The following is a 54,944-nucleotide window of genomic DNA, read 5'->3' as shown; positions in this document are numbered from 1 at the left end:
AGCTGAGCTGTTGAAGGACCCCGTCCTCCCCTCCGCTCGCGAGCTCGCGAGGGAACCCGGGACGGGGCCGGGAAGAACCGGCAGAAGGCGTCATCGGGTCACCTGCCGGCCGGACTCCTGCATCGGGCAGCTGCGGCGGAAGGCACACCGCTCGCAGTCGGTGTCGGTGCGTGCCACGAACTCCCCCGCTCCCATGCCCGCGCCGACCTCGGCGATCAGCTCGCCCGCCCAGCTCTGCCGCGGGTCGACGTCGACGGGCAGCGGCGGCTGCACGTGCTCCTTGGCCGCCTTCTGCGCGCCGCCCACCTGCAGCAGCGCCGCGCCGCCGGTGGCGGTGCCGTGCTCGGCGAAGGCGCCTTCGGTGACGGCGAGCTGGTAGGCCGCCAGCTGCCCGTGCTCCGCCACGTCCCGGGGCGCGGTCTTGCCGGTCTTCAGGTCCACGACGACCAGCCGGCCCTCGGCGTCGCGTTCCAGCCGGTCGACCTGCCCGCGCAGCCGGGCCCGGCCGACGGTGACGTCGAAGTCCTCCTCCGCGGCGATCAGCTCCCGGTCGGCGCGGGTGTGCCAGGCCAGGAACTTGGTCAGCATCTCCTGGGCCCGGTCGCGCTGGCGCTGGTCGAACCAGCCCGGCCCCAGGTCCAGGCCGTCGAGCTCGGTGTCCAGCACGGCGGGGGCGTCGGCGGGCGGCAGCCCCTCGGCCACCTGCTGGGCCACGTCGTGCACCGCGGACCCGACCGTGCGGGTGGCCTCCGGGGCCGCCTCCGCGCCGACCGCGCCGAGCACCCAGCGCAGCGGGCACCGCTGGAAGGTGTCGATCGCCGAGGGCCGCACCGGCACCACCTCGGCCGGGTCGACCAGTGGCGCGTCGTCCGACAGCGGGGCCAGCCCCCACCAGCCGGCCGGGTCGGCCCCGGGCACCCGCTCCTCGGCCAGCCGGCGCAGCACGGCGGCAGCGCTGCTCCGGCGGGCCGGCGGCGTGTGCGGGTCGGTGAGGTGCCGGCGCAGCTCGGCGACGAGTGCGGGCAGGGTCAGCTGCCGGGGCAGCGGGGTGTGCGGGCGCGCGCCGTCCCCCTCGGCCGGGGCCGGCACCACCAGGTCCAGGAAGCGCGAGGCGGTCGCCCCGGCGTCACCGCCGTCCAGCGCACCGTCGACGGCGGTGACCAGCAGCCGGCGCCGCGCTCGGGTGCAGGCCACGTAGAACAGCCGCCGCTCCTCGGCCATCGCCTGGGTGCGCCGGTCCAGGGTGGCCGGGTCGGTGCCACCGGCGGCGTCGACCAGGTCCTCGGCGCCGAGCAGGCTGACCCGGCTGCGCAGGTCGGGCCAGATCCCCTCCTGCACCCCGGCGACGCAGACCAGGTCCCACTCCAGGCCCTTGGCCGCATGGGCGGTGAGCAGCCGCACCGTCTCCCCCATCGGTGCCCGCGCGGCGCCGCTGTCACCGGGCAGCTGTTGCGCCCCCAGGTGCTGCACGAACGCGGCCACGGGAGCGTGCGGGAGGCGGTCGACGAAGCCGGCGGCGGCGTCGAACAGCGAGACGACGGCGTCCAGGTCACGGTCGGCCACCGCACCCGAGGGGCCCCCGGCCGCGCTGGCCCGCGCCCACCGGTTGGCCAGCCCGCTGGCCTGCCACATCGCCCACAGGACGTCCTCGGCGCTCCCGTCGGCCGCCAGGGAGAGCCGGCCGGCCGACAGCACCCGGGCCACCCGAAGCGCCGGCCGGGCCAGGTGCTCGGGCAGGGCGTCGAGCAGGGTGGCATCGGCCAGCACCGCCGCCAACGGCGCGCCCCGGACCGCCGGGTCCTCACCCCGGGTGGCCAGCTCGCGGCGGACGGCCCGGCGCAGCCGCCGCAGGTCCAGCACCGTCGCCCCACCCAGCGGGGAGGCGAGCAGGGCCTCGGCGCCGGGCTCGTCCAGCCCGGTCTCCGTCGGCGGCTCGGCGTCCGCGGCCGTGTCGGCAGCGGCCGGCAGCAGTGCGGTGAGCGCGGCCAGCAGCGGCTGGACGGCGGGCTGACCGGCGAGCGCGACGTCGTCGGCGGAGACGGCGACCGGCACCCCGGCCTGGCTCAGCGCCCGGCGGACCGGACCGAGGCCGGCGGCGGCCGACCGGACCACCACCGCCATCTGCGACCACGGCACGCCGTCCAGCAGGTGCGCACGGCGCATGGTGTCGGCGAGGAAGGCGGCCTCGGTGGACGGGGAGTCGAAGACGTGCACCTCGGCAGCGCCGGGGGCGGTATGCTCCCCCGCCTGCAGCCGGCGGTGCTCCCACGGCCCGGGCAGCCCCTCGGCGACCCGCCGGCTGACGGCGAGCAGCTCGGTGCCCGAACGGCGGCAGACGCCCAGGGAGAGCCGGTCGGCCGGCCGGCCGTCGCGGTGCCGGAAGCGACTCGGGAAGTCGATGATCCCGCGCGGCTCGGCGCCCCGGAACGCGTAGATCGCCTGGTCGGGGTCGCCGACGACGACCAGATCACCCCCGCCCCCGGCGAGCAGCTCGACCAGCTCGACCTGCGCCGGGTCGGTGTCCTGGTACTCGTCCACGAACAGCCAGCCCGCCCGCTCCCGCTCGGTGCGCAGCAGCTCCGGGTCGTCGTGCAGCTCGTCGATGGCGGTGCGGACCAGCTCGGCCGGGTCGTAGCCGGACGCCCCGCCGCGGGCGACGGTGGCGAACCAGGAGACGTCCTGGTACTGCCGGAGGAAGTCCGCGGCCGCCTCCCAGTGCGGCAGCCCGCGCTCCCGACCCCAGGCGGACAGCCGCCGGCTGTCGATCCCGCGTTCGGTGGCCCGCAGCAGCAGCTCGCGCAGCTCGTCGCGGAAGCCGTCGGTGCCCAGCGCAGCGGCCAGGTCGGCGGGCCAGCGGACGGCGCCCTCCTCGTCGGCGTCCCCGCGCAGCAGCTCGGCCAGCACGGCGTCCTGCTCGGCGGAGGTCAGCAACCGCGGCGGGGGCTCACCGCGCAGCACCGCGGCCCGGCGCAGCACCCCGAAGGCGTAGGAGTGGAAGGTGCGGGCCACCGGCTCCCGGATGGTGCGCCCGACCCGGGCGGTGATCCGGGTGCGCAGCTCGGCGGCGGCCTTGCGGCTGAAGGTGAGGACCAGCAGCCGCTCGGGGTCGGCGCCGGCGTCGATCCGCGCGGCGACGGCCTCGACGATCGTGGTCGTCTTCCCGGTGCCGGGGCCGGCCAGGACCAGCAGCGGACCGCCCCGGTGGTCGACCACCGCCTGCTGGGTCGGGTCGAGCTGGGGGCGGACCACCGGCTCCGGCTCCGACTGCACCAGCCGGTACACCGGCCCGGAGACGCCCGGCGACGACTCGGCCGTGACCACCGCTGGACTGCCCGCCTCCCCCCGCACACACCGATGAGACCACGGGGGTACGACAGTCCGGCTCAGGCAGTCCGGCTCAGCCGTCGTCCGGCCAGCCCACGGCGGCCAGGTCGACCCGGGCACCGCGCAGCGGCACGCCCTCCCCGGCCAGCAGCTCCAGCTGCCGCACCCGGACCGGTTCGGCCGCCGTCCCGTCGGCGCGCACCACCCGGTGCCAGGGCACGGCCGCGCCACCGGCGGACAGCGCACGGGCGACCCGGCGCGGTCCCACCCCGACCAGGCGCCCGATCGCGCCGTAGGTGCTCACCCGCCCCGGCGGGATCGCCTCGACCACGTCGTAGACGGCCTCGTCGACGTCCTCCGCCGAGCGCGGCTCGGGTCCGAGAGCTCGCACGGTGCCGGCCTCAGCCGGTGAAGTCGCTGTTGACCGTCCACCACTCGTACAGGTCGGCGACCTCGTCCTGCGTCGTCCCGGGGGCGTGGACCGCTCCCTCGACCAGGTACTCGTCGTCGGTCCAGACGATCACCGCGTCGCCGTCGGGCAGCAGGGCGCAGGCCACCAGGCCACCGGTGACGCCGTCGGGGTAGGTCCACTCGCCGTAGCCGGTGGTGGTCGAGCAGTCGTCGTCCCCGGACCACTCGCTGAGCCCGAGCTCGACGGCGTCGGCGGCGAAGACCGAGTCCAGCGTGGGCACGTCCGGGTACTGGTGGTAGACCGCACCGGCCGGGCCCGGCTGGGTGAGCGCGGGCCCGCACTCCGCCGCCGCGAGGTCCCCGTCGCCGCGGAGTCCGCGCTCCTGGCAGTCGGTGAAGTCGCTGGGCAGTTGCGCCAGCAGGCCCTCCGGCGCCGGCGCCGGAGGGGCGGACGGCGACGCGGACGGCGACGCGGACGGCGCGGACGACGGCGCGGACGAGGAGGCCGACGACGACGAGGTGGTCCCGGCGGCCGTCGGCTCGGGGCCCTCGTCGTCCCCGATCAGGGTGAGCGTGAGGACGACCGCGACGACCACGAGCAGCAGCAGCGCCGCGATGATCACGAGGACGGTGGTCCGCTTCTTGCGGTCGTCGTCACCACCGGAGGCACTCGACCCGCCCGGGGCGCCCCACCCGGGGCCGCCGAACCCGCCAACCTGGGTGGGCTGGTCACCGTAGCCGGGCGGGCGGGGCGCACCCCATCCCCCGGGGCCGGGAGGTGGGCCGTACCCGCCGGGCGGCTGCCCCGGCCCGGGCTGGCCCCAGCTGCCGGGCTGTCCTGGCGCCGGCTGCCCCCAGCCGCCTGGCTGCCCCGGCTGCTGACCCCAGCCAGCGCCCTGCGGCGGCCGGCCACCCGACGGCGACGACCCGTCCGAGCCGTACGGGGGCGGGCCCTGGGGTGGCTGGCTCATCGTGGGACCTCCGGCTCGGCTGTGTCGGGACGGCAGCCTAGGCCGCGGGTGTCCCGTCCGGCCCGGGTGTCCGCACCGACGGCGAGTCCGGCAAGGCGGTCAGGCCCGGCGGCCGAACCGAGCCAGCAGGCGCGTCTGCAGGTCCGCGCCCGGCGGCACCTCGACCGGGGCGTCGAACACCCCGGGCACCCCGTCCTCGCCGAGGTGCTCTTCGGCGTAGCGGAACGCCTCGGCCACGAGTTCGGGGTCCAGTTCGGTGTCCCCGTCGACCGCCCGGGCGAGGTCCCAGGCGTGCACGGTGAGGTCGACGGTCATCTCGATCAGGTAGTCGCTCGCCGGGGCCGGACCGGAGGACAGCCGCACGGTGCGGGACAGCGCGTCGTCGGCGGCCCAGGCGGTCAGCGCGGCGTCGGCCGCGGACTCCCAGGCCGACAGCGGGTCCTCGCCCAGCAGCTCGGCCGGGTCGGTCGGGACCCGGGGACCGACGACGTCCGTCGACTCCCCGGCCAGCAGCAGCGGGGCCCACAGCTGCTCACCGGTCAGGTGGGCCACCAGGTCCACGACGCTCCACTCCGGCAGCGCGGGGGCGTCCCACTCGCCGGGCTCGACGGCGTCCACCCGGTCGGTGAACTGCGCCTGGGCGCGCTGGTACCGCATCAAGAGGTCGGCACGGCGGGGATCGGGCATGCCCTCAGTAGAACGCAGCCGGGCCCCGGCACGCGCAGTGGCGTACCGGGGCCCGGCTGAGGTGCTGGAACGGCCCCCGAGCGAGGGGGTCCGCTCAGTAGGTGGGGAGCGCCTTGTCGATGCGCGTGGCCCACGCGGTCACGCCGCCCTGGACGTGCACGGCGTCCTTGAAGCCGGCGTTCTTGACCGCGGCGAGCGCCTCAGCCGAACGGACACCGGTCTTGCAGTGCAGCACGATCGGCTTGTCCTGCGGCAGCTGCGCCAGCGCCCGGCCGGACAGGATCTCGTCCTTGGGGATCAGCTTCGCGCCCGGGATGGAGACGATCTCGTACTCGTTGGGCTCCCGGACGTCGATCAGCTCGAAGTCCTTGCCGGCGTCCATCATGTCCTTGAGCTCGTCGACGGTGATCGTCGAACCCGCGGCGGCCTCCTGGGCCTCCTCGGACACGACGCCGCAGAACGCCTCGTAGTCGATGAGGCCGGTGATCGGCTCGCCCTCCGGGTCCTTGCGGACCTTGATCTCCCGGAAGGTCATCTCCAGGGCGTCGTAGACCATCAGCCGGCCGAGCAGCGTCTCGCCGATGCCGGTGATGAGCTTGACCGCCTCGGTGGCCTGGATGGCGCCGACGGTCGCGCAGAGCACGCCCAGGACACCGCCCTCGGCGCAGGAGGGGACCATCCCCGGCGGCGGCGGCACCGGGTAGAGGTCGCGGTAGTTGGGCCCGTGCTCGTTCCAGAAGACCGAGACCTGGCCGTCGAACCGGTAGATCGAGCCCCAGACGTACGGCTTGTCCAGCAGCACGCAGGCGTCGTTCACCAGGTAGCGGGTGGCGAAGTTGTCGGTGCCGTCGACGATCAGGTCGTACTGGCTGAAGATCTCCTCGACGTTGGAGGAGTCCAGCCGGGTCTCGTGCAGCCGCACGTCGACCAGCGGGTTGATCTCCTTGATCGAGTCGCGGGCGCTCTCGGCCTTGGACCGGCCGACGTCGGACTGGCCGTGGATGATCTGGCGCTGCAGGTTCGACTCGTCGACGGTGTCGAACTCGACGATGCCGAGCGTGCCGACACCGGCCGCGGCCAGGTACATGAGCACCGGCGAGCCGAGGCCACCGGCACCGACCGCCAGCACCTTGGCGTTCTTGAGCCGCTTCTGCCCGTCCATCCCGACGTCGGGGATGATCAGGTGGCGGCTGTAACGGCGGACCTCGTCGATCGACAGGTCGGCGGCGGGCTCCACCAGGGGTGGCAACTGCACGGAGCGCTCCTCACGGCTGTGGTCACAGGGCTGACCGGCTCCAGAGGCCGGTGTCCTGCACTGCCCAACAGCGTGGCACGCCGCCCTCTTCCCGCGTCCGCCTCGGGGGTCATCCCCGCAGGTCGCGGCGCCGGTAGCCGGCCAGCCCCCCGGCGGTCAGCGCCGCGGCGACGGCCAGCAGCCCGACCAGCCCCGGCACGTCCACCGGTTCGGCGGGCACGGCCGCCAGGTGGGCGAACGGCGACAGCCCGCGGACCCAGCCCGGCCAGCTCAGCGTGTCGGCGAGCACCAGCAGCAGGTAGCCGCCGGCAGCCGGCAGCACCCCCAGCGGCAGGACGGCGCCCGGCGCCCACGCCAGCGCCGCGACCGCCGCACCCAGGCACACCGCCACGACCGGCAGCACGTTGAGCACCCCCGCCAGTGCGGCGCCCGCGGACAGGTCGGCCCCCACCCAGGTGGCGCCCAGCCAGGTCGCCAGCCCGGCGGCACCGGTGAGCGCCACGGCACCGACGGCCACCCCGGTCAGCTCGGTGGCCAGCCAGCGGACCCGGCGCACCGGCAGCGAGTAGAGCAGCGTCAACCGGCCGGCGACCTCGTCGGCCGCGGTGGTGGCGACCCGGCTGGCGACGAACGCGCCGACCGGCACGGCCAGCAGGGTGAACAGCGAGGCGACGTAGCCGCGGACGCTGCCCAGCTCGGCGAAGCCGGCCTGGGCGGCCAGCTCGGCGAAGCGCGGGTTCTCGGTCAGGAAGTCGGTCATCGTCGTGGCCAGCAGCCCGATGAGCAGGAAGTAGGCCACCACCGCCGCACCCCAGCCCAGCACCGGCCGACCGGTGTGCCGGGCCGCCAGCCCGGGGAGGGACCGCAGCGGCCGGGCGCCGGGCTGGACGGCGCCGGGCCGGCGCCACGGTCCGCTGCCGACGTCCCGCCGTGCGGAGACCGTCGCTGCCGCCGCGACGAGGACGGCGACCGCAGCGGCCAGCACGAGCAGCGGCAGCACCCGGTCGGCGGCGAACGGCGCGCTGCGGCCCAGCAGCCCGAACGGGCTCAGCCAGTGCAGCCAGCCCAGCGCGGGCACCCCGTCGGCGACCATCCGCGCCAGCAGACCGGCCAGCAGCACCCCCACCGCCAGACCGGCCGCGGCCCGGCGCTCGGCCAGCAGCTGGGCGGCGAGCGCGCCCAGCGCCGCGCCCACCATCCCGGTGCCACCGATGAGCGCGCCGAACAGCACGGCGCCGGTCGTGGCGGTGCCGGCCAGCACCAGGCCGGCGGCCGCCGCGACGCCGACGAGCGCGCTCGCGCCCAGCAGCACGGTGAGGTGCCGCAGCAGCACCGCCGGCAGCCGCGACGGGCCGGCGAGGAGGAGGTCCCAGCGGCCGGTCTCCTCCTCGCCCCGGGTCACCCGGGTCGCCGCGAGCGCCGCCCACACGCCGACGAGCACCGCGATCGCCGTGCCGGTGCGCCACACCGTGAAGCCGCCCGGGTCGTCGAGGGCGACCGGCGGGCCGAACAGGGTGCGGATGGCCGGGTTCTCCGCCAGCGCCGCCAGCGACGCCCCGGCCAGCTCCTGGTCCAGCTGCCGGTGCTGCACCGCGACCAGCGCGGGCATCCCGGCGGCGACCGCGGTGACCAGGACGGCGCCGCGACGGACCGCCCGCACGGCCAGTGCGGTCACCGCCCGGCCGGCCGGACCGGGCTCCGGCGTCCACCCGGCCGCGGACGCCGTCGGGGCGGGCGCGGTGCCGGTGGTCATGCCCGCACCTCCTCGCCGGCGGACCGGCGGTCGCCGGCGGTGTCCCCGTAGAAGTCGAGGAAGAGCTCCTCCAGGGAGGGCTCCCGCACGTCGAGGGCGACGACGTCCAGGTCGGCCAGCGCACGCAGCACCGGGGCGGGCGGGCCGGCCAGCGTCATCGTCAGCTCGAGCGGTGAGCTCCACCGCAGGTCGGCGACGCCGTCGACCCCGGCCAGGCCGGCTCCCGCGGCAGCCGGACGCGCCAGGGTGACGCTGATCTCCGAGCGGCGCAGCCGCCGCAGCTCCGGCAACCCGGCGACCTCCACCAGCCGGCCCTGGCGCAGGATGCCCACCCGCGCGCAGACCGCCTCGACCTCGGCGAGCTGGTGCGAGCTGAGGAACACCGTCTGGCCGCGCCCGGCCGCCTCGGTCACGCAGCGGCGGAACTCCCGCTCCATCAGCGGGTCCAGCCCGCTGGTCGGCTCGTCCAGGACCAGCAGCGGGGCGCGGGTGGCGAAGGCGGCGATCAGCGCGACCTTCTGCCGGTTGCCGGTGGAGTAGGTGCGCGCCCGCCGGTCCGGGTCGAGCGCGAACCGCTCGACGAGCTCGGCCCGGTAGTCCAGGTCGGTGCCCGGACCGACGCCGGCGAGCAGGTCCAGGCACTCCCGCCCGGTCAGCGCCGGCCAGAGCGCGACGTCCGCGGGGACGTAGGCCAGGTGCCGGTGGGCTCGGCCGACGTCGTGTGCCGGGACGCCGAACACCTCGACGTGGCCACCGGACGGGCGCAGCAGCCCCAGCGCCATCCGGATCGTCGTGGACTTGCCGGCCCCGTTCGGGCCCAGGAAGCCGAAGACCTCCCCGGGTGGCACCGACAGCGACAGGTCGTCGACGGCGACGGTCCGGGAGAAGCGCTTGCTCAGGTGCTCGGCGCGCAGCGCGGGCACGGCAGTGGGAGAGGTGGGCATCGGGGCCCTCCGATCGCAGTCGGGAACACGACTGCCGACCAGGCTTCCCGGCGCACCGGCAGTGACCCTAGACCCGCGGGAGCCTCTCCGGAACGGCCTTGGGCGCGGGGTGATCCGCCCGGCTGCGCACGTCTCGGCGCTGCCGACGGACGGCCCCTGGCGGCAGGGTCACGAGGGGAACGGCCAGGCGTTCTTCACGCAGCTCTGCAGGCCGAGGGTCTGCTGCTGCATCACCGGGGCCAGTTGCCCGGCGCCGGGGCACTGCTCGTGGCCGTTGCCGAGGGCGTGCCCGACCTCGTGGTTGACCACGTACTGCCGATAGGTGGGGACGTCCCCGCCGTAGTCGGGGACGGCGGTCTCCCAGCGGGCCAGGTTGATCACCGCCCGCTCGCCGTAGCGGCAGGACGTGTAGCCGCCGGTGCCGACGCCCGGGCAGTAGATCTCCATGCTGCCCGGGCTGACCAGGCTGACCCGGAACTCGTACGCGCCGGCCGCGGCCTCGGCAGCACCCACCCGCTGGAAGGACAGCCGGCCGCCGGCGCCCCAGGACCGGGGGTCGCCGAGGATGTCCTCGACCGCGGTGGCGAACGCGGCGCCGTCGACGCCGATCCCGTCCTCGACCTCCACGACGAAGCGCTCCAGCGGCCCGGTGCCGTACACCGCGGACGTGCCGTCGACCACGCTCACGCTCCCGGTGCCCTGCTCGACGTAGGTCGGCGCCGCGGGCACGGTCTCCGCCGGGGGCGCCGTCGGGGTGCCGGACACCTCGGCCGGCACCCCCTCGCCCTCGGCCTCGGTGACCTGCGGGGCGATCGGCGTGGCCGGCGCGGACGCGTCGACGGCGGCCTCGGCCGTCGGCGTTGGGGTGGGGCTCTCGCCACCACCCGGCCGGACGACGTCGATCAGGGCGATCACGGTCGCGATGGCCAGCAGCGGCACGGCGTAGGCCCGCCAGCCGTACCGGCGGACGAACCTGCGGAACCGGCCGCGCGGCAGCACGGCGGGACGTGCGGACGGGGCCGGGTTCCGGCGGGCGACCAGCGGCTCGCCTCCCGGGCGCCGTCCGGACGGGCGGGGTCCCGAGCTCGTCACGGCGGCCAGGCTCTCACGACGCCCCGACCTCCGGGAGGACGTCGGCCGGGCGCGGCGCCGTTCCCGGACCGCCGGTCACACCTGTCCGGCCGGGAGGTCGTCCCCGCCGACGGGGTCGGTCGCGAGGTCACCGGCGGCGTCCTCGGCCAGACCGAGCACCGCGCGGGCCGTGGGCTCCGGTGCCTCGAGCATCGCCAGGTGCCCGATGCCCGCCTGCACCTGCAACCGGGCGTCGGGGAGCACCTCGGCCAGCCGCGGTGCGAGCTCGGGGTCGACCAGCCTGTCCCGGTCACCCCACACCACCAGGGACGGCGCCCGCACCGACCGGGCCATCCGCCAGGCGTTCGCCCGTCCCACCCGCAGGTAGGAGCTCATCAGACCGCGCAGGCTGCGGGTGAGCGCCTGACCCGCCCAGGGCTGCTCGTCCCGCCGCCGGGTCTCCTCCACCGCCTCCGCGACCCGCTCCGGCGGCACCCGGCTCGGGTCGCCGAAGCACATCTGCAGCAGCCCGCGGACGCGCTGCTCGGGGCTCGCCCCGGCCAGCCGCCGTTCGGCGAGCGCGGGGACGCCGGGCAGCAGCACCAGCGCGATCGCCCGGTCGAACGCCGCCGGCACCCGGTAGACCGGCATGGCCGCCGAGATCAGGGTGAGGGTGGCGACCAGGTCCGGCCGGCGGGCGGCGACCCACACGCTGACCAGGCCCCCGAGCGAGTTGCCCACCAGGTGCACGGGACGACCCTGCCCCGGGCCGGGCCGGGCGATGATCCACTCCAGGACGTCGACGACGGCCTGGACGTGCCGGTGGATGGAGTAGCGGGGCGGCGGCGCCGACTGGCCGAACCCGGGCAGGTCCAGCGCCCAGCCGTCGAACCGGACGGCCAGCAACGCCGCCAGGTCGGTCCAGTTGGTCGAGGCGCCACCCAGGCCGTGCACGTAGAGCGCCCGCTCGTGCGGCACCTCCCCCTCGACCGGGTCGCTGCCGGGCAGCGGGCCGCACCAGGGCGTGTGCCGGACGAAGACCTCGCCGCCGGTGACCGGCACCATCGCACCGGGCCAGGGTGGGAGGAGGGCACCGGGCCGCGGCAGCGGCACCGAGGACAGCCGGGCGTCGGTCACCTACCCGACGGTAGAACACCGCGCCGACCTCCCCTGCCGCGACCGGCCGGGGTGGGACGTCCTCCGCCCGGCGCGCCGGTAACATCGTCGGGCCATGCGACCCAGCCGACCCGTACCCGTGCCCGCGCCGCCGGCCGCCCGTCGCACCGCCCGCCTGCCGCGGGGTGCCCGGCGGCTGCAGCTGCTGCGGGCCGCGCAGGACGTCTTCGTCGCCCAGGGCTTCCACGCCGCGGCGATGGACGACATCGCCGATCGGGCCGGGGTCAGCAAGCCGGTGCTCTACCAGCACTTCCCGGGCAAGCGGGAGCTCTACCTGGCGCTGCTGGAGCAGCAGGTCGACGAGCTCACCGACCGGGTCCGCGAGGCCATGGCGGGCACGGAGGACAACCGCGAGCGGGTGAACGGCGCCGTCGGTGCCTACTTCGACTTCGTGGACGCCGACGGCGAGGCGTTCCGGCTGGTGTTCGAGTCCGACCTGCGCAACGACCCCGACGTCCGGCGGATCGCCGACCGCGGCGCCCGGCAGTGCATCGAGGCCATCGCCGAGGTCATCGCGATGGAGACCGGCGCGGACCCCGAGCGGGCGCTGCTGTTGTCCGCGGGGATGACCGGGCTGGCCGAGACGAGCGCGCGGTGGTGGCTGGCCCGCAAGGGCACCTTGTCCCGGGACGAGGCCGTGGCCCTCGCGTCGTCCCTGGGCTGGCGCGGCATGTCGGGCTTCCCGCTGCGTGAGGACACCGACTGACCGCCGACGTTCGCTGACGGCGGACCCGCTGGACCGGCCGCCTCCCGCCGGGCTGGACTAGCGTGGGTGGCCAGTAGCCGGACCTGAGGAGGCATCCCCGCGTGGAAGTAAAGATCGGTGTCCAACACTCCCCCCGTGAGCTGGTCATCGACAGCCCCAAGAGCCCGGACGAGATCGCGGCCGAGGTGTCCAAGGCCATGACCGGGTCCAAGGACGGCCTGCTCACGCTGGTGGACGAACGCGGTCGGCGCATCGTCGTCCCGACCGACCGGATCGCCTACGTCGAGATCGCCGAGGCCGACCAGCGCCGGGTGGGCTTCATCAGCAGCTGATCGACCGCACGGACGCCGACAGGGCGTCGCCGCACCCGCGGCGGCGCCCTGTCGCACGTCCCGGGCCCCTCAGGGGTTGAGGCCGAGGGCCTGCATCCGGACCGAGTGCGCGGCGGTGAGCCGCTGGAGCAGCCGGGCGACCCCGGTCAGGTCCCCGGTGCCGGCGATGAGCAGGTCGGCCAGCTGGTCGTGCTCGGCGATGACCGCCTGGGACTGGGTCAGCGCCTCACCGACCAACCGTCGCGCCCACAGCGCGAGCCGGCCACCGAGCGTGGGGTCGGCCGCGATGGCGGCCCGGACCTCCCGGAGCGCGAAGTCGGCGTGCCCGGTGTCGTCGAGCACCTCCTCGACCAGCGCGCGGTCCGGCTGCGGCAGGAAGGCCGCGACCTCGCGGTAGAAGTCGGTGGCCAACCCGTCACCGACGTAGGCCTTCACCAGCCCCTCCAGCCAGGTGCTGGCCCGGGTGCCGTCGTGGAAGGCGTCCAGCGCGGCGACGAACGGGGTCATCGCCTGGGCCACGTCCACGCCGAGCTCGCGCAGCCGCTGGGTGAGCCGTTCGTGGTGCCCGATCTGGGCCGCCGCCATCCGGGCGAGGGCGGCCCGGCCCTCGAGGGTCGGCGCCAGCCGGGCGTCCTCGGCGAGCCGGTCGAACGCGGTCAGCTCGGCGTAGGCCAGCACGCCCAGCAGGTCGATCACCGCCGGCTGACCGGCCGGTCGGCCGGAGCCCTCCTCGACGCTGATCACGGTTCCCCCTCCTCGTGCCCATCGGCGCTCCGAGCGCGCCGCCGGCGGCCGCTCGACGCCCTCGGCGCCCGTGTCGCACGGCAGCGCAGCGAGGTTAACGGGCAGGTCACGCTAGGATGGAATCGGCGAGCCGCCAGGCTCGTTGTTCCTGCGCAACCTCCGTGTGCGCTGATGACCGCCGGATCACCTCCTCGAGGCCGGCCCCCCGAGGGCCGTCTCCCGGGCAGTCTGCACTCGACGCCCGGTCTGCTGGCCGCGTCGGCGCTTGGATCGAACATCCCGGAACCGACCCCGGGACCGGCGAGCGAGTCGGGCAACGCCGGAGCTCGAGACCGAGCTCAGGCACCGACGACGCACCGCGGTCCCCCACCAGACCGAGGCGAGAGAACTGACCTCCACCGAGAACACCCCCACCGCCAGCAGCACCCCCGCCGCTCCGGAGCTGGAGCACGCCGAGACCGGCGCGCCCGCCCCCGAGGAGCTCGAGCAGCAGGTCGAGGAGCTGGGTGGCGCGCCCGTCGCCCCCGACAGCCCGCTGTTCAGCGACTTCGACGTGCACCCCGACATCGTGGCCGCGCTGGCCGAGGTCGGGATCCACCGCACGTTCGCCATCCAGGAGCTGACGCTCCCGCTCGCCCTGGCCGGCAACGACCTCATCGGGCAGGCCCGTACCGGCACCGGCAAGACGCTGGGCTTCGGCGTCCCGCTGCTGCAGCGCGTCGTCCCCTCGGCCGAGGGCGGTGACGGCGTCCCGCAGGCGCTGGTCGTCGTCCCGACCCGTGAGCTGTGCGTGCAGGTCTCCCGGGACCTGGCCGCGGCCGGCGCCAAGCGCGGCATCCGGGTGCAGGCCATCTACGGCGGGCGTGCCTTCGAGCCGCAGGTGGCCGCGCTGCAGGCCGGCGTCGAGGTCGTCGTCGGCACCCCCGGCCGGCTGCTCGACCTCGCCCAGCAGGGCCACCTGATCCTGGGCAAGGTCCGCGGCCTGGTGCTGGACGAGGCCGACGAGATGCTCGACCTGGGCTTCCTGCCCGACATCGAGCGCATCCTGGCGATGGTCCCGGACAAGCGGCAGACGATGCTGTTCTCCGCGACCATGCCCGGCCCGATCGTCACGCTCTCCCGGTCGTTCATGAGCCAGCCCACGCACATCCGGGCGCACGGCAACGACGAGGGCTCGACGGTCCCGCAGACCACGCAGTTCATCTACCGGGCGCACAACCTGGACAAGCCCGAACTGCTGTCCCGGGTGCTGCAGTCCCGCGACCGCGGCCTGGTGATGGTCTTCTGCCGCACCAAGCGCACCGCGCAGAAGGTCGCCGACGAACTCGTCGACCGCGGGTTCGCTGCGGCCGCCGTGCACGGTGACCTCGGCCAAGGCGCCCGCGAGCAGGCGCTGCGCGCCTTCCGGGCCGGCAAGGTCGACGTGCTGGTCGCCACCGACGTCGCCGCCCGCGGAATCGACGTCACCGGCGTCAGCCACGTCGTCAACTACCAGTGCCCCGAGGACGAGAAGACCTACGTGCACCGGATCGGCCGCACCGGCCGGGCCGGCAGCACCGGCGTCGCCGTCACCCTGGTCGACTGGGACGACATCCCCCGCTGGCAGCTGATCAACAAGGCGCTGGACCTCGACTTCGCCGAGCCGCCGGAGACCTACTCCACCTCGCCGTGGGTGTACACCGACCTCGACGTCCCGACGACGGCGACCGGGCGGCTCCCCCGCGCGCAGCGGACCCGCGAGGGCCTGGGCGCGGAGACCCTCGAGGACCTCGGCGAGACCGGCAAGCGCCAGCGCACCGGCGGCACCTCCGCCGGCCCCGGCCGCACCAGCCCCACCGCCGAGGACGACAAGCCCACGGTCGGGCCGCCCAAGAGCCGCCCGCGGCAGCGCACCCGGGGCAATGGCGCCGCCGCCGCGGGTGCCGCGGCGGCGATGGACGGTTCGGCGACCGACGGGGACGCCCCCGCCGTGACCGGGTCCACGGACGGCGGCGAGGGCGGCGGCCGGCCGCGGCGACGTCGTCGGCGCGGTGGCCGCGGCGGCAGCGGCGGCTCCGAGTCCGCAGCCTGATGAAGGACCTGCCTTCCCCCCGACCCTCGCTCCGCTCGGGTCGGGCCCCTGAAGGCAGGCCGTTCCAGCAGATCCTCAAGCAGCGACGCCCGCCCCTGCGGGTGTGGGTCTGGGCGGCGGTCACCCTCGTGGTGGCCGCCGTCGCCGTCCTGCTGTGGCGCACCTCCGACGTCTCGGCGACCTCCCGCACGACGGCGGAGCCGGCCGCCGTCCCCGATGAGGCACCGGCTGTCGAGCTCGCCCAGGCGTGGGCGGCGCCCACCGGCCCGGCACCGCGGCAGGCGGTGCAGAGCGGCCGGGTGCTGGTCACCGACGAGCGCGGGGTGGCCGTGCTGGACGCCGCGACCGGTGAGGAGGCGTGGCACTACCGGCGGGCCAACGCCACCCTCTGCGACGCGACCGCGGTCGACGGCATCGTGGTGGTGGCCTTCCGCACCACCGGGCGCTGCAACGAGCTGACCGGTCTGGACGCCTCGACCGGCGCCCGGGAGTGGTACCGCAACGTCCGGTTCCGCACCGACGTCGACCTGGCCGCCACGAATCAGATCCTGCTCGCCAGCAGCCCCACGGGGATCGTCACGATCGACCCGGTCGGCGACAACACCCGCTGGCGGTACGCGCCGCCGGAGGGCTGCCGGATCGTCGGGTCCGACGTCGGCAGCTCCGGCGTGGTCGTGCTGCAGCGGTGCAGCGGCCTGGCTGCGGTGCAGGTCCGTCTGCTCGACGGGTTCGCCGGCGACGTCGTCTGGACCCGCGACCTCGAGGTCGGCAGCGACAGCGCCCGACTGGCCGGGGTCGACCGGCTGGTCGACGTCGTCGTCGGCGACCGGGTGCACGTGCTCTCCCCCGCCGACGGCGCGCTGCTGACCGAGGTGGAGCTGCCGGCCCTGCCGGCCGGCCAGGACGCCGGCACCGAGCCGCTGCAGCAGGTCGGCGTCGCCGACGTGGCCCTGCTCTGGGCACGTGGCCAGGTGCTGGCCCTGGACCAGACGACCGGGCTGCCACGGTGGCAGGTGCCCGCCCTGGGGCTGCCCGCCACCGGTGAGGAGGCCGTCACCGTGCCCGAGGCGGGGGCGTTCGTGCAGCGCAGCCTCGCCGACGGGACGGAGCTGCAGCGCTGGTCCACCGCCGACGAGGTCCCGGCCGGGGGGCGCACGTCGCTGGTCGGCCCGGTCGTCGTCTACGCCACCGACACCGCGGTGCTCGCACACACGTAGTCACGCACTGCGGCGCGGGGCCGCACGGCGAGGCACACTCGGGGCATGGTCCTGCCTGGAGGCTCCGAACACACCGCCCCCGACGACCTCCGCCAGCTGGCGGTGCACGAGGCAGCCCGGGTGACCTTCCCCGGTCGTTCCGGCCCGCTGGCCGCCCTGGACACCGGCGCCTGCGACGGGCCGACGGTGCTGCTGGTGGCCGGCTACACCGGCAGCAAGGAGGACTTCGCGCCGTTGCTGTCCCCGTTGGGCGAGGCCGGCGTGCGGGCCGTGGCGATGGACCAGCGGGGGCAGTACGAGTCGCCCGGCCCGGACGACCCGGCGCAGTACTCGGTGGCCGACCTCGCGGCCGACGTGGTCGCGGTCGCCCGGCAGCTGCACACCGAGACGGGCAGCCCGGTGCACCTGCTCGGGCACAGCTTCGGCGGCATCGTCGCCCGGGCGGCGGTGCTCGCCGAGCCGGCGCTGTTCGCCACGCTCACCCTGCTGGGCAGCGGCCCTGCCGCGCTGACCGGCCCCCGGGCCGAGATGCTGGACCACCTGTCCCCGCTGCTGGAGGCCGGCGGCGTCCAGCTGGTCAGCGACACCCTGGACCAGTTGGCGATGACCGATCCGCGGGCGCAGGCGGTGCCCGCGCCGACCCGGGAGTTCCTCACCCGCCGCTTCCTGGCCAACACCGCCGCCGGGCTGCTGGGCATGGCCGATGCGATGCTCGCCGAGCCCGACCGGGTGGCCGAGCTGGCCGCGACCGGCGTGCCGGTGCTGGTCACCCACGGCGTCGGCGACGACGCGTGGAGCCCCGCGGTGCAGGCGGAGATGGCGGCCCGGCTGCGCGCCCGGCACGAGGTGATCCCGCAGGCGGTGCACTCCCCCGCCATCGAGAACCCCTCCCGCACCCTGCAGGTGCTGGTCACCTTCTGGAGCGACCCGGACGGCTCGTCGGCCGCCGCCGACGACGACACCGCCGGGGCCGTGCGATGAGGCCGACCCCGTCGATCAACGACTTCACCGAGCGGGAGGACCTGCTCGGCTTCTTCGGGCCGGACAGCGTCACCTGGCGGGTGCACAGCGACCCGGCGTTCTCCGTGGGCGGCATCCGGGCGCTGCTGCTGCAGGCCCTGCACCCGGTGGCGATGGGCGGCGTCCACCAGTTCTCCACGGCCTTCGCCACCGACCCCTGGGCGCGCCTGACCCGGACGGCGGAGTACGTGGCGACGCTGTCCTTCGGCACCCGACGGGACGCCCTCCGGCAGGTGCGCCGGGTGCGCGGGCTGCACCGGGGGAAGTCCGGGGTCGAGGAGACCACCGGACGGCACTTCAACGTCGACGACGCCGACCTGCTGCTGTGGGTGCACAACTGCGAGGTCGAGTCACTGCTGTCCACCGCCCGCCGGGCCGGGGTGCCGCTGACCGACGCCGACGCCGACCGGTACGTCGAGGAGCAGGTGGTCGCCGCGGTGCTGGTGGGCTGCGAGGAGGCCGACGTGCCGCGCACGGTCGCCGAGCTGGACGCCTACTTCGACCGGATCCGCGCCCAGCTGGCCGTCACACCCGCGGCGCGCACCGCCTCCCGCTTCATCCTCCTGCCACCGATGCCCGGCTGGGTGCAGGTGCTGACCCCGGCCCGGCCGGCGTGGAGCACGCTGGCCTCGCTCGGCGCGGCGACGCTGCCCGGCTGGGCACGCCGGCTCTACGGCCTGCCCGGGTTCGGGCTCACCGACGCCGCGGCGACGGCCGGCCTCCGGGCGTTCCGGCAGACCGCGCTGGCCGTGCCGGCCCGGGTGCGCGAGTCGCCGATCGTGCGGGCGGCCCGGGAGCGGGTGGCCGCGGTGGAGCCGCTCAGCGCCTGAGCGGGCGGCTCCCCGCCGGGTCCTGCCGAGCCGGGTCGTCCCGGGCAGCGGCGGCCGCCAGCACGAACGCCACCGGCAGGAAGAACAGGCCGATCCCCAGGCCCAGCACCAGCGACCAGCCGAGCACGACCGCCGCGGCAGCCCAGGTGACCCACCGGGCGTACCGGCTGCGCGACGTCAGCACCGCGACCAGGCAGACGACGACCGGCAGCCCGAGCAGCAGGAACGCGAACGCACCCGCGTCCCGCCAGACCTCGGCGGCCAGCCACGCGGCGATGAGCGCCGCCAGGCCGAGCGCGGACCAGCGCAGCACCGCCGACCTCCTCGTCTCGTCCTCCCGCAGGTCACCGAGTCTGGTCACCGTCCGGGACCCGGGCAAGCCGGTCAGCTGCGGCCGGGCACCAGCACCCGGCGCGCGGCAGCCAGGACGGCGTCGGCCACCCGGTCCAGCGACGGCGACCGCAGCCGCCACTGCTGCCAGTGCAGGACGACGTCCACCGCGCCGTCCGGGTCGAGCACCATCAGGTCGCCGTCGGTGTCCTGCAGGTCGGGGACCATGCCCCAGCCCATGCCGAGCCGCACCGCGGTGAGGAAGTCGGCCGAGGAGGGCACGAAGTGCATCGGCGGCCGAGCCGGGTCGACCCCCCGGGCCCGCAGGTGCGCGTGCTGCAGGTCGTCGCTGCGGTCGAAGACGACGACCGGCGCCCGGGCCAGGGACTCCGCCGTCCCGCCGTCGGCGAACCAGCACCGGGCGAAGGCAGGAGCGGCCATCGGCCGGTACCGCATGCTGCCCAGCCGGGTCGAACTGCAGCCCGCGACCGGGTCGGCGTCGCCGGTGACCGCGGCCATCACCGTGCCGGTCCGCAGCAGCGCGCTGGTGTGCGCCTGGTCGGCGCGGTGCAGGTCGAGGACGAGGTCACCGGCCAGCGGCGCCAGCGCGGGCAGCACCCAGGTGGCCAGTGAGTCGGCGTTGACCGCGATCGGCAGGGCGACCGGACCGTGCCCCGAGCTGTCCAGCTCCCGGGTGGCGTCGGCGGTGAGCAGGTCGATCTGCCGGGCCAGCCGGAGCAGCGCCTGCCCGGACTCGGTGGGCTGCACCGGCCGGCTGCGCACCAGCAGCACCCGGCCGGTCGCGGTCTCCAGGGCCTTGATCCGCTGGCTGATCGCCGAGGGGGTCACGTGCAGGGCGCGGGCAGCGGCGTCCAGCGTGCCGGTGGTGACGGTCGCCTCCAGCGCCCGCAGCTGCGCCAGGTCGAGGTCCACAGCGACCATCAGACACGCTTCAGGTACATCAGGGAAGTGAGCTGGTCTTCCGGTGCACGGCGGACCTAGCGTGGTCGTCGTGTCCCCCGCCCTGCTCGCCGCGGCCGCCGGACTGGGGCTCGGGCTGTCGCTGATCGTCGCGATCGGGGCGCAGAACGCCCTCGTCCTGCGGCAGGGGCTGCGCAGCGAGCACGTCGCCGCGGTGGTCGCGGTCTGCCTGCTCTCCGACGTCGTGCTGATCACCGCCGGGGTCGCCGGTGCCGGCGCACTGGTCACCCGGGCGCCGGGGGTGGTGACCCTCGTCTGCTTCGCCGGGGCGGCCTTCCTGCTCGTCTACGGGCTGCTGGCCGCGCGCCGGGCGCTGCGGCCGGCCGCCCTGCTCCCCGACGCCTCCGGCGCCCGCACCGGGCTCGCGGTCACCGTGTCCACCGCCGTGGCGCTGACCTGGCTCAACCCGCACGTCTACCTGGACACCGTCGTGCTGCTGGGCTCGCTGGCCAGCACCTACGACGACCGTCGCTGGTGGTTCGGCGCCGGTGCCGCCCTGGGCAGTGCGGTCTGGTTCCTGGGCCTCGGGTACGGCGCGCGGCTGCTGCGCCCGGTGTTCGCCCGCCCGCGCGCCTGGCAGGTCCTCGACGCCGGCATCGCCGTCGTCATGGTCGTCCTGGCGATCTCCCTGGCGGTCCGGGGTGCGGCCGGCAGCTGAGCGTTGTGCGCGGCCGGCTCGCGGCGCTACGGTCGCCGCCATGACTGCCGGGTCGGCCTCGAGCCGTGAGCGAGTCGGGTACCCGGCCCGCACGTGACCCCCGGGCGGCCCCGCGGGCCGCCTCCGGCGCAGCACCCCGCGCACCGTGTCGATCCCGGTGGCACCACGACCTGAACCCGGCCCCCGAGCCGGCCCCCACTGTGCAGTCCCCGGCCCCTCGTGCGGCCGGTCCCTCACCCCTCGGAGCACCCGTGCCCACTGCTGCCCTGCACCACATGATCGTCCCGGTCACCGACCGGGACGCCGCCGTCGACTGGTTCGTTGACCTGCTGGAACTCCGCGAGCCCTACACGGACGGCTTCTTCCGGTCCGTGCAGCTCGACGACACGATCGTGCTGAACTTCGCTGCCGCCCCGGCCGCGGAGCCGCTGCACCTGGCCTTCCTGATCGGCGAGGAGCACTTCGACCGCGTCCGCGCCCGGTTCGACGCCGACGGGACGCCGTACACCGCCGACCCGCCCGGGCGCCGTCCTGGCGAGGTCGGCGAGGTCAACCCCGACGGCAGCGGACGGCGGCTGTACTTCCGCGGCCCGGACGGCCACCTGCTGGAGGTGCTGACGGCCCGCTACACCGACGTGCCGGCCGGCTCCGCAGCAGGCTGACTCACTCGGCCGCCGCCACCGGCTCGGTGGGCAGGAAGCTCCACGTCTCCCGGGCCGGGGCGGCCGCCTGACCGGTCGGGCAGCTGGAGCGGAAGTCGCACCAGCTGCACTGCTGGCCGGGCACCGGCGGGAAGGCCTCGTCGACGTCCGCGCCCGCGGCCAGCGCCTCGGTCGCGGTGCCGATGTCGGCGGCGATGTCCTCGGCCCGGCGGACGTGGTTGGCCAGCGACCGGTCGGTGTGCTCGAAGGCGGCGACGGTGCCCGACGGGAGGTGGTGCAGCTCGACCCGGCTGCACGGACGGCGCAGCGTGCGCCGGACGCCCAGCACGTACAGCGCCAGTGCCGGCGACCCGCGCGCCTCGTCCTCGGTGCTGGGGACGCGGCCGGTCTTGTAGTCGACGACGACCAGCTCGTCGCCGCGGCGGTCGATCCGGTCGACCCGGCCGGAGAGGGCCAGGGCCTCGGTCGTGGCGCCCACCGTGCGCTCGGTGCCGGCCGGCTCGTCGGTGGGGTCGAGCTCGGCCACGTAGTCGGTGATCCAGGCCGCGGCCCTGGCCCGCCACTGCGCGGCCTGCTCGTCGTCCCGGAAGCCGGCCCGCGACCAGCCGCTGTAGAGCAGCTGCCGGGCCGCGGCCGGGGTGCGCTTCTCCACCGGCAGCTCCCACCACGAGCGCAGCGCCGCGTGCACCGCCGAGCCGACGGTGTTGTGCGCCCACGGTGGGCCCTTCGGCGGGCTCGGCCGGGTGAGGTAGGCGAACCGGTACCGGCGCGGGCAGTCGGCGAAGGTGGCGAGCTTGCTCGGTGTGCAGGAGAACAGCCGCTTGGGCATGCCGGGCATCTCGAGCTGGTCGCTCACCGGTCCCCCTCCGTCGCCACGCCGCCACGGTAACCGGGGCCACCGACAGGGTCAGTCGGAGAGCACGGCGCTGCCGGTGCCGGCGGCCAGCAGCGCCTGGTACTGCTCGGGGTCGGTGGTGCAGGCGCCGATCGCGGTGCGCTTGTTGGTGCCGTGGTAGTCGCTGGAGCCGGTCTGGATCAGGCCCAGCCCGGTGGCCAGGGCACGCAGGTACGCCCGCTGGTCGGGCGTGTGGTCGGGGTGCTCGACCTCCAGGCCGAGCAGCCCGGCGGCGACCATCTCGGCGATCGCGTCGTCGCCGACCACCCGGCCCCGCTTCGTCGCCAGGCCGTGGGCGAACACCGGCACCCCGCCCGCGGCGCGGACCAACCGGATGCCGTCGAGCACGTCGGTGTCGGCCTTGGCCGCGTAGTAGGGGCTGCCGTGGTGCAGCAGCGTGCCGAAGGCGTGGTCGACCGAGTCGACCACGCCCGCCTCGACCAGCGCCCGGGCCACGTGCGGCCGCCCGACCACCCCGCCCTCGCTGCGGGCGACGATCTCCGCCCAGACGACCGGGTAGCCGTCGGCGGCGAGCGCGGTGACGATCCGCTCCCCCCGGCTCAGCCGCTCCTCGCGCAGCCGTACCCGCTCGGCGGCGAAGGCCGGGTGCAGCGGGTCGAACAGGTACGCCAGCAGGTGCACGCTGATCGGCGACCCCCCGGCGGGGAAGTACCGGCAGGACATCTCCATCCCCGGCACGAGCGTCAGCCCCGGCGGGCGCGCCTCCTCGGCCCGGGCCCAGCCGGCCGTCGTGTCGTGGTCGGTGAGAGCGACGACGTCGAGCCCGGCCGCGGCCGCGGTGGCGATCAGGGCGGCGGGGCTGTCGGTGCCGTCGGAGACCGAGGAGTGGGTGTGCAGGTCGATGCGCACGCCCCCAGCCTGCCGCACCGGCGCGGGGCCCGCCGCAGGGCGGTCGGGTGGACCGGTCAGGACGGCGGGCGGGTGCGTGGGATCGGGGCGGTGTCGTGCCCGCGCCCCGACGTCAGCGGTGGTGGCATGTGCTGTTCGGGGGCCTCGCCGTCCCCCCGGTCGTCGGCGCTCATCGACCCCTCGGCGTCCTCGTCGGAGCTCACCGGGTTGGTGGAGAAGTCGGAGCCGAACATCAGCTCGGACAGCCGCTTGTACAGCGCCTTCGCGTGCGGCAGGTAGGTGATCTCGTCCAGGCCCTGCGCCTGCCCGGCGGACTCGAAGCGGAAGGTGCCGTAGCCCAGCACCTGACCCCAGAAGGTCTCCTTCCAGGTCAGGTCGGTGATCCGGCGCAGGGGCATGACCGCGACGGTCCGGATGATCACCCCCGACGTCATCAGCACCCGCCGGCGGGTGATCAGGAAGTGCCGCACCCACCACTCACCGATGTGCAACCCGAGGTAGCCCAGCGCGCCCAGCACGACGAGCAGGCCGACGACGGCCCCGGCCCCCGCGTTGTCCAGGTCGAGCTGCAGCACCCACACCCCGACCACGAGGGCCGGGACGCCCCGGGCCAGGGGGCGCGCCAGCACCGCCGGGTGACGGCGGGTGGCGATCACCGGTGGCTCGTCGGGGAGCAGGTACTTCTCGGCGTCCTTGCCCCAGCGGGGCCGCCGGGTACGGGCGCCGGACACGGCCGGGCTAGACCAGGGATTCCACGAAGGCCGACAGCGAGCCGGCCGCGTCACTGAGGGCGCCGCCGGCGCTGCGCACGATGCCGGCCGCATCCTCGGGTCGCTGGATCACGTAGAAGACCACGAACGCGATGGCCAGCCAGGTGAGCACCTTCTTCAGCAAGGTCGCACCGTTTCCCTTCCTCAGGTGGCCAGGCGGACTCGACGGCGACCGGGCGAGCGGGCCGACGGCAGTGCACCACGACGGCCGTCTGGACCGCGTCCCATGAGTAACAGCAGCCCCGCCCGGAACACCACTCGCCACGCCGACCACGTGTCGAACGGATCCACACCGGCCGGTTCGTCACCGCCCGGTCACCGGCCGGGCAGCAGCCGATCGGTCATCGGGCCGAGCGGGAGGTCGGGGTAGACCCGGTCGCGGAGGTCGAGCAGGGAGAGGTCCTCGGCCAGCAACCAGGCAGCCGACGCCGGCCAGGTGACCAGCCACAGCCAGACCCCGTGGGCCTCCCCGACGTAGGCGGCGCGGTCGTCGCCGACCGGGACCAGCCACAGCGGCACCCGCTGCCCGGCGGCCTCGACCGCGACGGTGGAGGGGCCGCCGACGAGCTCGCCCGGGTCGACGCCGGGCAGCCCCGCGTAGCCGCAGCCCAGGCCGGTGCCGGGCTCCTCGGCCACGAGCACCAGTTCGGCCGAGCCGCCGAGCGGGGCCGGGCCGGCGCAGGCGACGACGATCGCCCGGGCCCCGGGCTCACCGCCCCAGGCAAGCCCGGTGACCGCCCACCCGCCGGGCATCGGGTCGGGCACCCAGGCCGGCACCCGGGCATCGGCGCACACCGCACTGATCGCGTCGTGGGCGACCACGGCGGTGTGGTGCAGCGGGGTGACGGCTGCGTGCACGTGACACCAGCCCTCGTCGGCCGAGCCGGGGCGGACGACCAGCACCTCGCCGCAGCGCGGGCACACCGGGGAGACACTCATCGCCGCTCACCGTCCTGTTCTGCCGTGGGTTCGTCAAGCATCGCCGCCGCGTCCCGCCGTCCCGGGCACCGGGTCACCGGCCGCCCGTAGGCTCGCCGACGTGGGCGACCTGCGGCCGGAGGTGGCGTGTGTCGGCGCCGTGGTGCACGACGCGCGGGGCCGGTTGCTGCTGATCCACCGGGGTCACGCCCCCAGTGCGGGCCTGTGGTCGGTGCCGGGCGGGCGGGTGGAACCCGGTGAGTCCGAGGCCGACGCCGTCGTGCGGGAGACCGCCGAGGAGACCGGGCTGGCGGTGCGCCCGGTGCGGGTGCTGGGCCACGTCCGGATCGACGGGGACGGCGTCGTCTTCACCGTCACCGACTGGCTGTGCACCGTGGTCGAGCCCGAGCCCGAGCCACAGCCGGTGGCCGGGGACGACGCCGACGACGCCGTCTTCGTGGACGCCGCCGGGCTGACGGCGCTGGCGATGGCGCCCGGCGTGCTCACCGCGCTCTCCGGCTGGGGCGTGCTCCCCCACTGAGCTCGCGAGCACCCCGAGCCGCGCTCACCTCGAGTCCGACGGCGGCAGCAGGGGCGGTGAGAACACCTGGTCGATGGGGAGCGGCCCGACGTACCGCTGGCAGGTGCACGGGACCTGCTTGAACGCGGTGGGCTCCTTGTCGGAGTCGTACTTGAGCGGGTCGCCGTTCATCATCCCGTGGCACCGCCCGGTCTCCGCGTTGTGCATCGACATGCCGTGACCGCACCCGCAGATCGCCTGGATCGGCTTGGGGGCCCGGTGCCGGCGCCCCTGCACGTAGCCGATGGCCTGTCCCAGCAGCACCGCCCCCACCCCGACGAGGACCGAGATCGGGTCCATCACCCACCGCCCTCTCCGCCGTCGCGGTGGCCGGCGGCGTCCGCCGGCACGGGGTGCCCGGGGCCGGTCACCGACGGACGGGCTCGGGACGCCCGGGCTGCTCCCCGCCGCGGGCCTCGCCGTAGGAGCGCTTGGGCACCATGACCTTGCGACGGAAGACGCAGACCACGGTGCCGTCCTGCTTGTAGCCGATCGTCTCGACGTGGACGACGCCGCGGTCGTCCTTGGAGCGGGACTCGGTCTTGTCCAGCACGGTGGTCTCGCCGTAGATCGTGTCGCCGTGGAAGGTCGGGGCGACGTGCTTGAGCGACTCGACCTCGAGGTTGGCGATCGCCTTGCCGGAGACGTCGGGGACGCTCATGCCGAGCAGCAGCGAGTAGACGTAGTTGCCGACGACGACGTTCTCGCCGAAGTCGGTGGTCTCCGCGGCGTAGTGGGCGTCCAGGTGCAGCGGGTGGTGGTTCATGGTGAGCAGGCAGAACAGGTGGTCGTCGTACTCGGTGACGGTCTTGCCGGGCCAGTGCTTGTAGGTGGCGCCGACCTCGAACTCCTCGTAGTACCGGCCGAACTGCACATTTCCTCCCGTTTCTGCAGGTCAGCGAGCTACTGACTGCAGGGATGGCACGGTGATGGCACACCACGCCTCGTCCACCGCCCGTCGGGTGCGGTCCTCCGAGTCCGGCATCAGGTGCCCATAGGTCTTGAGCACCAGCGTGGCGTTCTCGTGGCCGAGCCGTTCGGCGACCGCCACCACCGACTCACCGGCCGCCAGCAGCACACTCGCATAGTGGTGGCGCAGGTCATGACTGGTGGTCCCGGCCGGCAGCCCGGCGCGCTTGACCGCCGCCGTGAACGTGGCCCCGTAGTGCTCCCGGCCGTAGACCGTTCCGATGCCGGTGGTGAACAGCGACCCGTCGGCGCCCGGCGGGTACGTGGCGATGTGCTTGGCCAGCGCGTCGGCGACGACCTGGGGCAGCGGAACGGTCCGCCGGGAGCGCGGCGTCTTGGGTTCCGTGCGCTCCTTGGTCCGCGGGGCGATTTGGAACTCGACCCGCGCGGTCCTTCGCAGGAAGTCGACGTCCTGCACCCGCAGCGCCAGCAGCTCGCCGATCCGCAACCCCAAACCCGCCTGCGTGAGCACCATGGTGCGAGTGCGCGCCGGCATGGCGTCGGTAAGAGCCTGCACCTGCTCGACCGTCAGAGGCACCACCCGATCCCGGTCATCGGACGGCAGCTGCACCCGAACCACCGGCGACGACGCCACCAGTCGGTCGAGCACCGCACTGCTGTAGATCGAGCGCAGCAGCCGCACCTGGGCGCGCAGGGTCGACGGTGCCAACACCCGCGCCCGGTCGGTTGCCCAAGCCTGCACCTCGGAAGGGCGGACGTCGGCCAGGCGTCGGCCACCGAGCCGCGTGCCGGCGATGTGCACCTCGATCTGGCTCGACACGCGTTCAGCGGTGCTCGCACGGTGCGGTCGGGCAGCCGCCCAGGTGCGCGCGTACTCAGCGACCGTCGTCCGGTCGGAGTGGTCGACGTACTGCCCGCGCAGCTTGTCAGCCTCGACGGTGGAGGCGAACCGGTCGGCCTCGCCCTTCTTGCCGAACGTCCTCTTGCGCTGCCGGCCGTCGGGGTCGCGGAACCGGACGTCGTAGACCTTGACCGGCTTCCCGTTTCGGCGGCTCTGGCGCGGCTCAATGCTGGCCATCGCGGACCTCACCGTCGCCCAGGACCGCGCGCAGCGGGGCAGGGACCGGGGGGAGGCACTTGAGGCCCGTGGCCTGCATGAGCGCGCGGTGCTCCTGCAGGTAGTTCTCGATGCCACGTCGGCGATCCGCCGCCACCCTGGCGTCCTCACCAACCGCCCGCCGTAGGTCGTCATCGGCGCGCAGCCAGTCCTCACAGAGCTGGTGGTGAGTGCGGTACTCCCGCACGGCCAGGTCAGGCCAGGAGGCCAGGCGCGCAAATGGGCCGGGTGAGGGGACGGGGGACCTGAGGCCGGCGGGCAGTGTGGCGTCGCCCGAGAACCAGCGGACAGCGTCCCAGGTGTCGACCTCCTGGCCGGGCGACACTTCGACGGTCGGCTCGTGGCCGATAGGGAAGATCAGCAGCAGTGGTGGCACGTCGAGCGCCCGCGCCAGTGCAGCCAACTCGTCCAGGTCAATGCCGCGGTTGCCTCGCTCGATCTTGCTGATGGCGTTGAGGGACAGCGGTTGACCGAGTGCCGTCATCCGTTCGGACACGTCGGCCAGGTGAAGGCCTTGGGCCTCCCTGATCCGGCGAGCGTTGCGGGCGATCTGTTGCGCAAGTGACCCCTGAGTGCCCATAAGCGATAACCGTACGGCAGCCCTTGACGCATGTCGATATCGGCTGAGACCGTCGGCGTAGCGATAGCAGAGAGCAGTCGCTGCAGAAGTAGCAGAGAGCGAGAACGCCATGGCCGACCGGTTGCTCAGTGCTCAGGACGTCGCCACCTACCTCGGCGTGCCCGTGCAGACGCTCTACCAGTGGCGAGTCCGTGGCATCGCCCCGCGCGCAGTGAAGGTGGGCCGGCACCTGCGCTTCCACCGCTCCGACCTCGATGCATGGGTCGAGCGCCACACCGACCAGCAGGCCGGCGCGGCTTGAGCGCGGGGGGTGCCCTCAGCCCTCCCGCACCCCTGACAGCAGCGAGGCCGGGGTGCCCGCCCCGGCCATCGCCCACCACCAGACCCAGCCACTACTGGAGCCAGAGCCATGATGATCCACCAGCGCCGCGGGGCACAGCCTCCGTCGGCGCCCATGCCCCGCGGCGGGGCCGCCGCTGTCCACAACGTCTGGCGCACGCCGGCCGGGTTCGGCGTGCTGGTCACCTGCAGCCGGTGCAGGGCGCTGCACGCCCACCGGGTCGGTCCCGACGGCGACCTCGCCGTCATCCGCCGTGGCCAGTTCGGTGCCACCTACCTGATCGGCGGGGCCGCCTGATGGCGCCCGCGACCGACTTGACCCCGATCGCCTGGCCGGCGCCCATGGCGCTGGTCGAGCAGGCCGCCGTCGTCGACGTGACCGGCGAGCTGATCGGCTGGTGCCTGCCCGACACCCCCGATGACGCCCCGCACGACGTCCGCGAGGGCATCACCGTCCGCCGGCTCGCCGTCCTGCAGGGTCGCTGTCCGGCCTGCAGTGCCGCCCTGGTGTGGGGCAACCGGTCCACCCGCCGCCGTGCTGCCGCCGGTGGCCGTGCGCCGGCCGGCGTCCCGCACGTCCCGCACCGGCCGACCTGCGCCGGCAATGACCTGGTGCTGACCGAGGCCATCGCCTGGTGGCGGGGCGCTGGTGCCCGGTGACCACGCCGGCGGTCCTCGACACCAGGCTGGGTGTCCCAGCTCTGGCCGGTGACGTGGACACCCTGACCGCCGCACTGGCCTACGCCAAGGCGGGGTTCTACGTCCTCCCGGTCAAGGCCGGGACCAAGGAGCCGGGCGGCGTGATCGGCAAGGGCTGGCAGCGGCACAGCTCTCGCGACCCCGAGCAGATCGTGGCCTGGTTCGCTGGCACCAATTACGGCATCGCGCTGCACGCCGGCCGGTCCGGTGCGGTGGTGATCGACGTCGACGATCCCCAGCAGCTGCCCTCGCTGCTCGTCCAGGCCCTGATTGACACTGCGCCGCCGATGCAGGCCACCCGCCGCGGCGACACTCTCCGCGGGCACTACCTGTTCGCCATGCCGCCGGGTCGCCTGATCGGCAACAGCACCGGTCGGCTGGGTCGGGGTTGGGGCGACGTGCGCGGTCGGAACGGCGTCAACCTGGTCGTCCCGTCGCAGCACCCGGCCGAGGACGGCGACTACCGGTGGCTGCGGACCGGCGAGCTGCCCGAGCTGCCGGTCGCGCTGGCCGACGCGCTCGACGACGCCCTCGACGCCACGGACGCTGCCACCGATGCCCAGGTTGCGGGCTTCCTGGCCGAACACACCGCAACCACACGACCGCGGCTGCTCGACACCAAGCTGCGCAGCCTGAGCGGGAAGCTGGCCGGTGGCGACAGCCGGCACCAGGCCATGGTCGGGTTCGCCGTCGGGGCGATGAAGGAGGCCCGCGCCGGCTATTACGCCGCGGCCGACGCCGCTGACCGGCTGCGCCAGATGTTCATCGACGTCATGACCAGCGCACGCGTCGGCGACGCTGGCGCTCGGGTGCTGTCGGGGTCAGCCGCCTCGGTTGAGTTCGACGGCATCCTGGCCTGGGCCGTCGGCCAGGCCGTGGCCGCGGACCTGGCCGACGTGCACGCGAGGGTCGCCGACCTCGGCCGCGCCCTGCCGGTGTTTGTCGCGCCGGCGCCGGCGCCGGCCGTTGGCCGGTCGGCCGGGCTGCAGGCGCTGGCCGGCTTCGTCGAGCAGCTGCGCGGCTGGCAGGACCTGTCCGATCCCGGTCATGTGCTGCTCGCCCTGGCCGCTGCGGTTACCCGCGACCTCGACGGCGAGCCGGTATGGCTGCTGCTGGTCGCACCGCCCAGCTCCGGCAAGACAGAGACGGTCCGGCTGCTCGACGACGTGGCCGACGGGCACCTTGACGACGTCACCGCGGCCGGCCTGCTCAGCTGGTCCAAGCACAAGTCGCCCGTGCCGGCCGGGGTGCTGGTCAGGATTGGCCGCCGCGGGTTGCTCACCTTCGGGGACCTGTCCAGCCTGCTGGCCAACTCCAACCAGGGCGGCCGGGACCAGGTGTTCGGCATGATGCGGCGGGTCTACGACGGCCACGTCAGCCGCGACGTGTCGCCGCCTGGACGGGTGTCCACCGACCAGACGCTGACCTGGGACGGTCGGGCGACCGTCGTCGCCGCGGTCACCGGCGCCATCGACCGACAGGCCGTGCACAACGACCAGCTGGGGCCGCGGTGGGTCTACGTCCGACTGCCCGACCGCGACACTCCTGCCAAGCGTCGGGCAGCCGCACTGGCCCGCCGGGGCGAGTTGGCCGAGCACCGGGCCGCCGCCCGCGCCACCGCCGCCCAGCTGGTCACCGACGCCGCCCGGCGGGCACCTGCGGTGGTCATCCCTGAGACCGTGCACCAGGCCGTCGAGGACGCCGCCCTGGTGACCTGCTGGGGCCGGGCAGCGGTGCCCCGCAGTGGCTACGGCAGCCGGCAGATCGAGGACCTGCCCACCATCGAGGAGCCGATGCGGCTGATCCGCCAGTTGCTCGGCCTCGCCCGCGGCCTGAGCGCCCTCGGGCTGTCCGATCCGCTGGTGATCAGCCTCCTGCGCCGGGTGGCACTGGACTCCATGCCGGCCGCTCGTCGGACGGTGCTGGCAACTCTGGCGCTGGGCGAGCCGTTGACCACCGCCGGGCTGGCCCGCGAGGCGTCGATCGACCGCAAGGTGGCTCGGTTCCAGGCCGAGGAGCTGCAGGCGATCGGCGTGGTGCACGGCCACCGCGAGGGTGACCAGGACGTCGAGGACGACAACGACAAGCGCCCGATCACCTGGCGGCTGGCCAGTGACGACGGGGCGCTGATCGCCGACGTTCTCGCAGATCACCGCCGCGATCTGGGGTGGGACGAAATCGAGGTTTCTATCCCCCCCTCCCCCCAGGAGGGGAGTGCTTACGGGGTCGCAGTGCAGCTTTCGTCCCATTACCCCACCCCGTTCGTCTCCCCGTTCACCCCGCTGTCCGCCGCCAGCTGACCCACCGTGTCGACGCCCCGACCACCACCACACCCGACCACCAACTGACAACCAGAGGACGCCCGCCAGCCGCAGCTGGCCGAGGTGTCTGCGCAGAGCCAGCCGTGCCGGCGTCAAGCGCACCCAGCCCGCTGATCCATGGCCAGCGGACCGGGACGTATGGCGGGGAGCCAGCGTCATCCTTCGCGGCTGCGATCCGACCAGCGCCGGCACGGCACCCCACCCGGACACCCCAGGGGTGTCCAGTTCTCCCCCCGATCCCCCCGAGAGGACCGACCAAGATGCCCAACCGCCAGCCCTGGCCGACCAGAAACGACAGCAGCCGCGACCGGCTCGCCGACGGCTACGACACCGCGCCGAACAGCACCGGCCGCCACCCGACACCGCGTGCCGGCGACCAGCAGAAGGCCGACGCCCTGCTGGCCGCCGCCGACCGCGGCGCCCAGCTGTCCCCCCGCCTGCGCCTGCAGCTCGGGTTCGCCGAGCTGGACCGCACCCGCACCGACAAGCAGGAGGACTGACCCATGACCAAGACCACGACCTCCGCCCCGCTCGACCCCGACGCCGCCCGGCAGCAGCTGGCCGACGCGGAGGACCAGGCCGCCCGGCTGCGGGCGCAGCTGCAGGCCCACACCGCCGAGCAGGCCGTGGCCCGCGAGCGCCGGCTGACCGAGTTCGACCAGGCCGCCCTCGCCCAGCTGGCCCAGCGGGTGGAGACGGCCCGCGCCGAGGAGGCGGCCGCAGCCGAGGAGTTCCGTGCCGCGGTCATCGCCGATGCGGTGTTCGGCGCCTACGTGCGGCACCGGGCCGCCCGGCACGCCCGTGCCCAAGCGGCCGACCAGCTCGGCCAGACGCACCGCCGGCTCGGCCAGGAGCCGCCCCGCCAGCCGCTGCAGGGCGGCGTGGACAACAACCTGCTGGCCGACCTGGTGAAGATCGTCGAGGCCGAGGGTCGGCGCCTCGCCGCCGACGAGCTGGACAAGTTCCATCAGCGCCGCGATGCCGCCGGCGACGGGGTGACCTCGTGACCGGCCGCGACCGCCCTGACGGCCGCCGGGTGCCCGACGTCTACGAGACGACCACCCCCACCGGTGTCCGGGTCCGGGTGGTGCGCGACCCGGACACCGCCGCCCAGGTCGTCACCGATCTGGCCACCGGCCGGCCCTACGAGCCGCCGACCCGCCGGGCGCCGGTCGACGACGGGGTGACCGACGCCCAGCTGGACCGCCGGTGGGTGTCCAGCGAGTGGTGGGCGATGCAGCCGGTCCTCGACCTGTAGCCGCTGTGGCCGACCACCGCCGTTGCCTGGTGCACCCGCCGGGCAGCGGCGGTCGGGGTCAGCACCTCTGCACGACCGAGACGAGCAGGCCGGCCAGCCCGACCAGCGTCCCCGTGCGGGGATCGACCAACGCCTGCGACGCGGCGTCGAACAAGCGCCGAATGAGCCTCTCGATCTTGATACGTGTGTTCACAGAGATTAGGTCTGCGAGTCACCGCCGTGTTGCTCGCCGCCGGGCGACGAGCGGCCGACCACCTGGGGGGACACCCCTCCCCCACCCCTCGACCCCGACCGTCCATGAGGCGCCAGGACCGTCTGACGGGTTCAGAACCTCGCATCACTGCGCGGCGAGGCAGCAGCTGGCGGGCAACGCATCAACGCCCGAGGCCCCCGACCAGATACCTGGTCGGGGGCCTCGGGCGCCTGACTACGTCAGCTGTCCAGCGACGACGTCAGCAGCTCGGAGAACAGTCGCTCATCCGAACGCATGAAGTAGTGACCGTGAGTTTGCATGATGGTCTGGATGCTGTCGGAGCCGACCAGCACGATCTCGTACCCGCTCTTCTCGCGGAAGGCTTCCTCCGCGGCGTTGTACGCCTCCGTAGCCTGCCGCCGGTCCGAGAACTCCTGCTGGCTCATCAGCTTGCCCTCGGCGTAGCTGTACACCAGCAGGACGTGCACCGTCTTGCCGCTCATATCGTCCCTCCGCCCATCACTGTCGATAGTAGCCAGCGGCCACCACCGCGCTCCGAGCTGCCTGGAACCGTGAGACCAGTTCCTCATCCAAGGGCACCTCGTACTCCTGCCGGTAGATCACCTCACCACTGAGAGCGAAGTAGTTCATCATCTCGGCAGGTCCGGTGCCGTCCTTAAGCGTAAGCCCCCGGCGGCTGTCTGCGGACTCTACGGCGTCCGCCCAGAACTGCTGCCTGCGCGTGCGGATCTGCACCTCGATGAGCCGATCGTCCCTCCGCACGATGAGGTGCACGGCCCTGTAGCCCGTGTCCTGGGGGTTGGCGACGTAGTCCGTCGTCTTAACGATCGCCTCCCCCCACTGACTCTGCAGGCGAGTCAACACACGCTTCGCCTCGTCGGGGTCCGAGCACACCGCACGCACGCCACCTACGTCCTGGAGGCGTGCCAGGCTGCTGTTCTGCATCCGGCTCAGCTTGCGGACGATGCGATCGAACCGCTTCAGACGCTGCGTAGGAGGTAGCTCGCACTCCAGCGTGCGCATCATGCTGCGAACGCCCATCTGCACCTTGGTCAGCGGGTAGCTGTGCGCCGACCGGAAGAGGTTCACCACCTCCACGGCCTCCAGCGCCTCATCGGTACGCGGTGCGCGCACCCTTCCGGACACGGGGTCGACGTGCTGCTGCAGGAGGGCGCCGCACTTGTTGATCTTCGTCTTGCTCGGCAGCGCGATCACAGCGGACGGCACGTTCCACATCCTACGAGCCCGCCCCGGCTGCCCATGGCTCGCGGCTCGGCGGCGCAGCGTGAGGCGCCGCGCGGTGCTGATCGGTCACGCCACCCGACCGCCGGCCGAGCTGCGAGCGTTCGACCCCCGCGACTGGGACGGCGACAACGCCGGCGACCACGCCCTGCGGGTTGCCCATGCCCATCAGCGCCACCTGGCGGCGTGCACGGCGTGGACGGCAGCCACCGGCCTGCCGGTGCACCGGCCGGCGAGTCCCGGGGCCGGTGCCGGGCACGCGTCGGCCCACCGCCGGCCGGCAACGCGGCGGCCATGCGCGCGCGGCTGACATGCCCCTGAGCAGCACGACGCCGGCGGGTTTCGCTGCGCCAGACTGACCGGGTGACGTCTCGATCGCACGAATCCAGTTGCACCCTGTACGTCGTTCACTGGCTCAGGCACGCGGTCACGGCCGCTGGCCGGCTGGCCACAATGGAGGCGGAAGACCTGACAAGCACAGACCGCAAGTCGGCCGAGCTGCTCGCCGACACGCTGGCGCACTTCGCTGAGCTGCCGAACTGGGAGACCGTCACCCTGCTCGACGTCGCCGAGCACGCCACCCCCATGCCCGCGAACGAGAACTTCGCGGTGTACTGCACCTGCGCTCCGGCATGATCGAGGACGTCACGGCCGATGCCGAGCGGGCGGCCGTCCAAGCCTTCTTCTCCGAGCACTTCGACAACATCGCACCGAACGCCGTCCCCATGGCTGACGTGGACTACCTGTACGCCCCGCTGATCCTGCGCTACGTCGACCAGGCCACGGGTGAACTGCTCGGCGCCGGGCTTAGCAACAGGGCCGCCGTCGCGGTGGCCAGTGCCACCGCCCAGCAGATGATGGGAAGCGACCCCCTCGGCTACGCCAAGGTGCTCGACGCGCACAGCGAGCTGGACCTACTGGCCGTCCGACGCGACGTCAGAGGGCGCGGGATCGGCGCACAGCTGATCGACGACATGGCCCAGCGACTGCGTGCTCGGGGTGTGAGGGCATGGTTTGGCAACGTGACCCCGAACCTCGACGTCGAGGGCCTGTCGCGCTTCTACGCGCGCAACGGCTTCCGCGTAGGTGCACTCGATGCCCCGATACCCCCGCTGCTCGGGAAGGACTGGACCATGCCCGCCACCGAGGCCGCCGCCTTCTACTTCTGGCGCCGCCTGTAACCGGGGTGCGGTGCTGGCCTCACAAGGTCAGGAAGTTGCCCACCGTGCCGGCCACAATGCCGAGGACCAACAGCAAGGCAGCGGTTGCCACACGTACCCGTGCGTCCAGCAGCTCCGGCACTGTCCCCTGCAGCACTGCCATCTGGCTGTGGGTCTGTGTGTACAGGTCGCCCATGGTCACGGGGGCGCGTTGCTCGTGGACCTCGTATAAGGGCGGTCGGTTTCCCTGCCATACCTCAAGGCCGTGCTGGTATCGGCGGATGGCATCTGCCGCCCTTCGTGCCTCGCGGACGATCAGGATTACACCGCCCAGCTCCGCCAGACAGGCGACGATGAACAGGACGGCGGCGGCTTTGTCCGTGGCGGTCACGTCGTGATCTGGCCGGTGACCACGCCGCCAGCGACGTCGACCGCGAAGTCCCGACCGGCGGCCACGACGCCATCGAGAATGCGCCGGGCGCGGTTCTTTGCCTCCCCCTCGGGAGCCTTGTCCACGGCCGCCTGCAGGGCCGCCAGGAGCCGGTCAGCGGCCGTGTCCGGGCTAGGCCATGCACCGGCCTCCCGGTACGCCTCCGGCGACACGTTCTTGATCGTGTCGCCGGGCCGGGAGGCCATGGTCGCCCGCTGTTCTTTGACGTAGCCGCCGCGACTGAGCGCCCGCACGGCCGCCATGACCTCCTCGACGTCCCATCCCAGCCGCTCGGCGACCGTGTCAGCGGCGAGCGGGTCGGTGTAGGTGTCGAAGTGGCGCACAGCCTCGACGAGAACCGGCAGGTCTCGGCTGAACCAGCGGTCGGGCATCATCCCGGGGCGTGTCATGACGCGGACGGTAAATGCCGGTGCCGACAAATCGGCTCAGCACTCGGGCAGCCGCACCCTGTCAGCCAGCTGCCGCACGTGTTTGCCCGGTCCCCAGTCGTACTGAACCGAGTAGGCGACCCGTCCGGGGTGCCCGCGCCCCGGCGGCCTGACCGACCCCGCAACGTTCCGGCCATGGCACACCGATGGCACATACATGGCACACGACGGCGGCACCGAGCAACGAACGGTGATAGGTGCCGATAGGTAATCATGCAGGTCAACGCGGAATACCGAGGTCCACAAGCAGGTCAGCGGCGAGGCAGCATCAGTTCTGGCCGAACTGCATCTGGCTGCTCCCGCTGGTCGACATCGGGTGACGGACGACGCAGGTGGGACTGCCGGGGCGGCCGGGTGCACGCGTGCGCCCGGCTGCCCGCCACGGAGCGACGATGACCCGTCTGGACGGGCGCCGATCCTACGATGACCCGGTGCCCCTGCAGTCCGCCCCTGAGCTGCCCGCCGAGGCCGAGGTCGAGCGCCTGACCCCGGGTGGGCGGCGCGCCCGACTGGCCGCGGCCGCGATCGTGCTGGCCCTGCTGCTGGCCGGCACGGTGTGGGGGGACGACGACACCTTCCCCTTCGGTCCGTTCCGGATGTACTCCACCCGCGCGAACCCCGACACCCCGGTCGTCTCGACCCGGGTGGTCGGGCTGACCGCCGCGGGCGAGGAGGTCCGCCTCTCCGGGGGTGAGGTGGGGCTGCGCCGGGCCGAGTTCGAGGGTCAGCTGCCCCGGATCCACGAGGACCCCTCGTTGCTCGGGCTCCTCGCCGACTCCTACGCCGAGCGCAACCCCGCCGCCGAGGAGCTGGTGGAGGTGCAGGTCGTGCAGCGCCGCATCGACCTCGAGGGCGGCCAGCGGACCGGCGACGTCACCGACCAGGTGCTGATCGAGTACCAGCTGGAGGACGGCGAGTGAGCACCGCAGCGACCACCCCAGGCACTGCCGCGCCGGTGCGCCCGGAGGTGGCGCCGGCCGTCCCCGGCACGCCCCGCTGGTGGTTCCGCCCGGTGCCGCTGGCCCGGATCGCGGTCTTCCGGGCCATCGCCTACCTGTTCATCCCGGTCGACGTCTTCCTGACCACGGCGTGGGTGCGCGCCCACGCCGACGTGCCCACCGACTGGTACGCGCCGCTGCTCATCGGCCGGCTGCTGAACCTGCCCACCCCGACGCACACCCTCGTGCTGGTCGTCCAGTGGGCGCTGGTGATCGCCGCGGTGGCCGCCGCCACCGGCCGGGCGCCACGGCTGCTCGGCCTCGCCGTCTTCCTCCTCTACTCGGAGTGGATGGTCATCGCGATGAGCTACGGGAAGGTCGACCACGACCGGATCGCCTTCCTGGTCGCCCTGGCGGTGTTGCCGACGATCGGGCGGGCGCGGCTGCGGGACCGGCGCTCCTCGGAGGCCGCCGGGTTCGCGATGGCGGCCGTGCTGGTCACCGTGATGCTCACCTACTTCCTCGCCGCCTGGGCGAAGATCCGGTTCGGCGGCTGGGACTGGGCGACCGGTGCCACGCTGACCCGCGCGCTGGTCCGCCGGGGCACCGACCTGTCGATGTGGACGCTGGACGTGGCCTGGCTGCTGCCGACGGTGCAGTGGGTGATGATCGGGCTCGAGCTGGCGGCACCGCTGATCCTGCTGGTGCGCACCGACCGGGCCCGGATCGGGCTGGTGCTCTTCCTGCTCGGCTTCCACGCGATGGTCTACGCCGGGGTCACGATCATCTTCCTGCCGCACTGCGTCGCGATCCTGTCGATCCTGCCGTGGGAGCGACTGACGGTGCTCCAGCGCCGCGACAGCCCGGCCGGACTGCCGGCGGTGCCCGGGACCCCCGCCCCAGGCTGACCCGCCCGACCGGCGGCTGCGCTGTGCCGCGCCGGCGTCAGAGCATGGCACCGATCCGGGCGGCCATCTCGGCCTCGTGCTGCTGGTAGGCCGAGGAGACGCTGGTGAGCAGCTGCCCCATGCCGGTGAGCGCCTCGCTCACCCCCTGACTGGACAGCCGCCACTTCTCGTAGAGCTCGCTGAACTGCACCGCGGCCTGACTGTCGGTCCAGCCCTCCAGCACCGAGCTGTTGATCCCGGCGGACAGCGTCGCGTGCCGGGCCGAGGTGTCGGCGGCCTCCGCCCGGCACCGCCCTGCCATCGTGTCCAGCGTCGCGATGTCGACCTTCATGACCCCTCCTCAGCTGCCGGGGACGTCCCGGCGGGGTCCGAACGTAGGGCCGCCGCGGCGCGCGCGACCGCGGCTGTCCACAGCCCACCCGGTCGTCCACAGATGTCGATCGAGACCCCCGCGACCGCGTCGGCCACCGGCACCATCACCGGGTGGTCAGGTCCCCGGTGCGGTGTCCCGCATGACGTCGACGCCCGGCGAGCACACCGCCCGCTGCTGGACGCTGCAGGCGCCCGACGGCGTCCTCGACGTCGAGGTACGGGCACCCGAGGAGGCCGTGCTCGGCGACGTCCAGGCGTGCCTGTCCGACCGGCTCCGCCTCCCCCCGGCCCAGCTGTGGTCCGGGTCGAGCGCCCTGCCGGCCAGCACCCCGCTGACGTCGGAGGCCCTGCGCCACGGCGCGCTGCTCGGGTGGGGCCGCCCCGGCCCCCGCGACCCGGCCGACGGCGGTGCACTCGAGCTGCACGTCGCGGCGGGGGCCGATGCCGGCCGTACCGTCGCGCTCGGCCAGGGGGCGCTGGTCGTCGGCCGCGGCGCGGCCTGCGGGCTGACGCTCGAGGACCCGGACGTCTCGCGACGTCACGTCGTCGTGTCCGTGGCCGAGGGCCGGGTCACGGTCGCCGACCTCGGTTCCTCCAACGGCACCACGATGACCGACCGCTCCGGTGCGACCACCCCCGTGGGTGCCGATGCGCAGGAGTGGCCGGTCGACTCGACGCTCCGGGTGGGTGCCAGCGCTCTCCGGCTGACCGGCCCCCGCGGCGCCGGTCTGGAGTGCGCCGCCGCACCGGCGGGGCGTGTGCACGTCCGCCCTCTCCCGCTGACCCCGCCTGCTCCGGGGAGCACGACGGTGCTCCGGCCGACGCCCCCGTCCGAGCCGTCACGGCGACGGCTGGGCTGGGTCGCCGTCGCGCTCCCGGCGTTCGGCGGGGTGCTGATGGCCTGGCTCCTCGCCACGCCGCACTTCCTCTTCTTCGCCCTGCTGAGCCCGGTCGTCGCCGTGGCCAGCTGGTCGTCGGACCGGCTGTCCGGCCGCCGCGGCCACCGCCGGGAGGTCGCCGAGCACGCCGTGGCGCTGGCCCTGGCCGATGCCGAACTCAGCCGTGCGGTCGCGGCGCACCGCGCGGCACAGGAGGCCGAGCACCCCGACCTCGCCCTGCTGGCTGCCGCGGCGCGTCGGCGCAGCAGCCCGTTGTGGTCCCGGAGCAGCGCGGCCGCCGCCCTGCTCAGCGTGCGGCTGGGCACGGGTCCGGGCACCACCACCGTCACCACCGCCGAGCCCGGCGGGAACCGTTCCGCCGTCCTGGCCGAGCACCTGCCGGTGGCGCTGCCGCTGCCCACCGGGACGGGTCTGGGGGTCGTGGGGCCGCGGCCGGCAGTCCTGGGCGTGGCGCGCGCACTGGTCTGCCAGCTGGCCGTGCTGACCCCTCCGGCGGGCCTGCGGATCGTGCTCGTGAGCGGCCAGCCCGAGCTCGCGGACTGGCGGTGGTGCCGCTGGCTGCCGCACCTGCAGGGGGTGGTCGTCCCGGGCGAGCCCGTCCCCGACCGGCTGCTGGCCGTGCTGTCCGGCGCCCCGACCGCGGGAGCCGACGCCGAGCCCCGGACGCTGGTCGTGCTAGACGGGCCGGTCGACCAGGCGACCGCAGCCCTGGTCGCGCGGGCGGGCGAACGGGCCGTGTGGCTGGAGGTGGCCGGGTCCGAGGCCGCCCTCCCGCTGCCGGCGCTGGCCCGTCTCCAGGTCGCCGGGGAGACCGGCACCGGAGGCCGGTTGCGACTGCCCGGCGCCGACCAGGAGCGGCTCGTCGACCTGGACGCGGTCGGCCCGGCGACGGCCGACCGGATCGCGCGGGACCTGGCCCGGCTCGCCGTCCCGGCGTCCGCCGGTGAGCTGCCCAGCGCGGCCCGACTGCTCGACCTCCCGGCCTCCGGGCTCCGGCTGGACCCGGGCCACGAGCAGGTGTCCGGCGCCTGGGACCGGGTGCGCAGCCGCCTCCTGGCCACGGTGGGCGTCGCCGGCGACGGGCCGGTGGGGATCGACCTGGTCGCCGACGGCCCGCACGCGCTCATCGCCGGCACCACCGGCGCGGGCAAGTCGGAGCTGCTGCAGACCCTGGTGGCCAGCCTGGCCCAGCACCATCCGCCGGACCGGTGCAGCTTCCTGCTGATCGACTACAAGGGCGGAGCGGCCTTCGGGGAGGCGGCGGCGCTCCCGCACACGGTGGGGTTGCTGACCGACCTGGACCCCCAGTCCACGGCGCGGGCGCTGCGGTCCCTGTCGGCGGAGCTGACCCGCCGGGAACGCCTGCTGGCCGAGCACGGCGTGCGGGACCTCGCCTCGCTGCCGGTGCCGGTCGCCGCAAGCCGCCTGGTGATCGTGGTCGACGAGTTCGCCACCCTGGCCGAGGAGCTCCCGGGCTTCGTCAGCGGCCTGGTGGGCATCGCCCAGCGCGGCCGGTCGCTCGGCGTGCACCTGGTGCTGGCCACGCAGCGCCCGGCCGGTGTGGTGAGCCCGGAGATCCGGGCGAACTGCTCGCTGCGGATCTGCCTCCGGACCACGGACGAGGGCGACGCCAGGGACGTGCTCGGCAGCACCCTGCCCGCGCACCTGCCCCCCGACCGTCCGGGCCGGGCCTACCTGCGGGCCGGCAACGGGCCGGCCGTGCTCCTGCAGGTGGCGCAGGTCTCCGGCCGGTCGGCGCCGACCGTGGCACCGCTGACCGTCGCCCGGCGTCCGTGGCCGCCACGGCCAGGTCCACCGCAGCCCGGGGAACCGGGCGGCGGCGAAGGCCCCAGCGACCTGCAGCGGCTGGTCCGGGCACTCGCGGAGCGGGCGCGGGCGGACGGGATCAGCCCGCCGCACCGCCCCTGGCTCCCCCCGCTGCCCGACGAGCTCCCCGCCGCCGCTCTCGACCGCTGGTCGTCGGGGGCACCGGCGTCCCGGCTCCGGCTCGGCCTGCGCGACTCCCCCGACACGCAGCTGCAGACCCCGCTGGAGCTGGACCTGGCCACCGGTGGCGGCTGGTTGGTGGTGGGTGGCCCCTGGAGTGGGCGGACCACCGCGCTGCGCACCGTGCTGGGCGAGGCGGTCCACCACCTGCCGCCCGGTCGCCTGCAGGTGCACGTGCTCGACCACGGCGGCGGGAGTCTCGCGGGGCTGGCCCGCGGCCTGCCGCACACGGGCACGGCCGTCGGCCGGGACGACGCGCACCGCACGGTGCGGCTGCTGGCCCGCCTGACCGAGGAGGTGGACCGACGCCGTGGCGGTGGCGGTGGCGGTGGCGGCGATGAGGGGCACCACGGACCGCACCTCCTCCTGCTGGTCGACGGCTACGAGAGCGTGGCCGCACAACTGGAGGCCGCCGACCCCGCCATCGGTGCGGCGGCGCTGCTGCGGCTCGCGCGGGACGGCGCCGCCGTCGGCCTGACCGTCGCACTCACCGCCGAGCGCGCCGTCCCCGGTGGCCGGCTGGCCGGCGCTGTCCGCGAACGCCTGGTGCTGCCGCTGCCCGACCGGGCCGACTACGCGGTGGCCGGCGTGGCCGGGCGGGCGGTGCCCGGCCACCGCCCGCCCGGGCGCGCCCTGGTCGGCGAAGAGGCCGCCGAGTGCCAGCTGGCGCTGCCCCGCACTCCACTGGTGCCCGCCGTCGACCCGCCGGGCGCACCGTGCCCGCCGCCCGTACGGGTGGTCGAGCTGCCCGACGACCCGCGTCTCCCGCTGCCCGGCCCGACCTCCACCGTCGCCGGACAGGCCGGTGCCGGACCCCGGACGTGGTGGTTGCCCATCGGCCCCGGCGGCGACGCCGGTGCGGCGGTCGGCGTGGACCTCGCGCGCACCGGCGGCCTGCTGGTGGTCGGTCCTCCGGGCAGCGGCCGGTCCAGCGCACTGCGGGCCTTCGGCGCGCACGGCCGGTCGGCCGGGGCCGCCGTCCTGACCCTGGTCTCCGAGCCGACCCCCGCGCCGCTCACCGCGGAGAGCCCAGCGGCCGACGGTCGGCCGCAGCCCGCCTGCGCTCAGCTGTCGAGCACGGACGCCGCAGGGGTGCGCAGCTGGCTGGCCCGGCACGAGGAACGCCGGGTCCTCGTGCTCGCCGACGACCTGAGCTCGCTCTCCGACGAGGTCGGCGACGTGCTCACCGCGCTCGGCTCCACGCCCGGCCGGACGGCGGTCGTCGGCGCCGGGACCGCGGCGGAGGTCGCCGGGGCGTTCCGCGGTCCGGCTGCCGCGCTGCGCCGCGGCCGCACGGCTGTGCTGCTGCGGCCGGCACCCGGGGACGCCGAGCTGCTCGGGCTCCGGCTGCCCCGCACGCCGCTGCCCGCGCGGCCGGGTTCGGGCTGGCTGGTGACGCCGCAGGAGGTCACCCGGGTGCAGGTCGCCCGGCACCGCCACGAGCCGGTCGACGCGTGAGGGAGGACCGACCGGTCAGAGCAGCTCGAGCGCCGGGCCGATCTCCTGGGTCGCGTACCAGGCCAGCTCGTGCCCCTCCGCCTGGTCGACGACGAACTGCGCCTCCTCGCTCCCCAGGTCGGCCTCCAGCACGACGGCGGTCGCCGCGCGGACGTCCGCCTCCGCCTCGGCCCCGTCGATGAGCGCACTGGCGATGTCGGAGGTGGCCAGGTCGGCCGTGGTGCGGGCGGCACCGGCGTCGGCCCCCTCGTCCTGGATGGGGGTCACCGAGGTCTCCGGGACGTCCGCAGCGAGCACCACCCGGCGGCGGGCGGCCAGCGGGTCGACGTCCATCAACCGGAGACTCGCCCGCGCCGCCGCGAGCAGGGCCGCGTACTCCAACTCCTCGGCGTCGTCGCTCAGTTCGTAGAAGTCCCGCAGCTGCGGGGTGACCGTGAAGACCGTGTGCGGTCCCTCCAGTCGGCCCTCGTCGAGCAACCGCTGCAGCACGGTCGTCGTGGCCGGCAGGTACACGCGCACCGGTTCGCCTCCTCCAGGTCGAGAGTTCCAGCGACATCAACGCCGCTGACCCGACGATCTTCCCAGTCCCGCGTCAGCTGAGCGCCGCGAGCCCGCGGGCGGTGGGGACAGCGGAGCCCTCCGTCAGCTCGACGCCTCCACCAGGTAGGCGATCTCCTGCTCGATGAGGTCGGCGAGGACGTCGACGTCGCTGACGCTGTCCCGGTCCGCGTTCAACCCGAAGTAGACGGTGCCGTCGTAGCTGGTCAGCCCGATCGCCAGCCCCTGACCACGGACCAGGGGGACCACCGGGTAGACCTCGACCATCCGTGCGGTGCCCGCGTAGAGCGGCACCTGCGGGCCGGGCACGTTGGTGACCACCAGGTTGAACAGCCGCCGGGAGAGCCCGCTGGCGGCGCGGGCACCGAGGGCGTGCAGCGTCGGCGGGGCGAAACCCGACAGCGCGCTGAGCGTGTCCGCACCGACCGACTGCCCGCTGGGCGCCAGGCCGCGCATGGCGAAGCTGATCCGGGCCAACCGCACCCGCGGGTTCGGCTCCCCCACCGGCAGGTCGACCAGGAACGACCGGACCTCGTTGGCCGCACCGTCCTCCTCGGCCCGCACCGACACCGGGACCAGGGCCCGGATCGAGGTGCTGCCCACCACCGGCTCCCCCCGGGAGAGCAGCCACTCCCGCAGTGCGCCGGTCACCGAGGTCAGCAGGACGTCGTTGACCGTGCCGCCGTGCGCCTTGCGCACCGTCCGCAGGTCGTCCAATGAGGCGCGGGCGACGGCCACCCGGCGCTGCCGCCCGATGGGTGCGTTCAGCGGGCTCACCGGCGCCGGGGACACCGCCGTGCGGGCGACCGCAGCCACCAGCCCGCCGGCCACCCCGGCCCAGCGGGTCGCGGTGGCCCGCAGGTCACCCGCTGCCGTCCGGGCGGTCTCGAGCACCGCCGAGGGGCGCTGCAGGTAGTCCTCCACCGCCTCCCAGACCAGGGCGGCGGACCCCGGCGGACGGCGCGGGCGCCACTCGTCCGCTGCCGTCGGAGCGGGATCAGCGTCCGGGTCCGGGTCGAGGATGACCTGCCCGATGTCGATGGCCCCGAGCCCGTCGACGAGCGCGGGGTGGGTCTTGGTCACCACCGCCGTGCGGTCGCCGGCCAGCCCCTCGACGAGGTACATCTCCCACAGCGGCCGGCTGAGGTCCAGCGGCCGGGCGGTGAGCCGGGCGACCAGGTCCAGCAGTTGCTCCTCGGTGCCGGGACGGGGCAGCGCGGACCGCCGGACGTGGTAGCTCACGTCGAAGTCGGGGTCGTCGACCCAGGCCGGGTTGGCCAGGTGGCCGGGCACCTCGAGCACCTTCTGCCGGTACCGAGGCACCAGGGGCAGCCGGGCGCGCACCAGTTCGATCAGCGCGTCGTGGTCCAGCGTCCCGGACGGGCACTCCAGGACCAGCACCGCACCGACGTGCATCGGGGTGCCCGGTTCCTCGAGGTACAGGAAGGACGCGTCCAACGCGGTGAGCCGTTCGACCAACGTGACCTCCCTCACTGGTGCTGCGTCCACGCTACGGGCCGGGCCCACGTCCGCTGACCCCACCCCCTGCCCGGCCCCGCGGGAGCACCGCCGCCCGGCCGGCGCCGCTCAGCGGGAGCGCCGCCGCCGACGACCGCCCGGCTCGGTGGCCCCGCTGAGCTGCGCGGCCAGCGTGCGCAGTCCGGTGCGCAGTGCGGAGGCGGGTGCGACCTCGGCCAGCGTCCGCCCGGCTGCCAGGACGGCGTCGGTGGCCCGCCGATCGGACGGGAGGAAGGCGCGGACCTCGCGGCCGGCGAAGCGGCTCAGCGCACCGGCGATCTCCTGCCGCGCGTCACCGGGCACCGGACCCCGGCGGAGCTGGTTGACCACCACGACCGGCTCCACGTCCGGCAGCACCTCGCGCAGCTCGGCCAGTGCCCGGACGGTGCGCTGCAGGGCGACCGGGTCGGCGCCGCTGACGCAGAGCACCTCGTCGGCCTCCTCCAGCACGGTGAGGGTGGCCCCGTTCCGGCGCGGAGCTGCGGTGTCGAAGGAGAGCTCCTCGTCCGCCTCCAGACAGAACCCGCAGTCGACGACGGTCAGCGCTGCCAGGCGCCGCGCCTCCTCGAGCACCACGGCGACGGCCTGCGGCCGCAGCTCGGGCCACCGGTCGGCCCGGGCCAGGCCGGTCAGCACCCGCAGGTGCGGGTCCACCGCCCACGCCAGACGCGCCAGCGCGGCGACGTCCAGGGTCCCCGCCGCCGCCTGCCGGGCGGCTGCTGCGACGCCGGGTGACTCGTCCAGCAGGCCCAGCACCTGGGCGACCACCCCGCCGTAGACGTCGGCGTCCACCAGCAGCGTGGACACCTCCAGCCGCGCCGCCTCGTCCGCGAGCCCGACGGCCACGGTGGTGCGGCCGGGCGCCCCGGTCGGGCCCCAGACCGCGACCACCCGTCCCCGACCGGCCGGGCGGGTGGACTCCTCGGGCGGGAGCCCCAGCACCGGCAGCGCCGACCGTGGGTCACCGACGTCGTGGCCACCCACCGGCCCGCCGCTCACCGCGTCCCGCAGCGCGCGGGCGATCTCCTCGGCCGGGGCGTCGGCGGACAGCACCCGGACGACGCCGAGCTGGCGGAGCCGGTCGGCCGCCCGGGTGTCGCCGGGTTCGACCAGCCCGACGACCGCGATGCCGGCGGCGGTCAACCGGGCCACCGCCGCGCCGTCCAGCCGGCGCAGCTCGGCCGACAGGAGCGCCGCCTGGCCGGTGCCGGTCGTCGCGGCGGCCAGCAGGTCGGCGACGTCGACGCAGCGCCGGACGACGGTGACCCCGTGGTCCTCACGGTCCAGCGCCCCGACGAGCTCGGACTCCCAGGACGCGCCGGTGACCGCGGTGAAAACCTGCAGGGCCATCAGTCGGTCGGCCCGGCCGGGACGGCCCCGGCCGCGGCGCCGCCGGGGCCGGCCGTGGCCTCGACGGAGTTCCGGACGACGACCACCAGGCCTCGCCCCCCGATGGAGGCGAGCACGTCGGCAGCGTCCTCGGCGGCCACGGCGACCACCACCTGCACGGTCGAGGTGGCGGTGGAGAGCACGCCGTCCCCGCGCCCGGTGACCGCCTGCACCGGTGCACCGGACACCACGACGTCCACCCCGCCACCGGTCGGCGCGGAACCGCCCACCACCGGGTCGGCCACGGCGTAGACGTCCACCACCTGCCCGCGGTCGAGCCCGGGCGGGACGTAGCCAGCCTGCACCGGCAGCGCGAGCTGCACCAGGTCACCGGCCTCCTCGAGCACCGATCGCGGCAGGAGCTCGCCGGCCCGGACCGCGCGGGCGAGCACCCGGCCGGCGGGTCGGGTGCTGGTGGCCAGGTAGGCCTCCGCGACGTCGTCCAGACGGACGGCGACCGGCACGAGGTCGGCGTCGGACAGCACGGTGCCGGCCGCCAGGTCACCGGCCGCCGACCAGACGGGCACGGTCGCGTCCGCGGCCGTCACCACCCGGGCGCCCACCAGCACCGAGCCGAGGACCAGCAGGACCCCGAGCACCAGCCGCAGGTCCAGCCAGCGGGGCGGGCGGACCCGGCGGGCCGCCGGGCCGGGTGGAGCCGTGTCGGTGCGCGCGCCGGACGGCGCCGCGGTGGGCGCGCTCATCGGTCGGTCATCCCTCGCCCGGTCATCCCTCGCCTGCCTGTCCGTCTCCGGCCGGTCACCCGGCTGACCTCGCCGTACGGGGTCGCGGGGGGAGATCATGACCGAGGGGCGAGCCGGTGCGCAGCCGTTGTCCACACCTTCGGGTGGACCGTCCGGGCCGCTGTCACCCGACTGCCACACTGGCGGGCACCTTCGACGGGAGAACACCGACCCCATGGCCACCCAGCGCTTCCTGACCCTCGACGACGTCGCGGAGATCCTCAACGTCTCCTGGTCACAGGCCTACGCACTGGTGCGCCGCAAGGAGCTGATCGCCATCCAGATCGGCGGGCGGGGCCAGTGGCGGGTCGAGAAGGACGAGCTGGAGCGGTTCATCCAGCAGAAGTACGCCGAGGCGCGCTCCTCGGCCGTCACCGAGGAGCCGGTCCCGGACGACGCCGAGGTCGACTCCACCCGCTGAGCCGATCGCCGGGTGCTCAGCCGAGCGCCGGCCCGGCCGTCCGGAGCGCGACGAGCGCGCCCAGTGACACCGCCCGCACCCCGGTGACCACCCCACGACGGCGGGGCTCGTCGACGGGGTGCTCGGCCAGCTCCAGGAAGTCCGCGCCGACCCGGTCGACCGTGCCGGCCAGCACGGCGCCGTCCGCCAGCAGGCAGTGCAGGGCGGCCCGGTCCCGGGCCAGCGCCCGCGCCGCCCGCCGCAGGTCCAGCGACCGGTCGACGACGCCCTCCGCGGCAGCCGCGGCGGTCACGGCGGTGAGCCCGGACACCGCGCGCACCGCACCCAGCGCGACCAGCACCTCGCGGTGCTGCTGATCGACCAGCAGCACCCAGTCGACGCCCACGTCGACCAGCCGCCCGGCCAGCTCACCGGCGCCGCAGCTGAGGGAGACCTCCTGCCCGGTCGCGCCCCGCAGCCGGTCGGCCAGCCGGATCCGGCCGTGCTCGGCGCGCGCCCGGGAGGCCTCGTCGGCCTGGTCGACGGCGGCCTCCTGCTCCGCCATCTGGGCCTCGAGGTCGGCGAAGAGCTGCTCCCAGCGCATGGACGGAGGCTAGCCCGTCCACAGATCCTTGCGTTTGGTTGCATTTGCTTTCGTTGATGGTGTTTGGTCATCGCTGTGACCGGAGTGGGCATGTCCGTGGTGCGCTGGACGGCGACGACGACGACGTTCGTCCTCGTCGCCGGCGGCCTGCGCTGGCTCGGCCCCGGGCCGGGAGCGGTCCGCACTGCGCTGGCCGACCCGCAGCGGCTGGTCGACACCGCCGGTCCGGACGCCCTGGTGCTGGTGGCGGTGACCGCGCTGGCCTGGGCGTGCTGGGCCTGGGGCGCGCTCGGCCTGCTGCTGACCGCAGCGAGCGCCGCCCCGGGCCTGGCCGGCCGGACGGCCGGGGTGCTGCTGCGCGGCGTGCTGCCCGCCGGCGCCCGGCGGGTCGCGGCCATCGCGATCGGCGTGGGCCTCAGCACTGCAGCGCCCATCGCACTGCCCGCCGGAGCGAGCCCACTGGTCACCGCCTCGGCCGAGACGAGCGCTCCCGGGACGGACTGGTCATCGGGCTCCCCCGCGCCCGTGGTGCAGGCCGACTGGCCGGGCGGACCGGGGACCGACCTGCCCGGTCCCCCGCCCCCGGTCCCCGACTGGCCCGGACCAGCGGCCGGGGAGCACGTCGTCCTCCGCGGCGACTGCCTGTGGGACATCGCCCGCGACTGGCTCACCGGTCGCCGGCCCGGGCACCCGGTCGCCGACGCCGAGATCGCCTCCGCCGTGCAGGCGTGGTGGCAGGCCAACGCCGCCGTCATCGGCCCCGATCCGGACCTGCTGCTGCCCGGTCAGGTGCTGCGGCCCCCGACCTGACCGCGCCGCCCGCCCCGATCCGCCGTTCCCCGTCGTCTCGAGGAGACACCGATGACCGCCTCGCCGAGCCTCGCCCCCGCACCACCTGCGCCCCCGTCGCTGACCGCCGCTCCGGCGCCGGCGCCCCGGCGGCTGCACCTGGTCGCCGTCCCCACGCCCGGACCTCCGCTGGAGGACCCGCGCGTGCCGGTGCGGCTGCTGGTCCCGGGCCGGCGTACACCACGGCCGACACCTCCGCCCGGTCCGCGGCCGCGGCTGGACCAGCCGGTCCGGCCGGCCGGTGATGCGGCGGACTTCGGTCCGGCCTGGACGCGCCGGGCCGAGCTGCCCGACCCGCAGGCCGCCGGACGGCGCCTGGTCACCCTCACCCTCGAGGCGTTCGCCGGCCGCCGGCCGATCGGCCAGTTGCAGTCGCTGGTGAGCCCGGCGCTCTTCCAGGCCCTCAGCGGTCGCCGCCGGCCGCGCTGGTGCACCGAGGGGACCGCACCGCTGCTGCTGGGGTCGGTGCGGGTCTGCGAGCCGGTGGACGGGGTGGCCGAGGTCAGCGCCGTGGCCCGACGGGGAGGGCGGGCGCACGCGGTCGCGGCACGGCTGGAGGGGATCGACGGGCGCTGGCGTTGCACGGCGCTGCAGATCGGCTGACGGAGGTCCGGTCCCCGCGCCCGCCGAGCGAGGCCGTGCCCACACGCCGACGCCCCGCCGACCAGTGGTCGGCGGGGCGTCGGTGGGTTCAGTGCGTCAGCCGGCGACGCCGTGGCACTGCTTGTACTTCTTGCCCGAACCGCACGGGCAGGGGGCGTTGCGCGGGGTCTCCTTGGTGCCGGTGACGGTCGCGGTCTTCGCGGCCTTCGCCCGGCCGCTGTCCTTGGCCGAGGTGTCGAGGCTGGGCGCGCTGTAGGTCAGCTCCCCCTGCTCCGGCGCCTCCAGACCCTTGATCTCCAGCTCCGGTGCGGCATCCGCCGGCTCCGCGGCAGCCGTCCCGGCAGGCTCCGGCGCGGCGGCCTCCGGTGCGGCGGCCTCCGGTGCGGCGGCCTCCGGTGCGGCAGCGGCGACGGGGGCCGGCTTGCGGGTGCGCCGGGCCGAGCTCGTCGTCGTCCCGCTGCCGTTGCCGTCGGACGTCGGCGCAGCCGCCGCCGGCGAAGGGGCAGCCGGGGCAGCACCGTTGCCGTCGGCGGCAGCCGGGGCGGCAGGAGCGGCCGGCTCGGCAGCGGGAGCGACCGGCGCCGCGGCCGCCGCCTGGGCTGCGGCCTGCCGGGCCAGCACCCGCTCGGTGCCGGCCTGCGCCCGGGCGAGCGCCTCCGCCTCGGCGGCGGCCTGCTTCTGCGCGGCCTCCGTGGCCTGCTGCTCCTTGGTCTTGACCTCGAGGTTGAAGAGGAAGCCGAGGGACTCCTCCTTGATGCCGTCGAGCATCGCGTTGAACATGTCGTAGCCCTCGCGCTGGTACTCCACGACCGGGTCGCGGTTGGCCATCGCGCGCAGGTGGATGCCGGCCCGCAGGTAGTCCATCTCGTAGAGGTGCTCGCGCCACTTGCGGTCCAGCACCGTGAGCAGCACCCGCCGTTCGAGCTCACGCATGACCTCGGAGCCGAGGGACTCCTCACGGGTCGCGTAGGCGGCGTGCACGTCGGCGAGCAGCTCCTCCTTCAGCACGTCCGCCGTCAGCGCGGCCTGGTCACCGTCGGCGACCCGGTCCAGCAGCTCCTGCCGGTCCAGGCCCACCGGGTACAGCGCCTTGAGGCCGGCCCACAGCTGCTCGAGGTCCCAGTCCTCGGCGTAACCGGTCTCGGTGGCACCGCTGACGTAGGCGATGACGACGTCGTCGACCATCGTCTGCACCTGCACGTGCAGGTCCTCGCCGTCGAGCACCTTGCGCCGCTCGTCGTAGATGACCGTGCGCTGCCGGTTGAGCACCTCGTCGTACTTGAGGACGTCCTTGCGGACCTCGTGGTTCTGCTGCTCGACCTGGGTCTGCGCCGACAGGATCGCCCGGCTGACCATCTTCGACTCGATCGGCTGGTCGTCGGGGACCCGCAGCGTGGTCATCATCGACTCGAGCATCGGGCCGTTGAACCGGCGCATCAGGTCATCGCCCAGCGACAGGTAGAACCGCGACTCCCCCGGGTCGCCCTGGCGCCCGGACCGCCCACGCAGCTGGTTGTCGATCCGCCGGCTCTCGTGCCGCTCGGTGCCCAGCACGTACAGGCCGCCGGCCTCGGTCACCTGGTCGTGCTCGGCCTTGACCTGCGACTTGGCCGATGCCAGCGCCTCGTCCCAGGCGGCCTCGTACTCCTCCGGGGTCTCCGCCGGGGACAGGCCCTTGGCGCGCAGCTGCTCGTCGGCGATGAACTCGGCGTTGCCACCGAGCTGGATGTCGGTACCGCGGCCGGCCATGTTGGTGGCCACGGTGACCGCGCCGAGCCGCCCGGCCATCGCGATGATCGACGCCTCCCGGGCGTGGTTCTTCGCGTTGAGGACCTCGTGCGGGATGCCCCGCTTGAGCAGGTACTTGGCCAGCAGCTCGGACTTCTCCACGCTCGCGGTGCCGACCAGCACCGGCTGGCCGGCCTCGTGCCGCTCGGCGATGTCCTCGACGACGGAGTCGAACTTGGCCTTCTCCGTCTTGTAGATGACGTCGGCGCGGTCGGCGCGCACCATCGGCCGGTTCGTCGGGATGGGCACGACGCCGAGGGAGTAGGTCTGGGAGAGCTCGGCGGCCTCGGTCTGGGCCGTGCCGGTCATCCCGGAGAGCTTCTCGTAGAGCCGGAAGTAGTTCTGCAGGGTGATCGTGGCGAGGGTCTGGTTCTCGTCCTTGATCTTCACCCGCTCCTTGGCCTCGATGGCCTGGTGCATGCCCTCGTTGTAGCGCCGGCCGGAGAGCACGCGGCCGGTGAACTCGTCGACGATGAGGACCTCGCCGTCGGTGACGATGTACTGCTGGTCCTTCTTGTAGAGCTCCTTGGCCTTCAGCGCGTTGTTCAGGTAGCTGATCAGCGGGGTGTTGGCGGCCTCGTAGAGGTTCTCGATGCCGAGCTGGTCCTCGACGAACTCGACACCCTCCTCGCTGATGGAGATGGTCCGCTTCGCCTCCTCGACCTCGTAGTGCCGGTCGCGCTTCATCAGCGGGGCGATGCGGGCGAACTCGCCGTACCACTTGGCGCTGGTCTCGGCGGGGCCGCTGATGATCAGCGGGGTGCGGGCCTCGTCGATGAGGATCGAGTCGACCTCGTCGACGATGGCGAAGGCGTGCCCGCGCTGGACCAGGTCGTTGCGGCTCTGCGCCATGTTGTCGCGCAGGTAGTCGAAGCCGAACTCGTTGTTCGTGCCGTGGGTGATGTCCGCGGCGTACTGCTCGCGGCGCACGTCGGGGCGCTGGCCGGAGACGATCGTGCCGACCGACAGGCCGAGGAAGCGCTGCACCCGGCCCATCCACTCGGCGTCGCGCTGGGCCAGGTAGTCGTTGGTGGTGACCACGTGCACGCCGTCGCCGCTGAGCGCGTTGAGGTAGGCCGGCAGCAGACCGGTCTGCGTCTTGCCCTCACCGGTCTTCATCTCGGCGATGTTCCCGAGGTGCAGTGCCGCACCACCCATCAGCTGCACCCGGTAGTGCCGCTGGCCCAGCGTCCGACTGGTCGCCTCGCGGACCACGGAGAAGGCCTCGGGGAGCAGGTGGTCGAGGGTCTCCCCGTCGCCGTAGCGCGCCTTGAACTCATCGGTCTTCGCGCGCAGCTCGGCGTCGGTCAGATCGGTGACGTCGGGCTCCAGGGCCTCGACCGCGTCGGCGATCTTCGTCAGCCGTCGGACGATCTTGCCCTCACCGGCACGCAGGATCTTGTTGAACACCACGACCCCAGCGTAGGCGGCGCGGCTGTGAAGCGGTCCCGGCGCGGCCGAGCGTCCTGCCCGGAGCCCCGGACTCGTACCCTCCGCGACGTGTCCTCCGCCTCAGACTCCTCGCCTCCCCCGCTGCTCGGACCCGGGGTGGTGGCCTTCTTCACCGAGCGGCACCTGGCCACGCTGACCACCCTGCGCGCCGACGGCAGCCCGCACGTCGTGCCGGTCGGCGTGACCGTGGACGCCGACACCGGCACCGCCCGGGTGATCACCTCGGGGACCTCGGCGAAGGTCCGGCACGTGCGGGGCGGGCAGACCCGGGTCGCGGTCTGCCAGGTCGACGGCAAGGTGTGGACGACGCTGGAGGGGACGGCGACGGTGCGCGAGGACGCCGGGTCCGTCGCCGACGCCGAGGCCCGGTACGCCGTCCGCTACCAGCAGCCGCGGGTCAACCCGGCCCGGGTCGTGCTGGAGATCTCGGTCGACCGGGTGCTGGGCAACGCCGAACGCTGGCGGGGTCTCGGGCAGGAGGAGGAGTGACCGGGATGGACCTGAGTGGCATCGACCTGACCACCGAGGTGGTCCGCACCGACCGGCTGGTGCTGCGCCCCTTCCGCGAGGACGACGTCGACCCGGTGCTGGCCGCCTGCCAGAGCCCGGACATCGCGCGCTGGATCGCGGCGGTGTCGGTGCCCTACACCCGTGCCGACGCCGCCGGGTGGGTCACCGGCGAGGCGCCGGCCATGCGGCGCGAGGGCACCGGCCTGACCGTGGCGATCGAGGCCGACGGGCGGTTCGTCGGGTCCGGCGGCGTGCACCGGATCGGTCAACACCCCATGGGCCCGGAAGTGGGCTACTGGATCGCCCCGGAGGCCCGCGGCCACGGGTACGCCGCAGAGGCGGCGCATGCGCTCGCCGAGTGGGCGATCGGGCTGGGTGCGCACCGGGTGTACCTGGTCGCCGACGTGCTCAACATCGGGTCCCAGACCGTCGCCCGCCGGGCCGGGTTCACCCAGGAGGGCGTGCTGCGGTCCTACCTGGCCTACCGCGACGGCAGCCGGGGCGACGCCGCGGTCTTCTCCCGGCTCCCCGGCGACTGAAGGAGGACCTCCCCCCACCACTCCCGAGCTCGTGGCGGGCCCCTGCCGGGAGGCTGACGCGGACGAGCCGCCCTCCGCGGGTGCGGAGGGCGGCTCGCCGGGGCGACCGGGTCAGGCGTGCGCGGGCTCGAGGTCTCCCGCAGCCGCGGACGCCGCGATGGCTGCCGCGTCGTCGTCCTCGGCGGCCGCCGGGGCGCCGAGCCGGATCAACCCGTAGTCGAACGCGTGCCGGCGGTAGACCACCGAGGGGACCCCGGTGTCGGCACAGAGGAACAGGAAGAAGTCGTGGCCGACCATCTCCATCTCGTAGAGGGCCTGGTCGACGTGCATCGGCGTGGCCGGGTGGACCTTCTCCCGGACGATCTGGCCGGGCAGGTGCTCGTCCAGGTCGGTCGTCAGGGGCCCGTCGGCCAGCGCGGCCTCGACGTCGGCGGACGTCCCGTCCAGAGCCGGCTCAGGGGTGGTGACCACCGCGGGGAGCGCCGCCTCCTCGACAGCGGGGACGCTGTCGATCCGCACGCTTGGCGGCGTGCGGCGGCCGTGGTGCACGCGGCGACGGTCGTTCGCCCGTCGCATGTGGTTCTCCAACTTGCCGGCCGCGAGTTCCAGCGCGGCGTAGAAGTCGGGGGCAGAGGCTTCAGCACGGGCCACCGGCCCCTTGCCCCGCAGCGTGATCTCCACGCGCTGGGCGTTGGCTGACTGTCGAGGGTTCTTCTCGTGCAGCAGCTCCACGTCGATGCGGATGACCTTGCCGTCGAACCGTTCCAGCTGGCCGACCTTGTCCTCCACCTTCTGGCGGAAGTGCTCCGGCACCTCGACGTTACGACCACGGACCACGATCTCCATGGGACCTCCCGGTTGAGCGGGGTGTGATCAACCCGACGCTAGACGCCTTGTCCCGGTCCCGACAGTGGAAGCCGGGCACAGCTCACCCCCAGCTCCACCACGCACCGTGAACGCCCCAGGTGGCGGCGGGGTGAACGGTCGCTGCACGCGCCGTGGAGTGGCCGCGACGACCGCAGCGACCACCGGCGTGTCCCGGCCCGGCGTGCCCTCGACCCCGACCAGCGCCCGGGCCCCCTCGGTCAGGGTCGCGCCGCTGGTGACGACGTCGTCCACCAGGACCAGCCGACTGCCGGCGGACACCCCGGCCCACGCCCCGTGCCCGGCCGGCAGCACCCGGAACCGACCGGCCAGGTTGGCCCGCCGGGCGGCGGCGTCCAGGCCGGCGGAGTCCCGGGTCCGCCCGGCCCGCCCGCGCAGCCTCCCCAGCACCGGGGCGGTCCGAGCCGGCACCCCGGCTGCCCGCAGCTCGACCACGGCGCGGTCGGCCAGTTCCCGCACGTGGTCCCGGCCCCGCTGGCGCACCGCCGCCGCGGAACTCGGTACCGGCACGAGGACGACCGGTGCGGACGCCGGCCCCGCCGCACCGGCCAGCACGACGACGACCGCCAGTGCCAGCGCCGTGCCCAGCGGCCCGGCCAGCTCGGCGCG

The 54,944-nt window shown here is 74.7% G+C and carries 61 protein-coding genes (2 of these 61 cut by a window edge); 26 read left to right on the top strand and 35 right to left on the bottom strand.

Annotated elements, in window-relative coordinates:
- From O2W53_RS18835 to O2W53_RS18790, 10 genes are all read right to left on the bottom strand, one after another.
- Nucleotides 1-94 carry the 5' portion of an ATP-dependent helicase gene (locus tag O2W53_RS18835; protein WP_269164604.1) on the bottom strand. It extends 3,320 nt beyond the left edge of the window, so only the first 94 of its 3,414 coding nucleotides appear in the window; it begins with the start codon at nt 92-94; its stop codon lies beyond the left edge, outside the window.
- Complete coding sequence (locus tag O2W53_RS18830; protein ID WP_269164603.1) at nt 91-3,321, bottom strand: ATP-dependent helicase; 3,231 nt, start codon at nt 3,319-3,321, stop codon at nt 91-93. The genes O2W53_RS18835 and O2W53_RS18830 overlap by 4 nt, the downstream gene beginning before the upstream one ends.
- A gap of 76 nt (nt 3,322-3,397) precedes the next feature.
- Nucleotides 3,398-3,715 (bottom strand): MGMT family protein, encoded by a 318-nt coding sequence (locus tag O2W53_RS18825; RefSeq protein WP_269164602.1) that lies wholly within the window; start codon nt 3,713-3,715, stop codon nt 3,398-3,400.
- 10 nt (nt 3,716-3,725) lie between these two features.
- Complete coding sequence (locus O2W53_RS18820; RefSeq protein ID WP_269164601.1) at nt 3,726-4,706, bottom strand: hypothetical protein; 981 nt, start codon at nt 4,704-4,706, stop codon at nt 3,726-3,728.
- 99 nt (nt 4,707-4,805) lie between these two features.
- Nucleotides 4,806-5,393 carry a TIGR03086 family metal-binding protein gene (locus O2W53_RS18815; RefSeq protein WP_269164600.1) on the bottom strand — a complete coding sequence of 196 codons (588 nt, stop codon included), beginning with the start codon at nt 5,391-5,393 and terminating at the stop codon, nt 4,806-4,808.
- 94 nt (nt 5,394-5,487) lie between these two features.
- On the bottom strand, nt 5,488-6,648 hold the full coding sequence (moeZ, locus tag O2W53_RS18810) for an adenylyltransferase/sulfurtransferase MoeZ (protein ID WP_164702321.1): 1,161 nt from the start codon (nt 6,646-6,648) through the stop codon (nt 5,488-5,490).
- A 109-nt stretch (nt 6,649-6,757) separates the two neighbouring features.
- Nucleotides 6,758-8,401 carry a hypothetical protein gene (locus tag O2W53_RS18805; RefSeq protein WP_269164599.1) on the bottom strand — a complete coding sequence of 548 codons (1,644 nt, stop codon included), beginning with the start codon at nt 8,399-8,401 and terminating at the stop codon, nt 6,758-6,760.
- The gene (locus O2W53_RS18800) at nt 8,398-9,345 is read right to left on the bottom strand and encodes an ABC transporter ATP-binding protein (RefSeq protein WP_269164598.1); all 948 of its coding nucleotides are present in this window, start codon (nt 9,343-9,345) and stop codon (nt 8,398-8,400) included. The genes O2W53_RS18805 and O2W53_RS18800 overlap by 4 nt, the downstream gene beginning before the upstream one ends.
- Before the next feature lie 168 nt (nt 9,346-9,513).
- Nucleotides 9,514-10,437, bottom strand: a complete 924-nt coding sequence (locus O2W53_RS18795; RefSeq protein WP_269164597.1) for a DUF3152 domain-containing protein — start codon at nt 10,435-10,437, stop codon at nt 9,514-9,516.
- Nucleotides 10,438-10,512: 75 nt separating this feature from the next.
- Complete coding sequence (locus O2W53_RS18790) at nt 10,513-11,553, bottom strand: alpha/beta fold hydrolase (protein WP_269164596.1); 1,041 nt, start codon at nt 11,551-11,553, stop codon at nt 10,513-10,515.
- Between the two features lie 94 nt (nt 11,554-11,647).
- Here O2W53_RS18790 and O2W53_RS18785 point away from each other — a divergent pair, with 94 nt between their 5' ends.
- Complete coding sequence (locus tag O2W53_RS18785; protein ID WP_052091612.1) at nt 11,648-12,298, top strand: TetR/AcrR family transcriptional regulator; 651 nt, start codon at nt 11,648-11,650, stop codon at nt 12,296-12,298.
- Between the two features lie 101 nt (nt 12,299-12,399).
- Nucleotides 12,400-12,630 (top strand): DUF3107 domain-containing protein, encoded by a 231-nt coding sequence (locus O2W53_RS18780; protein ID WP_036340369.1) that lies wholly within the window; start codon nt 12,400-12,402, stop codon nt 12,628-12,630.
- Nucleotides 12,631-12,699: 69 nt separating this feature from the next.
- On the opposite strand, the gene O2W53_RS18775 is transcribed toward O2W53_RS18780, so the two are convergent.
- The gene (locus O2W53_RS18775) at nt 12,700-13,374 is read right to left on the bottom strand and encodes a ferritin-like fold-containing protein (RefSeq protein ID WP_269164595.1); all 675 of its coding nucleotides are present in this window, start codon (nt 13,372-13,374) and stop codon (nt 12,700-12,702) included.
- 265 nt (nt 13,375-13,639) lie between these two features.
- Between O2W53_RS18775 and O2W53_RS18770 the strand changes: the two genes are divergently transcribed.
- From O2W53_RS18770 to O2W53_RS18755, 4 genes are read left to right on the top strand one after another with little or no spacing between them, the layout of a single operon-like run.
- The gene (locus O2W53_RS18770; RefSeq protein WP_269164594.1) at nt 13,640-15,445 is read left to right on the top strand and encodes a DEAD/DEAH box helicase; all 1,806 of its coding nucleotides are present in this window, start codon (nt 13,640-13,642) and stop codon (nt 15,443-15,445) included.
- The gene (locus O2W53_RS18765; protein ID WP_269164593.1) at nt 15,445-16,662 is read left to right on the top strand and encodes an outer membrane protein assembly factor BamB family protein; all 1,218 of its coding nucleotides are present in this window, start codon (nt 15,445-15,447) and stop codon (nt 16,660-16,662) included. Before O2W53_RS18770 ends, O2W53_RS18765 begins: the two co-directional genes overlap by 1 nt.
- 45 nt (nt 16,663-16,707) lie before the next feature.
- Nucleotides 16,708-17,643: an alpha/beta fold hydrolase gene (locus O2W53_RS18760; protein WP_269164592.1), complete on the top strand. Its 936-nt coding sequence runs from the start codon at nt 16,708-16,710 to the stop codon at nt 17,641-17,643.
- Nucleotides 17,640-18,512 (top strand): oxygenase MpaB family protein, encoded by an 873-nt coding sequence (locus tag O2W53_RS18755; protein ID WP_269164591.1) that lies wholly within the window; start codon nt 17,640-17,642, stop codon nt 18,510-18,512. Before O2W53_RS18760 ends, O2W53_RS18755 begins: the two co-directional genes overlap by 4 nt.
- Here the strand turns inward: O2W53_RS18755 and O2W53_RS18750 are convergent.
- Together O2W53_RS18750 and O2W53_RS18745 are read right to left on the bottom strand one after the other, a co-directional pair.
- Nucleotides 18,502-18,873: a hypothetical protein gene (locus O2W53_RS18750; protein WP_269164590.1), complete on the bottom strand. Its 372-nt coding sequence runs from the start codon at nt 18,871-18,873 to the stop codon at nt 18,502-18,504. The genes O2W53_RS18755 and O2W53_RS18750 overlap by 11 nt on opposite strands.
- Before the next feature lie 23 nt (nt 18,874-18,896).
- Nucleotides 18,897-19,784 (bottom strand): LysR family transcriptional regulator ArgP, encoded by an 888-nt coding sequence (locus O2W53_RS18745; RefSeq protein WP_269164589.1) that lies wholly within the window; start codon nt 19,782-19,784, stop codon nt 18,897-18,899.
- 70 nt (nt 19,785-19,854) lie between these two features.
- Here O2W53_RS18745 and O2W53_RS18740 point away from each other — a divergent pair, with 70 nt between their 5' ends.
- A complete protein-coding gene (locus O2W53_RS18740; protein WP_269164588.1) occupies nt 19,855-20,481 on the top strand; it encodes a LysE/ArgO family amino acid transporter in 627 nt (208 codons plus the stop codon).
- Between the two features lie 251 nt (nt 20,482-20,732).
- On the top strand, nt 20,733-21,143 hold the full coding sequence (locus O2W53_RS18735; RefSeq protein WP_269164587.1) for a VOC family protein: 411 nt from the start codon (nt 20,733-20,735) through the stop codon (nt 21,141-21,143).
- A gap of 1 nt (nt 21,144) precedes the next feature.
- On the opposite strand, the gene O2W53_RS18730 is transcribed toward O2W53_RS18735, so the two are convergent.
- From O2W53_RS18730 to O2W53_RS18710, 5 genes are all read right to left on the bottom strand, one after another.
- The gene (locus tag O2W53_RS18730) at nt 21,145-21,999 is read right to left on the bottom strand and encodes a RecB family exonuclease (RefSeq protein ID WP_269164586.1); all 855 of its coding nucleotides are present in this window, start codon (nt 21,997-21,999) and stop codon (nt 21,145-21,147) included.
- A gap of 51 nt (nt 22,000-22,050) precedes the next feature.
- Nucleotides 22,051-22,908 carry a PHP domain-containing protein gene (locus O2W53_RS18725; protein ID WP_269164585.1) on the bottom strand — a complete coding sequence of 286 codons (858 nt, stop codon included), beginning with the start codon at nt 22,906-22,908 and terminating at the stop codon, nt 22,051-22,053.
- A gap of 56 nt (nt 22,909-22,964) precedes the next feature.
- Entirely contained in the window at nt 22,965-23,639 is a 675-nt protein-coding gene (locus tag O2W53_RS18720; RefSeq protein ID WP_269164584.1) for a PH domain-containing protein, read from the bottom strand.
- A 7-nt stretch (nt 23,640-23,646) separates the two neighbouring features.
- Entirely contained in the window at nt 23,647-23,802 is a 156-nt protein-coding gene (locus tag O2W53_RS18715; RefSeq protein ID WP_269164583.1) for a hypothetical protein, read from the bottom strand.
- A 191-nt stretch (nt 23,803-23,993) separates the two neighbouring features.
- Nucleotides 23,994-24,617 carry a DUF6758 family protein gene (locus O2W53_RS18710; RefSeq protein ID WP_269164582.1) on the bottom strand — a complete coding sequence of 208 codons (624 nt, stop codon included), beginning with the start codon at nt 24,615-24,617 and terminating at the stop codon, nt 23,994-23,996.
- A gap of 100 nt (nt 24,618-24,717) precedes the next feature.
- Here O2W53_RS18710 and O2W53_RS18705 point away from each other — a divergent pair, with 100 nt between their 5' ends.
- Nucleotides 24,718-25,137, top strand: coding sequence for an NUDIX hydrolase (locus O2W53_RS18705; RefSeq protein ID WP_269164581.1), 420 nt, complete (start codon nt 24,718-24,720; stop codon nt 25,135-25,137).
- Nucleotides 25,138-25,161: 24 nt separating this feature from the next.
- Here O2W53_RS18705 and O2W53_RS18700 read toward each other — a convergent pair whose 3' ends face one another.
- The 4 genes from O2W53_RS18700 to O2W53_RS18685 all read right to left on the bottom strand — a co-directional run bounded on the left by O2W53_RS18700 (nt 25,162) and on the right by O2W53_RS18685 (nt 27,803).
- Nucleotides 25,162-25,476 (bottom strand): hypothetical protein, encoded by a 315-nt coding sequence (locus tag O2W53_RS18700; RefSeq protein ID WP_269164580.1) that lies wholly within the window; start codon nt 25,474-25,476, stop codon nt 25,162-25,164.
- A gap of 67 nt (nt 25,477-25,543) precedes the next feature.
- Nucleotides 25,544-26,050 carry a MaoC family dehydratase gene (locus tag O2W53_RS18695; RefSeq protein ID WP_164702378.1) on the bottom strand — a complete coding sequence of 169 codons (507 nt, stop codon included), beginning with the start codon at nt 26,048-26,050 and terminating at the stop codon, nt 25,544-25,546.
- A 21-nt stretch (nt 26,051-26,071) separates the two neighbouring features.
- Nucleotides 26,072-27,184, bottom strand: coding sequence for a tyrosine-type recombinase/integrase (locus tag O2W53_RS18690; protein ID WP_269164579.1), 1,113 nt, complete (start codon nt 27,182-27,184; stop codon nt 26,072-26,074).
- On the bottom strand, nt 27,171-27,803 hold the full coding sequence (locus O2W53_RS18685; RefSeq protein WP_269164578.1) for a helix-turn-helix domain-containing protein: 633 nt from the start codon (nt 27,801-27,803) through the stop codon (nt 27,171-27,173). The genes O2W53_RS18690 and O2W53_RS18685 overlap by 14 nt, the downstream gene beginning before the upstream one ends.
- Nucleotides 27,804-27,912: 109 nt before the next feature.
- On the opposite strand from O2W53_RS18685, the gene O2W53_RS18680 reads away from it, so the two are divergent.
- From O2W53_RS18680 to O2W53_RS18650, 7 genes are all read left to right on the top strand, one after another.
- The gene (locus O2W53_RS18680; RefSeq protein WP_269164577.1) at nt 27,913-28,104 is read left to right on the top strand and encodes a helix-turn-helix transcriptional regulator; all 192 of its coding nucleotides are present in this window, start codon (nt 27,913-27,915) and stop codon (nt 28,102-28,104) included.
- 153 nt (nt 28,105-28,257) lie between these two features.
- Complete coding sequence (locus O2W53_RS18675) at nt 28,258-28,440, top strand: hypothetical protein (RefSeq protein ID WP_269164576.1); 183 nt, start codon at nt 28,258-28,260, stop codon at nt 28,438-28,440.
- Nucleotides 28,440-28,802 (top strand): hypothetical protein, encoded by a 363-nt coding sequence (locus O2W53_RS18670; protein ID WP_269164575.1) that lies wholly within the window; start codon nt 28,440-28,442, stop codon nt 28,800-28,802. Before O2W53_RS18675 ends, O2W53_RS18670 begins: the two co-directional genes overlap by 1 nt.
- Nucleotides 28,799-31,141: a bifunctional DNA primase/polymerase gene (locus tag O2W53_RS18665; RefSeq protein ID WP_269164574.1), complete on the top strand. Its 2,343-nt coding sequence runs from the start codon at nt 28,799-28,801 to the stop codon at nt 31,139-31,141. The genes O2W53_RS18670 and O2W53_RS18665 overlap by 4 nt, the downstream gene beginning before the upstream one ends.
- 281 nt (nt 31,142-31,422) lie before the next feature.
- Entirely contained in the window at nt 31,423-31,662 is a 240-nt protein-coding gene (locus O2W53_RS18660; RefSeq protein ID WP_269164573.1) for a hypothetical protein, read from the top strand.
- A gap of 3 nt (nt 31,663-31,665) precedes the next feature.
- Complete coding sequence (locus O2W53_RS18655; protein ID WP_269164572.1) at nt 31,666-32,169, top strand: hypothetical protein; 504 nt, start codon at nt 31,666-31,668, stop codon at nt 32,167-32,169.
- Complete coding sequence (locus O2W53_RS18650; protein ID WP_269164571.1) at nt 32,166-32,420, top strand: hypothetical protein; 255 nt, start codon at nt 32,166-32,168, stop codon at nt 32,418-32,420. Before O2W53_RS18655 ends, O2W53_RS18650 begins: the two co-directional genes overlap by 4 nt.
- Nucleotides 32,421-32,852: 432 nt before the next feature.
- Here O2W53_RS18650 and O2W53_RS18645 read toward each other — a convergent pair whose 3' ends face one another.
- The gene (locus tag O2W53_RS18645) at nt 32,853-33,116 is read right to left on the bottom strand and encodes a hypothetical protein (RefSeq protein WP_269164570.1); all 264 of its coding nucleotides are present in this window, start codon (nt 33,114-33,116) and stop codon (nt 32,853-32,855) included.
- A gap of 16 nt (nt 33,117-33,132) precedes the next feature.
- Nucleotides 33,133-33,861, bottom strand: coding sequence for a RelA/SpoT domain-containing protein (locus O2W53_RS18640; protein WP_269164569.1), 729 nt, complete (start codon nt 33,859-33,861; stop codon nt 33,133-33,135).
- 378 nt (nt 33,862-34,239) lie between these two features.
- On the opposite strand from O2W53_RS18640, the gene O2W53_RS18635 reads away from it, so the two are divergent.
- Entirely contained in the window at nt 34,240-34,512 is a 273-nt protein-coding gene (locus tag O2W53_RS18635; RefSeq protein ID WP_269164568.1) for a hypothetical protein, read from the top strand.
- Nucleotides 34,509-35,057, top strand: a complete 549-nt coding sequence (locus O2W53_RS18630) for a GNAT family N-acetyltransferase (RefSeq protein WP_269164567.1) — start codon at nt 34,509-34,511, stop codon at nt 35,055-35,057. The genes O2W53_RS18635 and O2W53_RS18630 overlap by 4 nt, the downstream gene beginning before the upstream one ends.
- Before the next feature lie 19 nt (nt 35,058-35,076).
- Here O2W53_RS18630 and O2W53_RS18625 read toward each other — a convergent pair whose 3' ends face one another.
- Nucleotides 35,077-35,427 carry a hypothetical protein gene (locus O2W53_RS18625; RefSeq protein WP_269164566.1) on the bottom strand — a complete coding sequence of 117 codons (351 nt, stop codon included), beginning with the start codon at nt 35,425-35,427 and terminating at the stop codon, nt 35,077-35,079.
- Nucleotides 35,424-35,876, bottom strand: coding sequence for a hypothetical protein (locus O2W53_RS18620; protein ID WP_269164565.1), 453 nt, complete (start codon nt 35,874-35,876; stop codon nt 35,424-35,426). The genes O2W53_RS18625 and O2W53_RS18620 overlap by 4 nt, the downstream gene beginning before the upstream one ends.
- 470 nt (nt 35,877-36,346) lie before the next feature.
- Here O2W53_RS18620 and O2W53_RS18615 point away from each other — a divergent pair, with 470 nt between their 5' ends.
- On the top strand, nt 36,347-36,835 hold the full coding sequence (locus tag O2W53_RS18615) for a hypothetical protein (protein WP_269164564.1): 489 nt from the start codon (nt 36,347-36,349) through the stop codon (nt 36,833-36,835).
- Nucleotides 36,832-37,761 (top strand): MFS transporter permease, encoded by a 930-nt coding sequence (locus O2W53_RS18610; RefSeq protein WP_269164563.1) that lies wholly within the window; start codon nt 36,832-36,834, stop codon nt 37,759-37,761. The genes O2W53_RS18615 and O2W53_RS18610 overlap by 4 nt, the downstream gene beginning before the upstream one ends.
- Before the next feature lie 37 nt (nt 37,762-37,798).
- Here the strand turns inward: O2W53_RS18610 and O2W53_RS18605 are convergent, their stop codons facing one another.
- Nucleotides 37,799-38,092 carry a WXG100 family type VII secretion target gene (locus O2W53_RS18605; RefSeq protein WP_269164562.1) on the bottom strand — a complete coding sequence of 98 codons (294 nt, stop codon included), beginning with the start codon at nt 38,090-38,092 and terminating at the stop codon, nt 37,799-37,801.
- A gap of 181 nt (nt 38,093-38,273) precedes the next feature.
- Here O2W53_RS18605 and O2W53_RS18600 point away from each other — a divergent pair, with 181 nt between their 5' ends.
- A complete protein-coding gene (locus O2W53_RS18600; protein WP_269164561.1) occupies nt 38,274-42,497 on the top strand; it encodes an FtsK/SpoIIIE domain-containing protein in 4,224 nt (1,407 codons plus the stop codon).
- Between the two features lie 15 nt (nt 42,498-42,512).
- On the opposite strand, the gene O2W53_RS18595 is transcribed toward O2W53_RS18600, so the two are convergent.
- The 4 genes from O2W53_RS18595 to O2W53_RS18580 all read right to left on the bottom strand — a co-directional run bounded on the left by O2W53_RS18595 (nt 42,513) and on the right by O2W53_RS18580 (nt 46,666).
- A complete protein-coding gene (locus O2W53_RS18595) occupies nt 42,513-43,016 on the bottom strand; it encodes a DUF6912 family protein (RefSeq protein WP_269164560.1) in 504 nt (167 codons plus the stop codon).
- Nucleotides 43,017-43,139: 123 nt separating this feature from the next.
- Nucleotides 43,140-44,534 carry a WS/DGAT/MGAT family O-acyltransferase gene (locus O2W53_RS18590; protein WP_269164559.1) on the bottom strand — a complete coding sequence of 465 codons (1,395 nt, stop codon included), beginning with the start codon at nt 44,532-44,534 and terminating at the stop codon, nt 43,140-43,142.
- A 108-nt stretch (nt 44,535-44,642) separates the two neighbouring features.
- Nucleotides 44,643-45,923: an AAA family ATPase gene (locus O2W53_RS18585; RefSeq protein WP_269164558.1), complete on the bottom strand. Its 1,281-nt coding sequence runs from the start codon at nt 45,921-45,923 to the stop codon at nt 44,643-44,645.
- A complete protein-coding gene (locus tag O2W53_RS18580) occupies nt 45,923-46,666 on the bottom strand; it encodes an SAF domain-containing protein (RefSeq protein ID WP_269164557.1) in 744 nt (247 codons plus the stop codon). The genes O2W53_RS18585 and O2W53_RS18580 overlap by 1 nt, the downstream gene beginning before the upstream one ends.
- Before the next feature lie 214 nt (nt 46,667-46,880).
- Here O2W53_RS18580 and O2W53_RS18575 point away from each other — a divergent pair, with 214 nt between their 5' ends.
- Entirely contained in the window at nt 46,881-47,126 is a 246-nt protein-coding gene (locus O2W53_RS18575; protein WP_036340421.1) for a helix-turn-helix domain-containing protein, read from the top strand.
- A gap of 16 nt (nt 47,127-47,142) precedes the next feature.
- Here the strand turns inward: O2W53_RS18575 and O2W53_RS18570 are convergent, their stop codons facing one another.
- Complete coding sequence (locus O2W53_RS18570; RefSeq protein WP_269164556.1) at nt 47,143-47,709, bottom strand: hypothetical protein; 567 nt, start codon at nt 47,707-47,709, stop codon at nt 47,143-47,145.
- Between the two features lie 90 nt (nt 47,710-47,799).
- Here O2W53_RS18570 and O2W53_RS18565 point away from each other — a divergent pair, with 90 nt between their 5' ends.
- Both O2W53_RS18565 and O2W53_RS18560 read left to right on the top strand, forming a co-directional pair.
- A complete protein-coding gene (locus O2W53_RS18565) occupies nt 47,800-48,519 on the top strand; it encodes a LysM peptidoglycan-binding domain-containing protein (protein WP_269164555.1) in 720 nt (239 codons plus the stop codon).
- A gap of 51 nt (nt 48,520-48,570) precedes the next feature.
- Entirely contained in the window at nt 48,571-49,161 is a 591-nt protein-coding gene (locus O2W53_RS18560) for an Rv3235 family protein (protein WP_269164554.1), read from the top strand.
- 96 nt (nt 49,162-49,257) lie between these two features.
- Here the strand turns inward: O2W53_RS18560 and secA are convergent, their stop codons facing one another.
- Nucleotides 49,258-52,362: a preprotein translocase subunit SecA gene (secA, locus tag O2W53_RS18555; RefSeq protein ID WP_269164553.1), complete on the bottom strand. Its 3,105-nt coding sequence runs from the start codon at nt 52,360-52,362 to the stop codon at nt 49,258-49,260.
- Nucleotides 52,363-52,449: 87 nt separating this feature from the next.
- On the opposite strand from secA, the gene O2W53_RS18550 reads away from it, so the two are divergent.
- Both O2W53_RS18550 and O2W53_RS18545 read left to right on the top strand, forming a co-directional pair.
- Complete coding sequence (locus tag O2W53_RS18550) at nt 52,450-52,890, top strand: TIGR03618 family F420-dependent PPOX class oxidoreductase (protein WP_269164552.1); 441 nt, start codon at nt 52,450-52,452, stop codon at nt 52,888-52,890.
- Nucleotides 52,891-52,895: 5 nt separating this feature from the next.
- A complete protein-coding gene (locus O2W53_RS18545) occupies nt 52,896-53,450 on the top strand; it encodes a GNAT family N-acetyltransferase (RefSeq protein ID WP_269164551.1) in 555 nt (184 codons plus the stop codon).
- A 111-nt stretch (nt 53,451-53,561) separates the two neighbouring features.
- On the opposite strand, the gene hpf is transcribed toward O2W53_RS18545, so the two are convergent.
- Entirely contained in the window at nt 53,562-54,296 is a 735-nt protein-coding gene (gene hpf / locus O2W53_RS18540; RefSeq protein ID WP_269164550.1) for a ribosome hibernation-promoting factor, HPF/YfiA family, read from the bottom strand.
- Nucleotides 54,297-54,323: 27 nt separating this feature from the next.
- Nucleotides 54,324-54,944: the 3' portion of a ComF family protein gene (locus O2W53_RS18535; protein ID WP_269164549.1), read on the bottom strand. It continues 258 nt past the right edge of the window; the window shows 621 of its 879 coding nt (coding positions 259-879); the start codon falls outside the window, past its right edge — the gene reads right to left on this strand; its stop codon occupies nt 54,324-54,326.

The organism is Modestobacter sp. VKM Ac-2978, from assembly GCF_026968025.1.
Lineage (GTDB): Bacteria > Actinomycetota > Actinomycetes > Mycobacteriales > Geodermatophilaceae > Modestobacter.
The sequence above is the reverse complement of the archived record's forward strand: the minus strand, read 5'-3'. Positions and strand labels throughout refer to the sequence as shown.

Bases quoted from the DNA above. Each gene is read 5' to 3' on its own strand.
- O2W53_RS18760 (WP_269164592.1), top strand. From the start codon at position 16,708: ATGGTCCTGCCTGGAGGCTCCGAACACACCGCCCCCGACGACCTCCGC.
- O2W53_RS18815 (WP_269164600.1), bottom strand. From the start codon at position 5,393: ATGCCCGATCCCCGCCGTGCCGACCTCTTGATGCGGTACCAGCGCGCC.
- O2W53_RS18645 (WP_269164570.1), bottom strand. From the start codon at position 33,116: ATGAGCGGCAAGACGGTGCACGTCCTGCTGGTGTACAGCTACGCCGAG.
- O2W53_RS18570 (WP_269164556.1), bottom strand. From the start codon at position 47,709: ATGCGCTGGGAGCAGCTCTTCGCCGACCTCGAGGCCCAGATGGCGGAG.
- O2W53_RS18690 (WP_269164579.1), bottom strand. From the start codon at position 27,184: ATGGCCAGCATTGAGCCGCGCCAGAGCCGCCGAAACGGGAAGCCGGTC.
- O2W53_RS18765 (WP_269164593.1), top strand. From the start codon at position 15,445: ATGAAGGACCTGCCTTCCCCCCGACCCTCGCTCCGCTCGGGTCGGGCC.
- O2W53_RS18785 (WP_052091612.1), top strand. From the start codon at position 11,648: ATGCGACCCAGCCGACCCGTACCCGTGCCCGCGCCGCCGGCCGCCCGT.
- O2W53_RS18820 (WP_269164601.1), bottom strand. From the start codon at position 4,706: ATGAGCCAGCCACCCCAGGGCCCGCCCCCGTACGGCTCGGACGGGTCG.
- O2W53_RS18680 (WP_269164577.1), top strand. From the start codon at position 27,913: ATGGCCGACCGGTTGCTCAGTGCTCAGGACGTCGCCACCTACCTCGGC.
- O2W53_RS18655 (WP_269164572.1), top strand. From the start codon at position 31,666: ATGACCAAGACCACGACCTCCGCCCCGCTCGACCCCGACGCCGCCCGG.
- O2W53_RS18755 (WP_269164591.1), top strand. From the start codon at position 17,640: ATGAGGCCGACCCCGTCGATCAACGACTTCACCGAGCGGGAGGACCTG.
- O2W53_RS18660 (WP_269164573.1), top strand. From the start codon at position 31,423: ATGCCCAACCGCCAGCCCTGGCCGACCAGAAACGACAGCAGCCGCGAC.
- O2W53_RS18580 (WP_269164557.1), bottom strand. From the start codon at position 46,666: ATGAGCGCGCCCACCGCGGCGCCGTCCGGCGCGCGCACCGACACGGCT.
- O2W53_RS18670 (WP_269164575.1), top strand. From the start codon at position 28,440: ATGGCGCCCGCGACCGACTTGACCCCGATCGCCTGGCCGGCGCCCATG.
- O2W53_RS18575 (WP_036340421.1), top strand. From the start codon at position 46,881: ATGGCCACCCAGCGCTTCCTGACCCTCGACGACGTCGCGGAGATCCTC.
- O2W53_RS18585 (WP_269164558.1), bottom strand. From the start codon at position 45,923: ATGGCCCTGCAGGTTTTCACCGCGGTCACCGGCGCGTCCTGGGAGTCC.
- O2W53_RS18630 (WP_269164567.1), top strand. From the start codon at position 34,509: ATGATCGAGGACGTCACGGCCGATGCCGAGCGGGCGGCCGTCCAAGCC.
- O2W53_RS18605 (WP_269164562.1), bottom strand. From the start codon at position 38,092: ATGAAGGTCGACATCGCGACGCTGGACACGATGGCAGGGCGGTGCCGG.
- O2W53_RS18710 (WP_269164582.1), bottom strand. From the start codon at position 24,617: ATGAGTGTCTCCCCGGTGTGCCCGCGCTGCGGCGAGGTGCTGGTCGTC.
- O2W53_RS18745 (WP_269164589.1), bottom strand. From the start codon at position 19,784: ATGGTCGCTGTGGACCTCGACCTGGCGCAGCTGCGGGCGCTGGAGGCG.
- O2W53_RS18545 (WP_269164551.1), top strand. From the start codon at position 52,896: ATGGACCTGAGTGGCATCGACCTGACCACCGAGGTGGTCCGCACCGAC.
- O2W53_RS18560 (WP_269164554.1), top strand. From the start codon at position 48,571: ATGACCGCCTCGCCGAGCCTCGCCCCCGCACCACCTGCGCCCCCGTCG.
- O2W53_RS18700 (WP_269164580.1), bottom strand. From the start codon at position 25,476: ATGGACCCGATCTCGGTCCTCGTCGGGGTGGGGGCGGTGCTGCTGGGA.
- hpf (WP_269164550.1), bottom strand. From the start codon at position 54,296: ATGGAGATCGTGGTCCGTGGTCGTAACGTCGAGGTGCCGGAGCACTTC.
- O2W53_RS18675 (WP_269164576.1), top strand. From the start codon at position 28,258: ATGCCCCGCGGCGGGGCCGCCGCTGTCCACAACGTCTGGCGCACGCCG.
- O2W53_RS18685 (WP_269164578.1), bottom strand. From the start codon at position 27,803: ATGGGCACTCAGGGGTCACTTGCGCAACAGATCGCCCGCAACGCTCGC.
- O2W53_RS18565 (WP_269164555.1), top strand. From the start codon at position 47,800: ATGTCCGTGGTGCGCTGGACGGCGACGACGACGACGTTCGTCCTCGTC.
- O2W53_RS18805 (WP_269164599.1), bottom strand. From the start codon at position 8,401: ATGACCACCGGCACCGCGCCCGCCCCGACGGCGTCCGCGGCCGGGTGG.
- O2W53_RS18620 (WP_269164565.1), bottom strand. From the start codon at position 35,876: ATGACACGCCCCGGGATGATGCCCGACCGCTGGTTCAGCCGAGACCTG.
- O2W53_RS18600 (WP_269164561.1), top strand. From the start codon at position 38,274: ATGACGTCGACGCCCGGCGAGCACACCGCCCGCTGCTGGACGCTGCAG.
- O2W53_RS18800 (WP_269164598.1), bottom strand. From the start codon at position 9,345: ATGCCCACCTCTCCCACTGCCGTGCCCGCGCTGCGCGCCGAGCACCTG.